The organism is Bacillus sp. M6-12 (genome assembly GCF_002860285.1).
GTDB lineage: Bacteria > Bacillota > Bacilli > Bacillales > DSM-1321 > Peribacillus.
In genome coordinates this window covers 402,419-452,956 of the sequence record NZ_PGVF01000014.1, presented here as the reverse complement: position 1 = coordinate 452,956, position 50,538 = coordinate 402,419, and the positions used below count along the sequence as shown (strand labels likewise).

42 protein-coding genes, 1 tRNA gene, 1 rRNA gene and 2 pseudogenes are annotated in these 50,538 nt (G+C 40.1%); 12 read left to right on the top strand and 34 right to left on the bottom strand.

Features of this window, described 5'->3' with window-relative positions; all coding sequences use genetic code 11:
- Both CVD28_RS17300 and CVD28_RS29330 read right to left on the bottom strand, forming a co-directional pair.
- A 16S ribosomal RNA gene (locus tag CVD28_RS17300) occupies positions 1-76 on the bottom strand; the annotation flags it as partial.
- 646 nt (positions 77-722) lie between these two features.
- A pseudogene (locus tag CVD28_RS29330) lies at positions 723-914 on the bottom strand (Rdx family protein); the annotation flags it as partial.
- A 178-nt stretch (positions 915-1,092) separates the two neighbouring features.
- On the opposite strand from CVD28_RS29330, the gene selD reads away from it, so the two are divergent.
- Positions 1,093-2,145 (top strand): selenide, water dikinase SelD, encoded by a 1,053-nt coding sequence (selD, locus tag CVD28_RS17290; protein WP_101594172.1) that lies wholly within the window; start codon positions 1,093-1,095, stop codon positions 2,143-2,145.
- A 48-nt stretch (positions 2,146-2,193) separates the two neighbouring features.
- On the opposite strand, the gene selB is transcribed toward selD, so the two are convergent.
- From selB to CVD28_RS17265, 5 genes are all read right to left on the bottom strand, one after another.
- Positions 2,194-4,083 (bottom strand): selenocysteine-specific translation elongation factor, encoded by a 1,890-nt coding sequence (gene selB, locus CVD28_RS17285; RefSeq protein WP_101594169.1) that lies wholly within the window; start codon positions 4,081-4,083, stop codon positions 2,194-2,196.
- A 48-nt stretch (positions 4,084-4,131) separates the two neighbouring features.
- Complete coding sequence (coaW, locus tag CVD28_RS17280) at positions 4,132-4,944, bottom strand: type II pantothenate kinase (protein WP_101594167.1); 813 nt, start codon at positions 4,942-4,944, stop codon at positions 4,132-4,134.
- Between the two features lie 32 nt (positions 4,945-4,976).
- Complete coding sequence (locus CVD28_RS17275; protein WP_101594164.1) at positions 4,977-8,108, bottom strand: SbcC/MukB-like Walker B domain-containing protein; 3,132 nt, start codon at positions 8,106-8,108, stop codon at positions 4,977-4,979.
- Entirely contained in the window at positions 8,105-9,250 is a 1,146-nt protein-coding gene (locus CVD28_RS17270) for an exonuclease SbcCD subunit D (RefSeq protein ID WP_101594161.1), read from the bottom strand. Before CVD28_RS17270 ends, CVD28_RS17275 begins: the two co-directional genes overlap by 4 nt.
- Positions 9,251-9,427: 177 nt before the next feature.
- Complete coding sequence (locus tag CVD28_RS17265; protein ID WP_101594159.1) at positions 9,428-9,859, bottom strand: DUF2621 domain-containing protein; 432 nt, start codon at positions 9,857-9,859, stop codon at positions 9,428-9,430.
- Positions 9,860-10,043: 184 nt separating this feature from the next.
- On the opposite strand from CVD28_RS17265, the gene CVD28_RS28185 reads away from it, so the two are divergent.
- The 4 genes from CVD28_RS28185 (at position 10,044) to CVD28_RS17250 (ending at position 12,959) form a co-directional block, all read left to right on the top strand.
- Positions 10,044-10,140: transfer RNA gene (locus CVD28_RS28185), tRNA-Sec, on the top strand.
- A 303-nt stretch (positions 10,141-10,443) separates the two neighbouring features.
- Complete coding sequence (locus tag CVD28_RS17260; protein ID WP_101594157.1) at positions 10,444-10,935, top strand: hypothetical protein; 492 nt, start codon at positions 10,444-10,446, stop codon at positions 10,933-10,935.
- A gap of 343 nt (positions 10,936-11,278) precedes the next feature.
- Positions 11,279-11,461: a hypothetical protein gene (locus tag CVD28_RS17255; RefSeq protein ID WP_101594154.1), complete on the top strand. Its 183-nt coding sequence runs from the start codon at positions 11,279-11,281 to the stop codon at positions 11,459-11,461.
- A gap of 445 nt (positions 11,462-11,906) precedes the next feature.
- Positions 11,907-12,959 carry an ATP-binding protein gene (locus CVD28_RS17250; protein WP_101594152.1) on the top strand — a complete coding sequence of 351 codons (1,053 nt, stop codon included), beginning with the start codon at positions 11,907-11,909 and terminating at the stop codon, positions 12,957-12,959.
- Positions 12,960-13,082: 123 nt separating this feature from the next.
- Here CVD28_RS17250 and CVD28_RS17245 read toward each other — a convergent pair.
- From CVD28_RS17245 to CVD28_RS17165, 17 genes and pseudogenes are all read right to left on the bottom strand, one after another.
- Positions 13,083-14,297 (bottom strand): annotated as a pseudogene (locus CVD28_RS17245) (ISL3 family transposase).
- A gap of 412 nt (positions 14,298-14,709) precedes the next feature.
- Complete coding sequence (locus CVD28_RS17240) at positions 14,710-16,050, bottom strand: aspartate aminotransferase family protein (protein WP_101594149.1); 1,341 nt, start codon at positions 16,048-16,050, stop codon at positions 14,710-14,712.
- 32 nt (positions 16,051-16,082) lie between these two features.
- Positions 16,083-17,543, bottom strand: coding sequence for a CoA-acylating methylmalonate-semialdehyde dehydrogenase (locus CVD28_RS17235; protein WP_101594146.1), 1,461 nt, complete (start codon positions 17,541-17,543; stop codon positions 16,083-16,085).
- 385 nt (positions 17,544-17,928) lie between these two features.
- The gene (locus CVD28_RS17230) at positions 17,929-19,545 is read right to left on the bottom strand and encodes a PucR family transcriptional regulator (protein WP_101594144.1); all 1,617 of its coding nucleotides are present in this window, start codon (positions 19,543-19,545) and stop codon (positions 17,929-17,931) included.
- Between the two features lie 622 nt (positions 19,546-20,167).
- Positions 20,168-20,371, bottom strand: coding sequence for a hypothetical protein (locus CVD28_RS17220; protein WP_101594141.1), 204 nt, complete (start codon positions 20,369-20,371; stop codon positions 20,168-20,170).
- An 86-nt stretch (positions 20,372-20,457) separates the two neighbouring features.
- Positions 20,458-21,876 (bottom strand): dihydropyrimidinase, encoded by a 1,419-nt coding sequence (gene hydA / locus CVD28_RS17215; protein WP_101594139.1) that lies wholly within the window; start codon positions 21,874-21,876, stop codon positions 20,458-20,460.
- Between the two features lie 13 nt (positions 21,877-21,889).
- Positions 21,890-23,170, bottom strand: a complete 1,281-nt coding sequence (preA, locus tag CVD28_RS17210; protein WP_101594136.1) for an NAD-dependent dihydropyrimidine dehydrogenase subunit PreA — start codon at positions 23,168-23,170, stop codon at positions 21,890-21,892.
- 120 nt (positions 23,171-23,290) lie between these two features.
- Entirely contained in the window at positions 23,291-24,661 is a 1,371-nt protein-coding gene (locus tag CVD28_RS17205) for an NAD(P)-dependent oxidoreductase (protein WP_257985899.1), read from the bottom strand.
- A gap of 46 nt (positions 24,662-24,707) precedes the next feature.
- Positions 24,708-25,598 carry a nitrilase-related carbon-nitrogen hydrolase gene (locus CVD28_RS17200; protein WP_101594133.1) on the bottom strand — a complete coding sequence of 297 codons (891 nt, stop codon included), beginning with the start codon at positions 25,596-25,598 and terminating at the stop codon, positions 24,708-24,710.
- Between the two features lie 252 nt (positions 25,599-25,850).
- Complete coding sequence (locus tag CVD28_RS17195; RefSeq protein WP_101594253.1) at positions 25,851-27,104, bottom strand: M20 family metallo-hydrolase; 1,254 nt, start codon at positions 27,102-27,104, stop codon at positions 25,851-25,853.
- A 95-nt stretch (positions 27,105-27,199) separates the two neighbouring features.
- Positions 27,200-28,726: an NCS1 family nucleobase:cation symporter-1 gene (locus CVD28_RS17190; RefSeq protein WP_101594131.1), complete on the bottom strand. Its 1,527-nt coding sequence runs from the start codon at positions 28,724-28,726 to the stop codon at positions 27,200-27,202.
- Between the two features lie 455 nt (positions 28,727-29,181).
- A complete protein-coding gene (locus CVD28_RS17185; RefSeq protein WP_101594129.1) occupies positions 29,182-29,685 on the bottom strand; it encodes a hypothetical protein in 504 nt (167 codons plus the stop codon).
- Positions 29,686-29,831: 146 nt separating this feature from the next.
- Positions 29,832-30,008, bottom strand: coding sequence for a hypothetical protein (locus CVD28_RS28180; RefSeq protein ID WP_180954200.1), 177 nt, complete (start codon positions 30,006-30,008; stop codon positions 29,832-29,834).
- The gene (locus tag CVD28_RS29325) at positions 29,989-30,207 is read right to left on the bottom strand and encodes a CBS domain-containing protein (RefSeq protein ID WP_101594126.1); all 219 of its coding nucleotides are present in this window, start codon (positions 30,205-30,207) and stop codon (positions 29,989-29,991) included. The genes CVD28_RS28180 and CVD28_RS29325 overlap by 20 nt, the downstream gene beginning before the upstream one ends.
- Before the next feature lie 16 nt (positions 30,208-30,223).
- Complete coding sequence (locus CVD28_RS17175) at positions 30,224-30,559, bottom strand: hypothetical protein (protein ID WP_101594124.1); 336 nt, start codon at positions 30,557-30,559, stop codon at positions 30,224-30,226.
- A 288-nt stretch (positions 30,560-30,847) separates the two neighbouring features.
- Positions 30,848-32,566 (bottom strand): assimilatory sulfite reductase (NADPH) hemoprotein subunit, encoded by a 1,719-nt coding sequence (gene cysI / locus CVD28_RS17170; RefSeq protein WP_101594121.1) that lies wholly within the window; start codon positions 32,564-32,566, stop codon positions 30,848-30,850.
- A gap of 27 nt (positions 32,567-32,593) precedes the next feature.
- The gene (locus CVD28_RS17165; protein WP_101594119.1) at positions 32,594-34,414 is read right to left on the bottom strand and encodes an assimilatory sulfite reductase (NADPH) flavoprotein subunit; all 1,821 of its coding nucleotides are present in this window, start codon (positions 34,412-34,414) and stop codon (positions 32,594-32,596) included.
- A 253-nt stretch (positions 34,415-34,667) separates the two neighbouring features.
- Between CVD28_RS17165 and CVD28_RS17160 the strand changes: the two genes are divergently transcribed.
- Together CVD28_RS17160 and CVD28_RS17155 are read left to right on the top strand one after the other, a co-directional pair.
- Complete coding sequence (locus CVD28_RS17160) at positions 34,668-35,576, top strand: LysR family transcriptional regulator (protein WP_101594117.1); 909 nt, start codon at positions 34,668-34,670, stop codon at positions 35,574-35,576.
- Positions 35,577-35,687: 111 nt separating this feature from the next.
- A complete protein-coding gene (locus CVD28_RS17155; protein ID WP_101594115.1) occupies positions 35,688-36,245 on the top strand; it encodes a GNAT family N-acetyltransferase in 558 nt (185 codons plus the stop codon).
- 93 nt (positions 36,246-36,338) lie between these two features.
- On the opposite strand, the gene CVD28_RS17150 is transcribed toward CVD28_RS17155, so the two are convergent.
- Together CVD28_RS17150 and CVD28_RS17145 are read right to left on the bottom strand one after the other, a co-directional pair.
- Positions 36,339-37,547, bottom strand: a complete 1,209-nt coding sequence (locus CVD28_RS17150) for an MFS transporter (RefSeq protein ID WP_101594113.1) — start codon at positions 37,545-37,547, stop codon at positions 36,339-36,341.
- A 321-nt stretch (positions 37,548-37,868) separates the two neighbouring features.
- Complete coding sequence (locus tag CVD28_RS17145) at positions 37,869-38,069, bottom strand: cold-shock protein (RefSeq protein WP_101594111.1); 201 nt, start codon at positions 38,067-38,069, stop codon at positions 37,869-37,871.
- 254 nt (positions 38,070-38,323) lie between these two features.
- Between CVD28_RS17145 and CVD28_RS17140 the strand changes: the two genes are divergently transcribed.
- Entirely contained in the window at positions 38,324-38,536 is a 213-nt protein-coding gene (locus CVD28_RS17140; RefSeq protein ID WP_101594109.1) for a hypothetical protein, read from the top strand.
- A 281-nt stretch (positions 38,537-38,817) separates the two neighbouring features.
- Positions 38,818-39,291 (top strand): CarD family transcriptional regulator, encoded by a 474-nt coding sequence (locus CVD28_RS17135; protein ID WP_180954196.1) that lies wholly within the window; start codon positions 38,818-38,820, stop codon positions 39,289-39,291.
- Positions 39,292-39,758: 467 nt separating this feature from the next.
- On the opposite strand, the gene CVD28_RS17130 is transcribed toward CVD28_RS17135, so the two are convergent.
- Positions 39,759-39,959 (bottom strand): cold-shock protein, encoded by a 201-nt coding sequence (locus CVD28_RS17130; protein ID WP_101594107.1) that lies wholly within the window; start codon positions 39,957-39,959, stop codon positions 39,759-39,761.
- Positions 39,960-40,271: 312 nt separating this feature from the next.
- Between CVD28_RS17130 and CVD28_RS28175 the strand changes: the two genes are divergently transcribed.
- Positions 40,272-40,421: a hypothetical protein gene (locus tag CVD28_RS28175; protein ID WP_180954195.1), complete on the top strand. Its 150-nt coding sequence runs from the start codon at positions 40,272-40,274 to the stop codon at positions 40,419-40,421.
- A 90-nt stretch (positions 40,422-40,511) separates the two neighbouring features.
- On the opposite strand, the gene CVD28_RS17125 is transcribed toward CVD28_RS28175, so the two are convergent.
- Together CVD28_RS17125 and CVD28_RS17120 are read right to left on the bottom strand one after the other, a co-directional pair.
- Positions 40,512-41,072 (bottom strand): GNAT family N-acetyltransferase, encoded by a 561-nt coding sequence (locus tag CVD28_RS17125; RefSeq protein ID WP_101594105.1) that lies wholly within the window; start codon positions 41,070-41,072, stop codon positions 40,512-40,514.
- A gap of 223 nt (positions 41,073-41,295) precedes the next feature.
- The gene (locus tag CVD28_RS17120) at positions 41,296-42,798 is read right to left on the bottom strand and encodes an L-lactate permease (protein WP_101594103.1); all 1,503 of its coding nucleotides are present in this window, start codon (positions 42,796-42,798) and stop codon (positions 41,296-41,298) included.
- Between the two features lie 439 nt (positions 42,799-43,237).
- Between CVD28_RS17120 and CVD28_RS17115 the strand changes: the two genes are divergently transcribed.
- The gene (locus tag CVD28_RS17115; protein ID WP_101594101.1) at positions 43,238-43,771 is read left to right on the top strand and encodes a YceI family protein; all 534 of its coding nucleotides are present in this window, start codon (positions 43,238-43,240) and stop codon (positions 43,769-43,771) included.
- 586 nt (positions 43,772-44,357) lie between these two features.
- On the opposite strand, the gene CVD28_RS17110 is transcribed toward CVD28_RS17115, so the two are convergent.
- The 3 genes from CVD28_RS17110 to CVD28_RS17100 form a co-directional block, all read right to left on the bottom strand.
- Entirely contained in the window at positions 44,358-44,834 is a 477-nt protein-coding gene (locus tag CVD28_RS17110) for a CcdC family protein (protein WP_101594099.1), read from the bottom strand.
- A gap of 196 nt (positions 44,835-45,030) precedes the next feature.
- On the bottom strand, positions 45,031-45,390 hold the full coding sequence (locus CVD28_RS17105; RefSeq protein WP_101594097.1) for a response regulator: 360 nt from the start codon (positions 45,388-45,390) through the stop codon (positions 45,031-45,033).
- Positions 45,391-45,549: 159 nt separating this feature from the next.
- Positions 45,550-46,257 carry a cytochrome c biogenesis CcdA family protein gene (locus CVD28_RS17100; protein ID WP_101594095.1) on the bottom strand — a complete coding sequence of 236 codons (708 nt, stop codon included), beginning with the start codon at positions 46,255-46,257 and terminating at the stop codon, positions 45,550-45,552.
- Between the two features lie 234 nt (positions 46,258-46,491).
- On the opposite strand from CVD28_RS17100, the gene CVD28_RS17095 reads away from it, so the two are divergent.
- The gene (locus CVD28_RS17095; RefSeq protein ID WP_101594091.1) at positions 46,492-46,659 is read left to right on the top strand and encodes an aspartyl-phosphate phosphatase Spo0E family protein; all 168 of its coding nucleotides are present in this window, start codon (positions 46,492-46,494) and stop codon (positions 46,657-46,659) included.
- A 66-nt stretch (positions 46,660-46,725) separates the two neighbouring features.
- On the opposite strand, the gene CVD28_RS17090 is transcribed toward CVD28_RS17095, so the two are convergent.
- Together CVD28_RS17090 and CVD28_RS17085 are read right to left on the bottom strand one after the other, a co-directional pair.
- Complete coding sequence (locus CVD28_RS17090; RefSeq protein WP_101594089.1) at positions 46,726-48,522, bottom strand: ABC transporter ATP-binding protein; 1,797 nt, start codon at positions 48,520-48,522, stop codon at positions 46,726-46,728.
- Positions 48,506-50,269 (bottom strand): ABC transporter transmembrane domain-containing protein, encoded by a 1,764-nt coding sequence (locus CVD28_RS17085; protein WP_101594086.1) that lies wholly within the window; start codon positions 50,267-50,269, stop codon positions 48,506-48,508. Before CVD28_RS17085 ends, CVD28_RS17090 begins: the two co-directional genes overlap by 17 nt.
- Between the last annotated feature and the right edge of the window lie 269 nt (positions 50,270-50,538).

The following is a 50,538-nucleotide window of genomic DNA, read 5'->3' as shown; positions in this document are numbered from 1 at the left end:
GTCAAGTCCGCTCGACTTGCATGTATTAGGCACGCCGCCAGCGTTCGTCCTGAGCCAGGATCAAACTCTCCGATAGAATTTGACTTGCTCACTTGCACATAGATGTGCCGGCATCGACGTTGCCACAGGACGTGACGTTCTTAGTCGATGTTCCTTTGCATCCTTTAAAGTGTGTGCTCACTATTACTTAAAACGTTGGCGCTTTGTTTTGTTCAGTTTTCAAAGAGCAATTTCACATCACTGTTTCAGCGACATTTACTATCTTACCATAATAAGATACGGATGTCAACTTCCACGAATGAAGTTTTTTTATAACATTTCAAAATATATATGATATGTCTCATCGACATGATTTATATTAACAAAAATAAAAACGGTTGTCAACTTCTGCGAACTAAATTTCGATGAAACAATCCTGCCCTATGTTTTATAATTGATTTATTATGAAGTGTACAAAACAGTTCGGTACGTAATTCATAAGTAACCAATATAGATTTATTCTCTCTACCCACACTTAAAAAAAGAATAAGCAGCAGTTAGTACAAGCTACCAGAATAAGGGGTGTCAGCGAGTCTTAACGAAACAACTTCATTAATTATTTAATTTGTTTTTGCCGAACAATCTGTGCGGTGCCCTTTTCTTTGGAAAAAGACCGTTCCAGCCTGCCCATATGTGTTTGAAGGCTAAATTCACCGGTCTTTTTCTCTTAATTATTTAATTATTTAATTATTTAAGGCTTCCATTTTGGCAATGATATCTGGATTTTTCGGAAAAACACCCGTTTCTTGCTTACTGTATATTTTTTCACCGTTAATGATAACTTCAAATACACCACCGGAAGATGGGATCATTTCCAGTTTAGTAATACTTCCTCTAAAATGGCTGAACAATTCTTCTGCGAGACCCGCAGCTTTAGGGGAAAAGTTTCACATCATGCAAAATTCTACTCTAACATCGTAAGTCATTAAATAACCTCCCACTAAGTTTTCACTAGCATTGTATGTAAATTTTAAAGCCAAAGCAAATTAATTGCCTGTAATAGCATGTACATAGTTAAATGAACTATACTAACAATGGAGGTGACTAAAGCTTATGAAAGAAAATGAAGATATCCGCCTAACCGCTCTTTCCTCAAAGGCTGGTTGAGGCTGCAAAATTGGTCCAGAGGACCTGGCGCAAGTTTTGCGTCATTTACCAAAGTATGATCCAGTACCTGAATTGCTTGTAGGTCACGATACTTCCGATGACGCGGGGGTATATAAACTTACCGATTCCATAGCATTGATTCAGACAGTCGACTATTTCACTCCTATTGTGGATGATCCATATATGTTTGGCCAAATCGCTGCCGCCAATGCATTAAGCGACGTATATGCTATGGGCGGAGAACCAAAAACCGCGTTAAATATCGTTGGATATCCGATTAAAAAACTAGGCGGTGAAATACTTGCAGAAATCCTGAAGGGTGCTGCTGATAAAGTAAATGAAGCAGGTGCCGTAACGGTCGGAGGCCATAGCATTGATGATCAGGAGCCGAAATTTGGGCTGTCAGTTACAGGGATCGTCCATCCGGAAAAGTTCTGGAAAAATGTCGGTGCTAAGCCCGGCGACGTGCTGGTATTAACGAAACCTATAGGTGTTGGAATTATTACAACAGGAATTAAACGAAATGCCGCAACAGCTGAACAGGAAAAAGCAGTTACGGAAACAATGGCAATGTTAAATAAAACTGCAGCAGAACATTTAACAAGGTTTAATCCCACTGCAGTAACTGATGTAACCGGTTTTGGTTTACTCGGTCATGCAAGTGAAATGGCAAGAGGCAGCGAGGTTAGCATCGAAATAAGCAGTATGGATGTACCGATGCTGGACGGCACAAGGGAGCTGGCTGCGAGTGGAGTTGTGCCAGGCGGGACTAAATCCAATCACTCTTGGCTGGCAGGAGATGTAGCGTATCCTGAAGCTATGCCAGTTGAGGAACAGCTAATCTTATGCGACGCGATTACTGCCGGAGGGCTGTTAATATCAATGCCGCCTGACGAAGCCGCTCAATATGTAACTAATATGAAGAAAGCAGGAATTGAGTCAACCGCTATAATAGGAAGCGTGACAGAAAAAAACACAAAACTTATTTACGTTCGATAACACAATAAAAGGAACCAAGCTCAATGCCTGGTTCCTTTTAATATATTTCTAAAGAACTTTCTTTACCCATCTGCGCCTGTTGTCTTCCCGAACCGTGATTTTTTCTCGGTCTAGAAGTTCTAGGAATGGAATCATATACTTTCTCGATAACCCGAGTACTTCTTTTGCATCTCCAACTTCAAATGTATCACCTGTATGCTCCTTCAGCTTATTGACAGCTTTATTAAATACGGAAGTAGCAAGGTGGAATTTTTCGTCTAATGCCATAATTTGTTTTGTATTCAAGAGAAAATAGCGTAATTCTAATGCAATATTTGATGGGATCCCTGCTTCTGCCAGATAATTCTCAAGATACTCGACAGATAAACCCGCTTTTTCAATCGCTTCCAGCATTCCTTCCACACGCTTGCTCCAGCTTTTCGGAACATGCGGCTGGAACTCGGCTTTTGAGATGATCGAACCTTTCCGATCCCATATCCCCTGTTCTACCCCGGTTTCCAAAACATATTCAATCAATTGCGAAGGCAGACTCTTCTGCAAGGACTGAACAATTTCGGCTTTGTTGATCCCAGGTCTCATTGGGCTCTTTTTATGAAACACCATTAGCTGGTCGAATATATCCTCGATTACGGCCGTAATTACTGATTTGTGCGTATAATGTTCAGGATAATAACAAATGAATGACTCCATTTGGAGAACACTAACAAGTTCCTCATTTGACAGTGATGTTCTTGTTAGGAGGTCTGCAGCAGTTAACCCTTTTGCTGCCTGGAGCGCGGCGAGTACGCGTTCATCCGGTTTTCCTTCCCTCTTCTTTACCAATTCCTGAATAGTTTTATCTCCAAATCGATACTTCTCGCCTTTCGGGTCAATTACCCAGCCTCCTCCAATTGTTTCCTGAGGACTGGGCCGACGCAAAATGAAACGGTCACCACGTTTAATCACGATTTCTTCTTCGAGACGGAGCTGGCACAAAATTTCTCCTGATTCCTCAGTTATTTCATTTCTATCAAAGAATACAATCCGTCCCATAACTTCTGAAGTTCCAATATGGCATTTTATTGGCATTCTTTGTTTCACTAAGTGCTCAAGGTCGCCAACCATTTGCAAGGAAACATCCATGCAATTTGATACGATAAAATGCTTAGAAGACACAAGCACATTCCCGCGTTCCAGCTCTTCCTTTGCTGTCCCGGAAAGGTTAATGGCCACACGCTGTCCAGCGAATGCGGTTTTTGCCGGGCTATGATGAACCTGCAGCTGCCTTGCCCGCACTTCGATATTTTGCGGCAGCACCAATATAGTCTGATCTTCATTTACCCTGCCCTCATATACGGTTCCCCGCACTACAGTTCCCTGGCCTTTAACCGTAAACACCTGATCAATGGGAAGCCTGAAGGGCCCGGTGCTGTCACGGGGTTCCAGCTGCGCAAGCTCGTTTAGTATCGTTGCCCTTAGCTGATCAATCCCTTTGCGAGAAATGCTGTCGACCATTACAACAGGGGAGTTTTTGAAAATGCTGTTCTCAAGCTCGAGTAAAATTTCTTCACGTACGAGGTCAAGAAAGTCATTTTCCACTCTGTCAGCCTTACTGATAGCCACGATTCCTCTTCGAACTCCGAGAAAATGGAGAATTTCAAGGTGCTCCTTCGTTTGTGGCATAACGCCTTCATCTGCCGCCACAACAAGCACCACCAAATCTATGCCTGCCACACCTGCGATCATTTGCCGGATAAAGCGCTCATGGCCAGGTACATCGACGACCGACACATGCATATGGTCATCCTCAAAAAGAGGTGCGAAACCAAGCTCGATCGAAATCTGTCTTTCCTTTTCTTCTTTTAAACGATCCGTATCCACGTTTGTTAATGCCTTTGTCAGCGTTGTTTTCCCGTGGTCGATATGGCCGGCCATACCAATGGTAAAATACTTTTTCATTGTGACACCCTTCTAGTTCTAAATTCGTTTAAGGGCATTATATCATAGCTATTTTGCAATCAATGCACCAATTGCTCCGCAAAATTCACCACTTTCAGGAATAAGCGGTTCACATCCAAACAATTTGGTGCCTTGCTCCAACATACCCTCCAACGGTGTATTACCAGCCAATGCCCCTCCAAAATAAACAATGGAAGAGGTCCCTTTTGTTTGCGCAGCCTGGATGGCCAGCAGCATATTCGTTTCTGCTATTAATCCAGTTAGGGAAGCTGCAATATTTTCACGTGTATGGTGGGTCCCAGGCATTACTTTGCCAAAATTGCTTGCTGTCAGGCAGCCGGGAACAGGTGGTTCCAACGGGGCATAAATATCCTTCACCTGAAGGTCAACTGCGCTCCTTTCCCCGTTTTTCGCAAGCTTTATCAACTCATTATAATCACCTGTTTCAAGTAAAAGAGCGGCAAGGCCGAGTAAGGTCCCCCCGCCCGCACCTGTGCCAATCAGCCTTTCACTTTTGCCATCTTTAATAAAATGAAGGGAAGATCCGGTTCCGATGTTAACTGCAATAAATCCTTTTTCCCGAACGGATTGTTCATTTTCCAGCAAGTATAACGCCCCTTCGGTAAATGCCTCAAATTCTGTTAACTCGGAAATCCGCCCTGACAATTTTCCTTTTATTCCTATGCTTCTGCCGCCGGTAAGACGGATATTTGCATCGGGAGCGAGAAATGAAAGCCAGCCCAAAAGTGAATCCATGTCCTGATAACTGTATTTTTTTAGATGAAGATCCCCTCTGTCAAAATAAGCAAGTTTAATCAGCGAACCACCTGCATCCAGCCCAATTACTTTTTGCGCTTCCATATGCCCAGCTCCCGTCTAATAGAGATTAATTATTACATAAACAGAAAATCAGTTGTGCTACCTTTTTGAGATGCGCTGACCTCCAAGCGGGCGTCGATTCTTTCCTTCAGCTCCGGAACATGCGAGATGATGCCTACCAAACGTCCGCTGCTTTGAATATCCATCAGCGTTTCAATTGCATTATCTAAAGATTCAGGATCAAGAGTTCCAAACCCTTCATCAATAAACATCGTTTCAAGCGAAACACCACCGGCATACTGCTGAACTACGTCTGCAAGTCCAAGTGCAAGTGCAAGTGCCGCTTTAAAGCTTTCCCCGCCTGATAACGTTTTAACATGCCGTTCCTGACCAGTATATTGATCAAAAACCGTTAGTTCTAACCCGCTCTGAATATTGCGGCGGGTCGGATCGATTTTCCTGAGCAATTGATAACGCCCGCCTGTCATCTTAATCAGCCTCATATTGGCCTCTTTTAATATATCATCCAAAAACGCAGCCAATACATAGCGCTCAAATGTAATTCTGAATGGGTTCTGGCCTTTTGTAATTTCATAAAGATGCCCGACTACTGCATATTTTTCGTCAATTTCCTTTTGGGATGCAGTGATTTCTTCAATCTTCTTGAGGATCATTTCATTTCTTTGTTTGCCCATTCTCCATTCCTGCTGGAAAATTCTCAGCTTTTCAAGCTCTGCAGAAACAGAGTTTAATATCCTTTGCAGTTCGGCCAAATCCGGTTTTGCTACATCTTTCAATTTAAATTCTATATCATGAAGCAACCCTGTAATGGCATGAAATTTTTGACCGTACGCTTCTATTGCCTTTTCGTAGCTGTCTATCTGTTCCTCAGTGCGCTTGGCTGTCTCATATGCGTTATACGTATCAAACCCTTGGGCCAACATGTCTTCTTTAAAACGGCTGCGTTCCTGTTCCAGCTCCGCCTGCATTTTATTATAATTTTCCATTACTGAAGACTTTTGTGCAGAAAAAGCAGATTCGGTTTCCCTTGCCTGCTGCAGCTTCGCCGAAGCATTTTCAAGTGCATCCTGCAGGTCTTTTTGCCGGGCCCGGGCTGCTCCCAGTGCGCTTTCCCACCTTTTTGGTGTCCGCATATCCTCTGGGACAGTATCCATTAGACTGCTTAATTTTGCGTTAAGCTCCAAGTAGCTGGTTTTTAATGACTCTTCCTTTGTCCCAAGCTCCTCAATCAGCCTTTTCTTTTCTTCCCGCTGCAGTTTGAGATTGTTATATTCTGTTTCAATCCGGGAAAGTGAATCTTTTTTTAGCTTTAACTGCTTTAACTCCTGTTCAAGTTCTTGCTTTTCCTGCTTGTATTTAACCGCAAAGAGGGTAATGTCTGAGACATGGAAATCTGGAATTGTTTCTTGTATTTCCGAGATTTTTTCTTCTGCACTGACGTTTAGTGAAGTCCAGCTTGACTTTACTTGATAATACTCTGACTCTGCCTTGCTTCGCGCTTGTTCAGCTTTTGCTACATTAGCTTTTTGAACTTTCATTTCTTCTTCAGAAGGCGAAGCAGCAGACATTTCAGCCGGGTTCGGGTGATGGGCTGAACCGCACACAGGACATGCATCACCACTTATTAGCGTGGCTGCGAGCACCCCTGCATGAGAAGAACGCAAGCTAAGTTCAAGCCTATCATACAGCTGTTTTTCACTTTCCAGATTGCTTGTTAGCTCACTGAATGCTTGTTCTTTTGCACCAAGAATGGTTTCTGCCTTGGCAAGGTCCTTCATAATATCTGACAGCCTCGAAAACTGCTGAAGAAATGATGTTGCTTTTTCCCATTTCCTTTGCACTTCTGAAAATAATAGGGCCGCCTTTTCACAATCACTCTTTTTTTGCTGCAGTCTTTCTTCTGCTTCAGCAAGTTCACGGAATTCTCCTTCTGCATTTTGTTTGTCAGAAGCAGCGTTTTTCCACATGGATTGCTGAACCCCGGTTTCGGTATGTACTGCCGAAAAAACCAGAACCTTTTCTTTTAGCTGCTGCAGGCGATGAACCTCTCCGGCAGCCTGGTCGCGTTCGGAAGATCTTTGCTGCTCTTTTTCATATATATTCTGAAGCTCTTTCTTAATTTCGTCCCACTTACCCGCTTCCATTGTAAGCCTTTCTAACTCCGACTTTAGCTGGGACACCTGAGAGTGAATTCTTTTACAATACTGTTCCTGTTTTTCCAAATTGGCTGCCTTTTGTGCTAGGCGGATAGAGTTTTTTAATTCTTCAATCTCTGCCTTTTTGGCTTCAAGCTGCATTTTTTCGGCATGAAGTTTATCCCTCTCAGTCATCCTTGCCAAAATGTCTTCAGCTTTGTGAATTTCCTGCAGAGCTTGGCTTCTCTCGGCTTCCTTGGCTTGCAGAATTGTTTCCATTTCATTGAGCTTTATCTCAGCCTTTTCAATTTCAGAAACAAGTAATGGAAGTACAATATGTTCATTTGGTTCATCCTTTTGTACTTCTTCACTGAGCTCCGATTCTTCGGCGGTATAAATATCCTTCAATAAACCAACACGCGCAAGCCGGCTTTTTTCCGCCATTACTTTTAGTTCGGCAGCTTCTTCCTTAAGTTTTTCTTCTACACGTTTATATAGCTCCGTATGAAACAGTTTTTGCAGGATTTGTTCTTTATCCTTGCTCTCGGATGTAAGCAGCTTTCGGAATTCTCCTTGGGGAATCATTAAAATCTGGCGGAATTGGTTTGCATCCAGCTGCATGATAGTTTTGATTTTTTCTTCCACTTCACGTACATTCGCACCAAGCAGTTTTTTTTCGCCATTCGTTTCTATTTCATAAAGTTCGGCTTTTGCTGTTACAGTTGTAACGCCATTTCCCGATTTTTTCTTCTTCTCCTGCTGCGGTGCGCGTGTAATTACATACGATTTTCCGCGTAGCATAAATTCCAGAGTAACTTCGGTTGTCAGGCTGTCTTCCGCAAACTGGCTGCGCAGCTCTTGTCCGCTCCTGTCTTCACCGCTCGCTTTCCCGTAAATTGCAAAAGAAATCCCATCAAAAATAGTCGTCTTTCCAGCGCCCGTTTTCCCGGAAATTACAAACATTGTTCTGCTGCCAAGAAGGGTAAAATCGATATGCTCTTTTCCTGCATATGGCCCGAATGCCTGCATAGTCAACTTCAATGGTTTCATTTCAGCGCCTCCTCCCTTTTCACTCTCTCGATTACAGAGGCAATCGCGTGGCGTTTCGTCTCATCAAACAGGCGTTCAGTCATTTCACTGTAAAACGTTTCAAACAGGTCCAGCTCGGTTTTCTTAGCGTCCTTTACAGTCTGGAAGCTTTGTTTTCGCTTACTGTCCACGGCTTCCCACTTTCGTTCCAAATGCAGGACATTCGGATAAACCATTCGGAGCTTGTTCATCGGATCGATGATTGACCCTTCATCATGCAGGGTAATTTTCAGATAGTCTTCCGTTCTTTGAGATTGATAGAAAGCAGGATCAAGCAGCTCTTCCATCATGCCTTCAACCTCACGCATATCCTGCTTTGGAACAAGGGATCGATAATTGGTTTCAAAACTGCCATCTGGCTTCATATTAACGATTGAAATGGATTTCTTTTGTTTCGCTTCCGAAAAGGAATATTTCATTAAAGAACCTGAATAGCTGGCTTTATCGTGCTTTAATGCATCCGGACTATGCAAATGTCCCAGCGCCGTATAATCAAAAGCATCAAACAGCTCACAAGCGACACATCCTGAACCGCCGACGGATAAAATCCGTTCTGAATCAGTTGTTTTGCCGCCAAGAACAAATGCATGTCCCACGAAAACGTTCGGCTCATTCGGATTAAGAATGTCTTCTATTCTTCCAACAATCGCCTTCATCGCGTCATCATGGGTAGTGATTGAATCATCATCCAGCATAGACCTGACTACTCCAGGCTCAGCAAAAGGTACCAGGTAAAAATTGACGCCATTTAACCGTACGGGCTCAAATTTTTGGGGAAGCTTTCCCTGAATGTGAAGATTGCTGTGACGATACCAGGAAGAACCAAAAGAAAGCCGTTCTGCGCTATCATGATTTCCTGAAATGGCAACAATCGGCGTCTTCATGTCTACATTAATGGTATACAGCACCTCATCCAGCAGTTCAACAGCCTCAGTCGGAGGCACAGAACGGTCATATAAGTCCCCTGCAATAACAACTGCATCCGGCCTCTCTTCGTCAACTACCTCTATAAATTGCTGCAACACATGCCTTTGGTCGCCTGTCATATGTACACCATGGACAATTTTCCCCAAATGCCAATCAGCCGTATGTATGAATTTCATATTTCCACTCCATCCGTATTCATCTATGGTTTGATTATAGCAAAAAATAAAACTTAAAAACGAAAAACGAAACAAATGTTCTTTTTTACCTTTAGTACATAATTTATATAGATTGTGAGAAAATTAACCATACGTATAAATGCAAAAAAGACAAAACATTATGTTTTGTCCCAGTTGCTAAAATAAATGTTTATATGGCTGTAAATCCACTTTTCTTTCCGAAAGCTTTTTTCGCAAAAATTTGTGGTCGCGCTTCGGAGTTGCAAGAATATACCCACGGATAATGTGGTCTTCCGTTATGTGCGAAGCTTTTTCCTTTACGGCAATCTCTCCAATTTTACCTGCAATTTTTTGTCTGGCCACATCCCTGAACAATTCAGGAACCGGGCTGACTAAATCTTCCAGCAAGACCTTCTCATCAGGAGACCACAATTCGCGTGTCTGTTCGACAAAATGCTCTTCCCAATCCATGTCTGACTTTCCATCTTCTTTCGGCATTCTTTTTAGAAATTTTCGGAACATGAAAAAGCCGCCAATCGCAAAAGATCCAACCAAAACTACTATCCAAAACAGGATAAACCATAAAAACCAGCCTTCAAGCTGCTGCACCCTGTTCACCCCTACAATCAATTAATCTAGTATGTATCATTTATTATAGCCACGAGCCATATATAATTACAAGAAAAACTGTGCTGAGACAGAAACGACTTCAGGTTACTTCAAATCATAAAACAGCTATCCATGTTGATATTTGTCGAAAAAGTATATATAATAAGTAAGGTCTTTTCAACACGGGGTCGGAAGGGTAGCTGGTGCGCTCCACAGTCTTCAAAACTGCTTGAGAGGCGCGTGTCGTCTCTGGTGGGTTCGATTCCCACACGGTCCCGCCAACAATGTTTATTTATTTCTGCTATACATGTTGAATTAGTACAAGTACTAAATTGTCTGTTTGTCATAATTGAAGAACAGATATAGACTTTTTACGAACCGTGAAGCACCGCCTCTCTTAGCCCACTATATAAATTATAGGAGGGTTATTTTTATGCAAAAAAGCCATTTAGAAAAATGAAAAAAGCAATATTTTAAAATAATTTCTATCCACTTAAGGAATTATTTTTCATAAGTGTGACTAAGCTTGATCTTCGGGTATGATATAATCAACAAACATTTTATGAAGAAATGAGGCACACAGCTTGTTAACATTTGAAGAAAAGTTGGCGATTATTCAATCCTTCCCTGAATTGCAGCGGAGGGACGTATCACTTGGACGTGTGAATTTTCATTATGATGAAAGCATGCATGAGAAAAAGATAGTTATTCAGCACCTTCATCCAAACGGCAATGGTTTTGTGTTTGCGGGGCATTTGCCGGAAAGTCAGACTAATGAAAAGGGCTATGTAAATATTCGGGAATTTACCGAGGACAAGCTGCGAAAAATGATAAAGGACAGTATCCGGTATCTATCAATTGATCCTTATGAAGAGGTGGCTGGGCAAGAAGCTGAAGCCGAAGTAAAGGAAACCGTCTGGCTGAATTCTGACCAGCAACAGCTTAGTCTCATCCAAGAAGATCTTTTGTGGAATGTGTATTCCGGTCTTAATCTGGAGGAGAGCTTTGGATCAGAAACAGAAGCAAAACGCTATTTAGAAGAAGAAGGCTTCAAGCAGAAACCCTTTCTCAATTAATCTTTTTTCTCTAGATACTCCTGCAAGGTCGCAGTTATGAAAAAACAAAAAAAAGATCAACGATTAATATAAATTGAAAAATAACTATAAAAGACGGTCGCGGAACATAAATTAAACTCCGCACTTTAGACTGAGATCAATTTATGCTCCGTCATTTTTATATTTATCAAATTTGAATTCAATGGCCCAATCTGTATTTTGCCGGGAGCCCTTTTATTGTCCTTATAAAACTTATACCGATTCAAAAAGCCTTTAACCTCTCAATTCCTATTTCATTCCTGTCTCACTGGAAGAAAAAGAGTAAATTGAATTAAAAAATTTTATACTCTATTGAGGTAAGAAAATGAAGATGTACAAATTAATTAAAGACTATAAAGATTTTTACAAAAAAGGAACTAAATTTTTTGTTATTTCTTATTCCGAATTCATTGGAGTAAAAGAGTTTGTTCTACAATCTGAAGAATTAAAGGGAAAGATAATAGTCACTGAAGAAGAACTGAAAAAACATTTTTTGTCTTTGAATTAAAAAAACTCATTCTTAAAAATTATAAGAGTGTTAATATGGGCTGATCGGTTTTTAGGATTCATTAATAATTCTTGCTGTTCATCTTTAACTGTTTTTTTAATTTTCCCCTAAAATATAAACTGCCTCAACTCCATATAAGATATAGTGGACCTCGTAACCTGATAGTAGCGGGAGAGCTGAGCTTAGGACAAAATTCACATTGTTTGCAGACTTCCAAATCCCAAGTCGGGCCGATGGTTTTCAAGGTTCTTTCTCCTCCTGTTGCACACTTATACAGATTTGCATACTTTTAGAACCAAATAAGCATAAAAATAAGACAAGCGCGTTCCTATCTTAATTGTCAGCACAAAAACTATTTTTATTCTTCCATTCCATAGTTAGGAAGGATTATAGAAAGATATCACGAATCAATATAAACAATATCTCTACAGGGGATGAGCTGCCAATGATTAATTATCGTGATTTTGTTCCCAGACAAAATGGTTTTGTTTTTAAATTCATAAAGAAAGACAATCAATTTATTCATACATATATTGAGGGTGATTTACTTAGGAAATTAGGAATGACCCCTTCTATGGTAATTGGGAAAACTGTTTTTGATTTTGTCCCGCGAGATCAGGCACTTCAAAAGGAAAGATTTTATGAAAAATCCTGGAATGGGGAAACTGTTAATTATGAAGGTTACATTGGAGATACATACTATCTCGCTAATTTGTTTCCAATCAAAATTAATTCAGAAGTAGTAGAAGTGAATGGAACAGCCATCGATATTACAGCGGAAAAGAATAATGAAAAAAGGATTCGAGAAATGGAAAAATTGTCTGTTGTCGGTGAATTAGCTGCCGGAATTGCCCATGAAATTCGTAATCCATTAACTTCTTTAACAGGCTTCACAAAAATTATCAAAGAACAAGTCACTGATCCTTCGCTACATGAGTATCTTCTCATAATGGAGGACGAACTTGATCGAATTAATCAAATCGTTAATGAATTTATGTTTATCGCTAAGCCTAAAGAAACAATGGAAATAAAGGAAACCAATATCAACGCTTTAGTCCGGAATGTAATCAAATTTATGGAACCTCAGACTAACTTGAAAAGCATCATGGTAAATTTATTTTTCTCCGATAAAATTACAGCCTTTTGTGATCCAAATCAGATTAAACAGGTTTTAATAAATATCTTACAAAATGCGATAGAGGCCACATCTGAATCACTAAGCATTGATATTTCACTCACAAAGATGGATGAAAGCCAATTTAAAATAGAAATACGAGATCGAGGCTGCGGTATTTCAGAAGAAAGGCAAAAAAAATTATTTGAACCATTTTATACGACTAAGGAAAAAGGAACAGGTTTAGGCCTTATGGTTTGCAAGCGTATTATCGAGATTCATCAAGGAACCATCGAAGTTAATAGTCATCAGGAAATTGGTACCATTTTTGAAATTGTCTTACCCCTCAAAACAAAGACAGGGAAACAATTGCTTGAATCTTAAAAGTAAAGTAAAGGGCATCTGTTTATAAAACAGTTTGCCCTTTTTTTGCTGCTGCTTCATTGTTGTAACTTTTTTTCTTGGTTCTCCGTCAAATGTTGGGGTGATGACTGTTTGTCGTCACCCTTATCCGATGTGAATCCCAATTCCTTTATACTGATGTGAGAGTAATATTTTAGCCCTAAAGCGTTCAAAACTTCTAAAGCCGAAGGCATTCCGTTTGAGGACTTTCGTTGAATTGTTAATTCCCTCTAAAAACCCATTAGAATAGCCATAAACAAAGCTATTGAGAATTTCTGTCTGCCAGTTTTAAAAGGTCTTTATCGCAGATCCCATTTCTGGAATGCCTGCTGCCTCCACCAATTTATAAAATGTTTTAAGTTCCTCTTTTACCAATCCGATTTGTTGAGACCCCATTTCCTTAGCCCTTGAAAACCATTCCCGATAGGCTTCTTTTAGTCCGTACGCTGTTTTCAGTTCCTCCGACATCCCCAGATACCGGTCTAGATGCCAGCATTCATCATTCGTTAGCTGATTCTGTTCCTTATGAAATACATACTTCATCCGTTTGCACTTCTTGCGATCATAGGAATGAAATTCCTTTTGTACCCGTCTTCTTACACCATCCAGCGCCCAGTATACATACCTACAAAAGTGAAAGCGATCCGCCACGATGACCGGTCGACCCAGTGCACTCTGAACAGCTGCTTTAAATGCCTGACTCATGTCCATAATGACCACCTGAACCTGGTTGCCGTGCTTCTGCAGGTATTGTTTAATAGTATTCTTATAGCGATTAGGAAGAATATCCAACGGTTTTTTGGTGATCCCATCGGCAATGATTAACTGGTATTTACCCTCCCGGGTGTCCCCCTTATATTCATCTATGGCAATAACGGATGGGAGCTGTTCCACGGATCGGATCTCCTGATGGGCCACCCGGTCAAAACGGCGGACAATAGTGGTGGCAGATGTACCATAGTTTTCAGCGGTCTCCTTAAAGGTTTTTCCTTTAATGGCTCGTATCACAATCGCCTGATTCCATTCCACGGAAGTACGCTGATACCGCTGAACGATTGGGTTCTTTTCTGAAAATCGCTTTCCACAATCACAGGCATAGCGACGTCGTTTATAAAATATCTGAGTCTTTCTCTCAAACCATTTCAAGTGATGGATCTTTTGAAGGCGGTAATCATGAACACGGGTGGTTCTGGACTGGCAGCTTGGACACCGGTGCACTTTCCGTTTCATTTCTACAAAAAGCCGGACCACTTCACCAACTTGTTCCACTTTAGTCAGGACTGCCTCTTTTAAACCAGGAATATTCATGGTAAAATTCATTTGCACGCAACTCCATTCTTAACTTGTTTCTCGTCAATTCAAGTATATAAGAAATGGAAGTTTGCGTGTTTTTTTATGCAAACGGAAATGTGTGTAAACCCCAACAAATATTATAGAGCCTTTTTCTTTACCCTAAATAGAAAACCCTGTCCGCTATCGGTCAGGGCAAACTGGATGCCAGCTAGGCTGCCGCTACAACCTTTCCTTTAGGCGCGACATACAACCTGCTGTATAGATTTTTTTCGTATGCTATATTAACTTGATCCTTGACTAGAATCGAATTTCTTTATTTGTTTAAATTAATATTACCACAAGGAACAGATGTTCGCAACACCTTTTTTTCCATTTCTTATCCAAATAATTATGTAATTAAAAAAGATGAGGTTTCCCCCATCTTTTTAGTCGCTTTCTATTACATTTTCAAAAAGCTTTCCTTGATTGTCCGGACAATGAATGTAAAGTCCTCATCGGTTATGCTTAGCGGCGGTGCCAGGGAAAGGATGTTATTATATCCTGCAACAGTATCGCCGTTCTTTCCTATTATCAGTCCTTTTTCCTTGCAAAGGGCAATCATCTTGTTTACTTTTTCAATTTCAAGAGGTTCTTTTGTCTGCTTATTTTTTACTAATTCGATCCCTACAAGAAGTCCTTTTCCGCGAACATCTCCTACTAGTGGATGATTTTTTAATTCCTGAAACTCATCCAAAAGCGCTTCTCCCAGTATTCTCGAGCGTTCGATGAGATTTTCATTTTCATATATTTCCATGTTTTTCAAAGCAAGCGCACAAGCTGCTGGGTTACCGCCAAAGGTATTAACATGCCGGAAACGGTCATACGTATCTTCTCCTGCGTATGCATTATAAATTTCCCGTTTAACCGCTGTGGCCGATAATGGAAGGTATGCGCTAGTGATGCCTTTTGCCATTGTAATAATATCAGGTTTAACACCATAGTTCATAAATCCAAATGGTTTTCCTGTTCTTCCAAATCCACAGATAACTTCATCACAAATCAGCAAGGCACCATGGCTTTCACAGATTTCCTTAACTCGCGCCATGTAGCCTTGAGGCGGCATAATAATTCCTCCGCCTGTAATGATTGGTTCCATGATGACACCTGCGATTGTATCACTGATCTCCCAGGTCATCACTCGGTCGATTTCTTCAGCTGATGCGAGTGTTGCTGAATCGTCCGGATTCCGGTAAATATCCGGAGGGGCTACATGTAGAAATCCTTGGCCAAGAGGCTCATATTTATATTTTCTTTGAGCCTGGCCTGTTGCGGCCAGTGCTCCCATTGTATTTCCATGATAAGCCCGGTATCTTGAAATAAATTTATAGCGGTTATGTCCCCCGGTTTGCTGGTGGTATTGACGGGCGATTTTGAAGGCCGCTTCATTTGCTTCTGAACCGCTGTTTGAAAAGAAAATAACATATTCTTCGCCAAGCCATTCGTTTAATTTTTCCGCAAGCCTGATGGCAGGAATGTGGCTTTGGGTTAATGGTACATATGCGAGTTCCTGCAGCTGTTTATAGGCTGCATCTGCAAGTTCCTGTCTGCCATAACCAACATTTACACACCACAAACCGGACATGCCATCAAGGTATCGATTACCGTCATTGTCTGTTATCCAGGCACCTTGACCTTTTGTAAAAACCGTATTTGCCTGCCCGGGTCCAGATCCTTTCATGGAGTGCCAGAGAAATTTTTCATCTGCTTCCTGTAAGGCATGCGTTTTTTCGAGGTTTTGCATGACATCATCTCCATTTTTTAAGATTTAGGGGATTAATACCTGGCAGTAAGCATCTTTTTGCGGGTATAGAACTCTACTCCGTCCTTTCCATTTGCGTGCAGGTCGCCGTAAAAAGATTTTTTATAACCTGAGAATGGGAAAAAGGCCATTGGAGCAGGGACTCCTAAATTCACTCCCAGCATGCCTGCATCCATCTCATCACGGAATTTCCGAATTGCTTTTGCACTATCAGTATAAAGACATGCGCCGTTTGCAAATTCTGATTGATTGGCAAGTTCAATAGCCTCATCCAATGTCTCCACCCGGACGACAGATAAAACAGGCGCAAAAATTTCATCGCTCCAAATTTTCATGCCAGTCTTAACACCGTCAAAAATAGTTGGCCCAATAAAATAGCCTTCTCCCTCAACCTGGTCATTCCGTCCATCCCTGATCAGCGTTGCTCCCTGTTCCTCTCCAGACTCTATATATTTCAGCGTTCTATCTTTATGTGATTCCCGGATGACTGGGCCAAGGAAAACCCCTTTATCGAGGCCATTTCCGATAGTAATCTCATCTGCAGCCTGCTTTAGACTGTTTACAAGCTGATCCGCTATATCTCCTACAGCCACCACAACGGAAGCAGCCATACAGCGTTCGCCGGCAGAACCAAAAGCAGCCATTGTAATATTGCGTACTGCATTTTCCAAATCTGCATCCGGAAGAACGATCGAATGGTTCTTGGCCCCTGCTAGTGCTTGAACACGCTTTCCGTTTGCAGCAGCTGTTTTATAAATATATTCGGCTACAGGCTGTGAGCCGACAAAAGAAATAGCCTTTACATCATTATGTTCCAGCAATCCATTTACTACATCATGTGCACCATGAACAACATTTAACACCCCATCCGGTAATCCCGCCTCTTTCATTAGTTCAGCCAAACGATTCGCCAAAAGCGGTGTTCTTTCAGACGGTTTCAATACAAACGTATTGCCGCAGGCTATCGCAATAGGGAACATCCAGCATGGAACCATCATCGGGAAATTAAATGGAGTGATTCCCCCGATTACACCAATCGGATAACGATACATTCCTGATTCAATTCCTGATGCAATATCCGGAAGCTGATACCCTTGCATCAGAGTAGGAGTTCCCGAAGCAAATTCTACACATTCTATGCCGCGCAGCACTTCCCCATATGCTTCTTCATAGCTTTTCCCGTTCTCTTTAGTAACCAGCGTAGCCAACTCTTCCCAATTTTCTGTTAATAGCTGCTGGTATCTGAATAAAATTCGGGCTCTCTGAGGGACGGCAACCTTTTTCCATGACTTGAACGCTTCCCTCGCTACATTTACGGCATGTTCCAAATCCTCACGTGTTGAAAGCGGAACTCTCGCAAGCAATTCACCTGTTGCCGGGTTCGGGACATCTTCAAATTTAGCACTTGCAGACTCCACCAAAATACCGCCTACAAAATTCTTTAAAACTTCAACTGCTGGTTTGGTAACAGACATATACCCATCCTCCATCTACTTTCAAAGTTATGTAACTAATATTGTCCTCATTATATATGTCTTGGGGAGTGAGTTTCATTAGACATTTTGTCTACAGTTAGTTAAAAAATTTCTACAGATTGTAAGAAAAGCAGAGAACTAGAATATATGACAAGATTAACTATTTGTTATTCCCTTTCCGCCATTGTTTCCACCAAAAGCACGGCAATCTGAAGGTGAAATATTTCTTAGAATATTGGGAATTCAACTTTCAAAAAAACTTTTACTGGATGGAGTTTGATTATGACTTTGAAATAGGTTTAGAAAACGGAGACCCGTACCACTTAATCTTGTTAATACGGGTCTGGACAGAGATGGTTTGACAATGCTCATTCTATTAGACTGCTTATATTTCATACTGCATCAAATTTTCCTTTTCCGTGCTCAATAAATAATCATGTGCCAATAGCATAAATTCGATTGCCAAACGCCTTTCAGATTTCATGAAATCATTGCCTAAGAGTTTTTCCAGCTTCTCAAGCCGGTGATACAAAGTTTGGCGGACGATAAAGAGTTTTTTAGACGTTTCCTGTTTAGAGCCATTACATTTTAAATAGGTTTTTAAGGTCACCATTAGTTCACCGTTAAATTGTTTATCATGCAATATTACAGGTTCCAAATATTCCTTTACCGTTTCCTCCAGATTGCTATGCTCTTTAATCAAAGATAGTATCCGGTGCATATGAAGATCCTGATAGAAATAACTTTTATTTTCATCCGTTAATTTATCCTGCAATAATAGTGCCTCTTTCGCTGTTTTATAGCTCTTATAAATGTCACCAAGATTGAACACTAATTTTCCTACACCAAAGGCGACACCCGACATTCTCTTTTTGGCAATCCTTTCAGAACAATTTATTCGCTCAAAAGCATCTGACATTCTCTCTTTCCAGCTTTCCGGGGAACGTTTGTCTCCTAAAATAAAAATGAGATGCTGCTGAATTTCTGTTGAAAACACTTGAAAACCAGCCTGTTCAAATACTGTCCGGAACAATAGTTTAAAATATGTACTATCAACTGCAGCATTCTTCCTGACCGCAGGCGGAAGCTTGCATATACATACCGTTGCACCATGCAGTTTCATGCGTGGATGGCTGAACGAGAGCTGACTGCGGATTGCTTCATCGCTATGTTCACCTTCCAGCCAACTCCTGATCCATGTGCTCTCATCAGCTTTCTTTTTCTCTTCAACATATAAATCCCGCAAAAAATGCTGGGCAAGTGCCGTAGCGGTACGATCTAAAATGATTAGGTCAAATTCGTTTAATTCCCTTTTATCCGAATAGATGCCCAGCTCCGCATAAGCTTCACCAAGGATTTGAATCGATTGCTTTCCTATGGAAGGGTCCGGGACCGCTTCTAATCCCCTCACCTTTGTAGCAATGTGCTTTAACGCGCTTCCCCGTAATTGTGGAAAGGCCATATACTCTTGATTGTTAAATAGAATCAATACAGGCACATCTAAATAACTTTGCATGAATTTCAAAATGTGTTCGTAGTGATCGACTTCTAGCAGCATCTTGTTGAGTTCTTGAGAGTAGCTTTCAATGTTGGAAATTAGCAGATATTGTTTATTGATAATGATGGTATGCAGATCGTGGGTAATTTCGACAAAGGGTACTTCCTGGCGGAAAAGTATGATTGGGAAATGATACTGGTTTGCTAATTCAATTACTTCTAGCGGAATATCTGTGATATGGGTCCCTATTTCAATGCAAAGACCGGATGCATGGCTTTTAATTAATTGCTCTATGAAGGGCAGCAGAAGCGTCTCGTCATTCCTCCAGCCTAAGCCAGTGGTCAAAATGAGCTCGTTTCCGTTTAAAAGGTGGGTGATTTGCATGGATTCAACTACATGAACCCATTTTACCATCCTGTTTTTTCCCTCTCCCCCAGCCAGCAATTCACTTGCATCGAAATATTTTCGTCTTAAGATTTCTTCTATTGTCATAAATGAATTCATTTATCCAACTCCTTATCTCAGACTAAGTAGTTTTATTATATAAAAAAATTGGGAAAGGCTGTAATTTTTTCTTACATCAAAAAAAGACAAGATTCTCACCCTGTCTTTTCAGACTGTAGACAAACTCGATGAAAAACGAGCTTGCCTACAGTTTTTTAACTGTCCCGTTAATGGGGTTTGTTGATTTCCGTTCCAGGCGCTTCGCTTTCCGCGGGGCGGGCGGTGAGCCTCCTCGTCGCATACTCCGCGGGGTCTCACCTGTCCCGCTGCTCCCGCAGGACGTTGAATAAGCATCCTCGAATAAACAACCGCACGAAAGAAATGCGAATGCATTTTCGAGGATCTCGCGCCTTCCACTCCAATCAACTGGCTTTCAAACGTTACTTTAGAACGTTCCTAAAATCCATTTTAAAATGGATACATAAAATGAATGACTTAATATGAAGAAGATGGCCAACTGGGCTATGGTGAGGTTCAGAAATGGCCTAATAATTGAGGCTATAAGAGGTCAATTCCTACCAAATAAGAGAAAAATAGAAAAATCACCAAAAGGGGTTCGGAATGAAACTATTCTGAATCCCTTTTGTCTAAACCGGAAAAGATTTTTTAAATCAATACCCTATTACTTTTTTAAGAGAATGACTGAAAAATACTTTCGGCCATCCGCCGTTTTTATATGAACCTGCTTGTGATCTTCAGGATTTTTCGATTTAAAATCCACAAAAGCTCCACTAAGGTTTTCCGTTACCCGCTCTATTTGATAGCCTTGATTGATCAATATGTCAATTTGTTCCCTTTCGGCAAGGTATTCCTGATAATCCGACATAAATAACCCCCATTCTATATAAACGAGGCCACCCGCTTATCTGATTTTTACTTATACTTTTGAAGATGGATTTAGCATGTGGGAGACTAAACAGACATGCCCTCTTTTTCATAAACTGTCTGAACTCTTCCGTATTTTTCCCTTTTTAGGTATTTACCTTTGCCTGGTTGACCGACAAATTTCTTTTCCCTGATTACAAATTGGCCTCTGGATAAAACAGAGACAGGCTCGCCAGTCACTTTCATCCCTTCAAACGCATTATAGTCAACTGCCATGTGATGTGTTTCTGCTGATATGATTCTTTCTGCAGCTGGATCAAAGATCACGATATCCGCATCAGAACCAATTGCAATTGTCCCTTTTTGCGGATATAACCCGAATAATTTGGCAGCTCGAGTAGAGGTTATATCAACAAATTGATTAATAGAGATGCGCCCCTTATTGACTCCCTCAGAATATAAAATGCTCATACGGTCTTCTATAATAGGTCCGCCATTCGGAATTTTGGTGAAATCAGCTTTTCCAAGATCCTTTTGCCCTTTAAAATCAAAGGAACATTGATCAGAGCCAATAGTCTGCAGCTGCCCGTTTTTCAATGCATTCCATAATACATCCTGATGCCTTTTTTCCCTAAGCGGCGGCGACCAGACGTACTTAGCGCCTTCGAAGTTTGGCTTTTCTAAATAAGTTTGATCAAGCACCAAATATTGCGGGCAAGTTTCGCCCCAAATATCGAAGCCTTTATTTCTCGCTTCGATTATCCTTTCTACAGCATCCTGGCAGGATACATGGACAACATATAGCTGGGAATTAGCTAGGCCTGCCAGCTGGGCAGCCCTGCCTGTGGCTTCTCCTTCTATCTCGGGCGGCCGGGTTAACGCATGGTAAATCGGCTCTGTTTTTCCTTCCTCAAGAGCCTTTTTTGTTAAATAATCAATGACGTCTCCATTCTCCGCATGGACCATAACGAGCGCCCCATGCTCCTTGGCAGTGACCAATGTGCGAAAGAGTGTTTCGTCATCTGCCTGAAAAACATTTTTATAGGCCATGAACACTTTAAAAGAGGTGATTCCTTCCTCTTCAACTACATTAGGTATCTCTTGTAAAACATTCTCGTTTATTTCTGAAATCATCAAATGAAATCCATAATCAATAACCGCTTTATCTTTTGACTTATTATGCCAGGTTTGAATCGCGTTTTTTAATGGCTTTCCTTTATCGGTCAAACAGAAGTCTATGACCGTGGTTGTTCCTCCATAAGCAGCTCCTATCGTGCCGGTTTCAAAGTCATCCTTCGTAACGGTCCCCCCAAAAGGCATTTCTAGATGTGTATGTGGGTCAATCCCTCCAGGAAAAACATAAGAACCAGAAGCATTAATAACTTCAGCACCATCAGATACAAGGTTTTTACCGATTGCTGTGATTTTTTCATTTTCTATTAATATGTCTGCCACATAGGTGTCAGATGCTGTCACAATCGTACCGTTTTTAATTATTTTCTTCATCTTATTCCTCCCCTTATTTAACTAAATCTTTTTGGACCATCGCACTTAATGCTGATTGACGATCATTCCATGTCATTGGAGGTAAATCAGTTTTTAATTCAACCATGTCAATGGCCCCATCCACAGGACAAACAATTGAGCATAAATTGCACCCTACACAGTCATCCTCCCGAACTCGTAAATACGGGTCTCCATTCGGGTCCTGAAGAATATCAATACATTGATGTGACGTATCCTCACAGGCTATATGGCATTTGTTGCAGTTGATACAGACATCCTTATTAATCCTGGCTGCTATCTTATAGTTCAGATCAAGATTTCCCCAGTCTGAGTATCTCGATACAGACTTGCCTACCAAATCGTTAACAGAAGCAAGACCTTTTTCATCCAGGTAGTTTGACAGGCCTTCAATCATGTCTTCTACTATCCGGAAACCATGGTGCATTGCTGCTGTGCAAATTTGGACACCTGTTGCTCCCATCAGCAAAAATTCTACCGCATCCTGCCAATTGGATATTCCCCCTATACCAGAGATCGCAACATTAATTAACGGATTTCTTGCACACTCGGCTACCATATTTAAAGCAATCGGTTTCACTGCCGGGCCGCAATATCCTCCATGTGCTCCTTTTCCTGCCACATGCGGGATTGTATTCCACGAATGGATATCAACCCCAGCAAGGCTGTTTATTGTATTGATCATACTTATTGCATCCGCACCGCCCCTTACAGCGGCTTCTGCTGTGACAGTGATATCAGTTATATTAGGGGTTAATTTCACAATTACCGGAGTTGTGGCCGCTTCTTTTACCCAGAATGTCTGTTTTTCCACTAATTCCGGTACCTGTCCTGATGCAGAACCCATTCCTCTTTCAGCCATCCCATGCGGACATCCAAAATTCAACTCGAGGCCATCCACTCCAACAGCTTCAACCCGTTTAACGATTTCATGCCATTTTTCCTGTTTAGGCTCGACCATTAACGAAGCAATAATAGCATGGTTGGGAAATCTCTTTTTCGTTTCTAGGATTTCCTTTAAATTCACCTCTAGAGGCCGATCGGTAATCAATTCGATATTATTAAAGCCTGCTACCCTTTGGCCATTAAAACTGACAGCAGCAAAACGGGAAGAAACGTTGAGGATTGGATCACCTAGCGTTTTCCATACTGCTCCTCCCCAGCCAGCTTCAAAAGCCCTCTGGACTTGATACCCGGAATTTGTTGGGGGGGCGGAAGCCAGCCAGAAAGGGTTAGGTGACTTGATGCCTGCAAGATTAATATTCAAATCTGCCATTTTAAACCCTCCTTTAAGTTTATTTTTAATCTATTATTATTAAGGCATGTCAGCCAAGCTCGACAAAAGGATAAGCGGGCTTTCCTATGCCTTCACGATTAAATGTCTTATAATATTCATTTATGCAGTGGTTGCGAGGGGATCGCTAATTAGAATTTTATGAATTTCTAAGGCTGCCATCTTACCCTGCTGTGCCGCTGAAACAACCATTGCTTCTCCCTGGCCTTTTCCAAATATAACATCCCCGCATGCAAATACTTGTGATTTCGAGGTCTGGTATGATTCTTTTGAAAGCCTGACTACTCCATCACTATGCTCAAGTCCGAACTCTTCAATTAACTTTACATATCGGGATTGTCCAATTGCCGGTATTACCACATCAACGGGGATCAGATACTCTGAACCTTCGACTCTGAGAGGGCGCCGGCGGCCGTCCTTACCTGGTTCACTCAAAACCATCTTAACGCATTCTATCCCGGTGACTTTTCCCGAATCATCCGCTAAAATCCTGTTTGGTGCAGTTAACCAGTGAAACTCGACATTATCCTGTTTAGCAAAATCATACTCGAATTGGTAGGCTGTCATTTCTTCAATTGTTCTGCGATAAAGGATTTTGACGTTTTCAGCACCAAGACGGACTGAACAAGTCGCTGCATCAATCGCGGTATTCCCTGCCCCAATAACCGCAACCCGTTTACCGACGAATTCTCTTGATAATTCGCCTGTTTTGGTTTCTTTTACAAACTGAATCGCATCGTACACTCCCGGGAGATCTTCCCCTTCTATCCCCAACTTTGGTACCTCCGACATGCCTATAGCTAATACAACAGCATCGAAATTTTCCAGGAGTTCCTGTGCAGGAATATCTTTTCCTATTCGGGTGTTCGTGCGGATCTCAACATCTAAGCTCTTTACCTGCTCTACTTCCCAAAAGGAAATGGCTTGCGGTAGACGGAATGATACAATTCCATACGTATTTAATCCCCCTGGCTTTTCTTCGGCTTCAAATATGGTGACTTGAAACCCGAGTAAAGCCAGTTCCCGTGCAGCTGACAGACCAGCAGGACCGCCACCTACAACTGCAACGGATTTACCGTTCTTCTTTCCGGCTTTGAATAGAATCTGCTCATTTTGAATCGCCCAGTCTGTAGCGTAACGTTGAAGATTTCCAATCATAATTGGGGTTGTGGAATGATTAAGGACACAAGCCCCCTCACACAATTCTTCTGTCGGGCAAACCCGTGAACAGCTTGCCCCAACCGGATTGGCTGCCATGATTGTTGTTGCGGAGCCTTTTAAATTTCCAGATGCGATCTTTTTAATAAAGGTTGGTATATCTATATCCGTGGGACAAGCTTTAATGCAAGGAGCATCATAGCAGTATAAACACCGGTTAGCTTCTTCTATTGCCCGGCGGTTCGTTAAACCCGGTTCAATTTCTTCAAAATTCCTTTCTAAATGCTGCAAGGAAATTCTAGTCCCTTTACTCAATCACTATTCCCCCTTTATGCGTAAAAAGTTTTACTTACAAGAATTTCTATGGTAGAAGTGCCGTCATTTCCTGATAGGTTTCAGGTCTCCGGTCGCGGTAAAATTGCCATGCATCCCTTACTTCACGTATCAGCTTCTTATCCATTTCACCCACGATCACTTCATCACGGTCGCGGCTTGCCATAGCGACAAAGTTGCCCCTTGGATCAGCTAAATAGGACTGACCGTAAAATTCCCCCATATTCCATGGGGCTTCAAAACCTACGCGATTGATGGCAGCGATATAATACCCGTTGGCAACTGCATGGGCAGGCTGTTCCAGTTTCCATAAATATTCCGATGTTCCTGCAACTGTTGCGGAGGGATTGAACACAATTTCTGCTCCCTTTAGACCGAGCAGCCGTGCCCCTTCTGGAAAATGGCGGTCATAACATATATAAACTCCTACTTTAGCGTAGGCTGTATCGAATACTTGATATCCTAGATTGCCAGGTTTAAAATAATATTTTTCCCAGAAACCGTATCCTTGGTCCCCAGCATGGACGTGTGGGATATGGTTTTTACGGTACTTTCCTAAATAAGACCCGTCTGCATCAATAACAGCGGCGGTATTATAGTACGTTGCGATACCTTCCCGCTCATATATAGGCAAAATGATCACAACTTCCAATTCCTTCGCTAGATCCTGAAAAATCCTTACTGTCGGTCCATTTGGCACTTCTTCAGAAGCCTCATACCATTTTGGAGTTTGTTCGGCACAGAAATAAGGCCCATAAAATATTTCCTGAAGGCAAATAATTTGAGCCGATTTTGCTTTTGCTTCCCTGATATAGCTAATGTGCTTTTCAATTGCTTTTTGTTTGTGCACCTCTACCGGCTCATCACCATGAACGTCATTTGCTGCTTGGATAAGTCCGATCATCACTTTATCTGACATTTACAAACCCCTCCTCCGGTTAACCAAATCTCTAAATCTCCCAATCTTTAAAACATGTTTTATTCATTTTATAATTGAGGCCTGTTTATTTCATTACACAATCTGTAAGGAATGGACGATGTTTTTTATACAAAATGTAAAGCTTTTTTCATAAGCTAACTGCCTTTTTCAATCTTTAACCTGATACGCTGCTCCAAAAATAAAAACTAGTGGCCCGATTTTGAAAACAAACCCATGTGCTTTATGTTTTGATTAATTATTCTTGCTGATAATTCCTAATGCGGTTTGATATAAAAGCTCCGTACCGATTGCAATATCTTCATTCGTTGAATATTCAAGCGGGTTATGGCTTATGCCGTCTTTACAGCGGACAAAAATCATTCCATAATCGCAATAATTAGACATCACCAATGAATCGTGAAATGGCCCGCTCATTAATTCTGTCGGTGTATATCCCATCTTTCGAGCTGCGGCACGGATGGTATCCTTAATCCAGTCCGCACAATAACGCGGCTCAGTATTCGTATCTTCTGAAATAGCGACCTTTAGCCCGTGCTCGTCGGCTATCTTCTGAATAGCAATACGCAATTCTTTTTCATACCGGTTTCTCCGTTCCAATTCAATATCCCTTAAGTCAACTGTAAAGGTGACTTTTTCAGGAATGATGTTCCGGGAATTCGGGAACACCTGAATATTCCCGACAGTGGCTACAGTCGGACTCCCTGGTTCTTGTGATGCGATTTCATTAAGGGCAACGATTACTTTAGCCGAACCCAATAAGGCATCCTGGCGCATACCCATCGGCACGCTTCCGGCATGTCCCGCAAAACCTGTCATTTCAACGGTCAGCCAAAGAGGGCCGGAAATACCAGTAACGATGCCTACCGGTTGTTTTAAATTATCAAGTACTGGGCCTTGCTCTATATGTAACTCCAAAAAAGCCGCGATACTTCCTTTCTTATACTCGGATTCAGAAAATCTATCAGGATTACAGCCAAATTCAATTAAAGCTTGCCTCCTTGTGATCCCATCTTTATCTGTTCTGTCCAATTCGCCAGGTTCCAGATCTCCCCATATTCCTCTGACTCCAAAAATCCCTTTATTGAATCGGCAGCCTTCTTCATCACAAAAAGCAACAACTTCAACCGCTGCTTCAGGGACAATTCCTTTTTCTTTTAAGGTTTGTACCACTTCAAGGGCTCCCAAAACTCCGATTGCACCATCAAAGCGTCCGCCGTATGGCTGTGAATCGATGTGTGATCCTATCATAAGTATCGGCTTATTTGAATTCTCACCTTCTAATCTTCCTATCAAGTTGCCAAAATGGTCTATCCGGGTTTGCATTCCCGCTTCTTCCATCCATCCTTTCACAACATTGACTGCCAGCTTGTCTTCCTTGGATAAAGCTAAACGGCAAACCCCTGTGTCACCGATCTTTCCGATTTGTGCAAGCTTCTCTATCCGTTCATGTAATCTTTCTGTATTAATAGAATGAGTCTTGATCATAATTTCACCGCTTTCCAATTTTTTGCCTGTTGGCGATTCTAAAAGACACAGGTGAAGGGCCTGAGAAATTAATCAGACCCAGCACTATTCACCTGTTATTTTGTAAGAGCAGTTTCAGCCTGAGTGGCCTCAAGGTTTTGATTACCTTGACTCATAATCGTAATTTGCTCGTACTCTCCTTTTCTTAATACACTTTGATCGTTTCTCATTAAATAGGTATATGCCGCAATTGAGATAAATAACCCAAAGGTCCACGCATTATCCCACAGAAATCTTAGGCTTGGGATCAATAAACCCATGACGGGAATGACAACACCAATCACAAGAGCATAAATACCGTTTTTATTGTAACCGCTGCTATAGTTGTACCTGCCGCCGACTTCATATAACTGGCTAAGGGCCATTTGCCGTTTGCGGACTAGCCAGTAGTCAGCAATGGCAATGCCATCAATCGGGCCCAACAAGGCAGCATATACACCGAGCCAGCCAAAGATATAGTTGCCAAAATTAGACATAATATACCAAGGCTGCATAAGGATCGCTACTATTCCGGTAATCAGTGCCCCCATTGCGAATGTGATACGTTTTGGATTTAAATTCTCGACAGCACGGGCTGGTGCTACGATATTCGCACCAACATTGATCGTCAGGGAAGAAAGGACAATCACAATGGTTCCTAACAAGATAATGAATGGAGGAAACTTGGCAATCAGCTGTACTGGATCCCAAATTGCCTGACCAAATATTACAACGGTTGCTGATGTGACAGCTATACCAATAAAGGCAAAGATACTCATTGTTGCTGGCAGAGATATACTTTGAGCAACCATTTGTGATTTCTGGCTTTTGGCGTACCGGCAAAAATCAGGAATATTTAAGGCAAGCGTGGCCCAAAATGCGATAACACCAGTTAGAGCAGGGAAGAACACCTTCAAGAACTCTCCAGTGGAGCTGAACTTTGAGGGCTGCTCAAGAATTGGACCCCAGCCGCCGGATTGGGTAAATGCCCAAATAAGGAGGATGATTGCAGATATACCAACTACCGGAGCTGCTATTGCACCAAGAACTTTCATAGCTTGCGGACCTTTATACGCCACCCCCACATTCAGAGCCCAAAATAAAGCAAATACGATCGCGGTATGTCCAGGCAGGTTCGCCCAGGCAGTGAAGGAAGCGGATAATAAAGTATCGATCGCTCCAGTTCCAATCCATGTATTAATCCCAAACCACCCTGCTGCCACTATTGCACGTGCCAGGGCAGGAATATGTGCACCTTTATCACCGAACCAGAGCCTTGCAAACACTGGGTATGGAATTCCAAATTTTGTTCCTGCATGAGAGTTTAATAGGATAGGGATTAGGACGATGACATTTCCAAGAAAAATAGTTCCGACCGCCTGCCACCAACTCATACCTAAAGTAATTAAACCGCTTGCCATCGTATAGGCAGGGATACATAAACACATTCCAATCCATAAAGTAGCAAAGTTTATTCCTTTCCATGAATGTTCCTCCATCGTTGTCGGCCGCAAATCGTCATTCCACAACCCACTATCCTTTAGCTTTTCGGATACACCTTCTGTCAGAGTAACAATGCCATTTTGTTCAATTTGCGTTTTCATCTAAACCCTCCTTCTTATTGGACTTAACGACTCGGGTTGGCAGACATGATTATTCCTAATACCCCCTTCTTGAACATGTTGTTCGCCTCTTATTCTCAACCTGGCTGAAAGATAAAGAAACTGAACAAATCCAAATTCCCTTCAGACTTATGGCCATAATAACAGGCATTTCCGAAAAAAATCTTTCCATAGAGCTTTATTTAATTATAATTATTTTGAAAATTCATACATTACACAAAATGTAACATCCTTAGCATCGTTTTTTGGATGTTTTGTCTTATGGAGGATAAAAAAACATGATTGAATGGGAGAGGATGGCTGGATTTGGGAATCTAAATGAGTACAGTAAGAGAAAATAAAAATAACGGAAAGCAAAGAATGCTTTCCGTTTACTTGTTTTATTGCCGCCTTTAATTCCAACAACACTACATAACCAAAAATAATAAGCTACAATATTATTCAGTTGTCTGTTTTTTCCAATAATTATTAATAGCTTCCTTAAAAAACTGATTTAAATCCGATTGTTTTTGACTTTTTAGCCATTCGGCCTGGTCAATCGGCAACGTTAATTTTAAGCGAATGTTTTCATCAGGCATTTCAAATTGTCTTATTTCATATAAAGTAATACCCTCTTCTATTTGCGGAAAGGAAATATCGTTTTCAGTCAGTAATTGAAAGTCAGAATAATCGTCCAAGTCTTCCAGCTCACAATATAGATTAAGCTTAGGCAATCCACCGGCCACTCGCTGGACATGCATTATGGAATTTATCATTCTGCCATCCTGCAATTCTATTTCTAATATAAGATTTTCTACTTTTCCATACTTTCTTTCGGCGACTTCACTAACAATAATATCCAATTCCAAGGTGTATCTTGTAGCCGACTCAACAATATAGATAGCACTATTAAACAAATGGATTTCGTCGCCATCAATTTTTACAGACTTCACTATTGCCATAAAACGATCTCCCTTTGTATTATGAAGTTTAAACTCAACAACGGGGAAACTTATTATGAAAGTTATTATAAAACGTTATATAAACAATACTCATTTTATATTATGTATATCCTTTTTTAAAAGTAAAATCATTCCAAATAATAGAATTATAAATCAGCTGTGTAATCTATTTCAATAAGATCCCATGCCGTAATAAGACCTAAAGGTGCTTCGTGTGGCATTCCATTCTCCGTAATGATGATAATGCTTAAATATTGTTTATGCTTATGGGCTTTTTCAAACAAGTCCTCCGCTTCGAAAATATCAATATTTTTTTGGTACAAACATTATATGGTAATCTTTTTTAATAATCCGCATAATATCTGAAACTTTAACATTGGCCATTTCCACAAATGTATGTATCCCCGATGTTGCCATCCATTTGAGAATGGTACCTGCTGTCAGCATACCTATACATTTTCCATCATTATAGATAGGATATTTTGAATATCCATAATTTCTTATACCTTCAATAACCTCCATTATGCTATCGCTGTAATCATAGAAAACTACTTCTTTTGTAGCAATATTCAAAGCAAAATTTGGGCGTCAGGATTAAAGCGATTTTCTCTATATGATCCACTACTCTTTCATTTGGTTCGGCATTATAGTATCCGACCGCAACTTTCTCATGAACCATAGCATTTCTTAGCTTCGCATATTGTTCCAGATCTTTTTTATATGTATTTATCATTTGATGGTTTCTGGCTCCCGTTCTTAACAGCACCATAAACCTATTCTCATTTATATTAACAGCTCTCTTAAGAGCTTCATGAATTTGATTGAAACTGACTTCAAAGCGCTCGGATAATGAAGGTTTGGTTGCATTTTGCATCTTATTCACCTAGCTTCTGATTCTTCTATATAAAACTGCTTCAAAATAAAAACCACAATTGACAAAACCTTAGTAAAATCATTTTCATGTGTTTATTACTAAAGTATAAAATTTATTTTAAACAAACACTATCTCTTTTTTTCTAATACTGGAAAAAGGCAGTTTTTTTCTAGCCGATTACAGAATGCTTTAATCATCCAGTTATCACTTAAAAATAAAAACTATCCATTAACGTTCTAATGAAAAAAGAGACGGGAATTGATTCCCGCCTCTCGCCTATTAAACATATCAGTCATGAAAATTAGTGCCATCTGTCGATGCTTTTATTACTCCGGTGCGAATAACAAAATCACCGAAGTGTTCACCTTCCAGACGCTCTTTTGCATAACTCGGAAGAAGAACGCGGAGTTCATTCAAAATCTCTTCTTCACCAATGTTTTCACGGTACATTTTGCTTAAGCGGCTGCCGTCAAATGCAGCTCCAAGATACATATTGTATTTGCCTGGAGCCTTACCGATGAATCCAATCTCTCCGAGCGCATGACGTGCGCAGCCGTTCGGGCAGCCAGTCATGCGGATAGTGATTTCTTTGTCTCGCAGGCCGCTTTCATCAACAATTGTATCGATCTTATCAATCAGCGTTGGCAAATAGCGTTCTGCTTCTGCCATCGCTAAACCGCACGTTGGAAGAGCTACGCAAGCCATGGAACTGCGGCGAAGTGCTGAATATTGACTTCCATCCGTCAAGCCAAATCGTTCAATTAACTCACTGATCTGTTTCTTCTTTTGGCTTGAAACATTTCCAATAATCAGGTTTTGGTTAGCAGTCAAGCGGAAATCACCGGTGTGAATCTTAGCAATTTCCCGTAAACCAGTTTTCAGATTGTACCCATCAAAGTCTGCAATACGGCCGCCTTCAATGAATAATGTTAAATGCCATTTTCCTTGAATACCTTTAACCCAGCCATAGCGGTCACCGTTATGATCAAAATGGTAGTGTCTTGCTTCACCTAGGCTCCAGCCAAGACGATTTTCCAGCTCAGCTTTGACATTTTCCAGTCCAAGCCGGTCAACCGTGTACTTGAATCTGGCATTTTTACGGACGGAACGGTTTCCGTAGTCGCGCTGGATTGTTATTATTTTCTCAGCTACGTCATACATTTGGTCAGGCGTACAGAAACCGATCACCTTGCCTAGCTGAGGGTAAGTTGCTTTGTCACCGTGCGACATCCCCATGCCGCCGCCGATTGACACATTAAATCCGATAAGCTTTCCATCTTCAACGATCGCAATGAACCCAAGGTCCTGTGAAAAGACATCGATATCATTGGATGGAGGTACAGCGATCCCGATTTTAAACTTACGCGGCAAATAAAGCGGGCCATACATTGGTTCTATTTCTTCTACTTCAGGTGTACCTGCCACCTTTTCTTCATCCAGCCAAATCTCATGATATGCTCTTGTACGCGGCAGTAAATCATCGCTTAATTTTTTCGACCATTCATATACTTCCGCATGGATCTCAGATTGAAATGGATTTGAGGCACACATGACATTTCGGTTCACATCACCGCATGCCGCTATCGTATCCAAAAGCGCCGCATGAATTTCCTGAATTGTCTTCTTCATATTCCATTTTAAAATCCCATGCATTTGGAATGTTTCTCTTGTAGTCAGTTTCAAGGTGCCATTGCCATATTTATCTGCCAGCTCATCCATAACAAGCCATTGAGATGGTGTTGATACACCACCCGGCATACGGACACGCAGCATGAACTGATAAGCAGGCTCAAGCTTTTGCTTCTGGCGCTCATTTCTCAGGTCGCGATCGTCCTGCAGATAACTGCCGTGATGCTTCATTAGACGATTGTCATCATCTGGAATCCCGGCGCTTATCCGATCCAGCATCACTTCCTTCAGCGTACCACGCAAATAGTTGCTTCTCTCTTTTATCTCCTCAACATCGCTTGGCTTGCCTTCCGGCGCTTTTAAAATTGGATTCACCATGTTGAAAAAACTCCTTTCATTCCAAAATCAGTATACATCACGCTGATAACGTTTTTGCTGTTGCATATCGGCAAGATAGCTTTCAGCTTGTGTGCGGCTCATACTGCCTTCAATTTCGATTATTTCTATAAGAGTATTATGAACGTCATGGGCCATGTTTTTCTCATCTCCGCAAATATAAACGGCTGCCCCTTCTTGTAACCATTTGAATAATTCCTCACTGTGCTCGCGCATACGATGCTGTACATATACTTTTTCTTCTGTATCACGCGAAAAAGCTACATCCATTTTAGTAAGTACTCCATCTTTAATCCACTTTTGCCACTCAGTCTGGTAAAGGAAATCCGTTACAAAATGCTGGTCACCGAAGAATAGCCATGATTTACCTTGCGCTCCAGTTTCTTCGCGTTCCTGCATAAATGAGCGGAACGGGGCAATTCCTGTTCCAGGACCAACCATGATGATCGGCGTATCCGGATTTGCCGGCAGCTTAAAGTTCTGGTTGTGCTGAATATAAATCGGCAGAACATCTCCTGGATTCAGCCGTTCGGAGCATAAAATAGAGCAGACACCTTTCCGCTCGCGTCCGTGGGCATCGTACCGGACGGCACCGATGGTCAAATGCACTTCTTCGGGATTAGCGGCTAGGCTGCTCGCAATTGAATAAAGCCTGGCCGGCATTTTACGAAGAATAGAAATAAATTCTTGTGCAGATACACTCCAAGGTCCAAAATCCCGGACTAAGTCAAGCAGATCCCGCCCATTTAAATATGCTTTCAATTTGTCCTGACTGTCTGGCGCTGTAAGTTCATTAAGATCCTCATTGGCTGATAGCTTCGCCGCCTGTTCAAGAAGCGGTTTGGTTAAAACGGTAATTTCAAAATAGGTTGTAAGCGCTTCTTGAAGCGAGCGGACTTCCCCTTTGTTATTGACCGTGACAGTTTCTTCAGGAGCCCAATTCATTTCCTTCAGAATCTGTTCAACCAAAACCGGATCATTTTCCGGATAGACGCCAAGTGAGTCACCCGGTTCATATGTGAGGCCGGATCCTTCTAATGATATCTCTAGATGGCGCGTTTCTTTGTTGGAGCCTCGGCCGTTTAAATTGATATTTTCAAGCACTTCCGCTTTAAATGGGTTTGTTCGTGAATACTCCGTTTCAGCTGTGGTAGTTGCTGACTGTTGAGTCTCAGCAGTTTTTCCATCTTGTGCTGCGCCCAGACCTTTAATCACTCCTTCAAGCCACTCGGCTGCCGGCTCATCAAAGTCCAGATCGCAATCAACACGATGATAAAGGCGGGTTCCGCCCAGCTCATCAAGCCTGGAATCAAATTCCTTTCCTGTCTGACAGAAAAACTCATACGAACTGTCTCCTAAAGACAGGACGGAAAAATGAAGATCATCAAGCTTTGGAGCACGACGGCCATGAAGAAACTCATGGAAGGACAGTGCATTATCGGGTGGATCTCCCTCTCCATGTGTGCTTACAACAATTAAAAGGTTTTGGACTTTTTTCAAATTGTTTGGCTTAAAATCGCTCATGGACGAAACGGTTACTTGAAACCCTTTTTCCTCAAGCGTTTTGCCTGCACGGGAAGCAAGACCTTGCGCATTTCCAGTCTGTGATCCGTACAAAATGGTCACATCTTTTGAAATTGCTCCTCCAATGTTACCTGCAGGAAGTACTGCAGAGGTAACCTCTTGTGTTCCCTGATCGGAAATAACCTGGGATCCAGCAAGATAACCGCTTAACCAAACTTTTTGGGATTCGGTCAAGGTTGGCAGAAGACGATTTAGGAGCTCTGCCTGCTCCTGATTAAACGGACTGTTCATTACCTGAAGTTGCAACGAAATCCACCTCTCAAAGGAAATATATACTTGATACATGTCATTAGTAATGACATGATCCACTTGTCTTATCTTTTACGTTTCGACTAATGCTATTATATAACTATTATTCTGATAAATAAACTCGGCTTTAAAAATTTACCTTTTCAAAAAAACTTCTCACTGAAAACTTTACCGAAAGATAAAGCATTAGTAAAATATATATAACTAATTATTGTTATTAATAATACTAATAATAAGGTGGGATATATTTTTGTACTATGACGCATTAAGAACATTTGTAACCCTTGCAGAAGTGAAGAATTTTACCAAAACAGGGGAATTGCTGCTCATGTCACAACCGAGTGTCAGTTTACATATTAAAAATCTCGAGAAAGAATTTCAAACCAAATTATTTGTCCGGTCGCCTAAATTGTTAAAAATTACTCCTACCGGCGAAATTTTATATGAACGTGCCAAGCAAATGATAACTATATACGAACAGACCCGACAGGACATTCTGGAACACCATAACTCCATAAAGGGAGAGCTAAAGATAGGAGCCAGCTTTACAATAGGCGAGTATATTTTGCCCTCCTTATTATTTGATCTGCAAAGAGACTACCCAGAGCTTGAACTGAAGGTGATGATCGGGAATACCGAAGAAATTACTGAATCTGTCAGGCTGTATAGCGTGGATATCGGCTTGATTGAAGGCCAAACAAACGAAACCGACGTTTCTGTTAACCCGTTTATGCAGGACGAGCTATTCATTGTTTCGTCCACCAGTCATCCGCTAGCTAGTAAGAAAGAAGCAACTATTGCAGACCTCCAGGATCAAGCATGGGTTACAAGAGAAGTAGGCTCAGGAACACGAGAATATTTAAACCATGTCATTCGGTCTAATGGTCTAAAAATAAAATCCATTTTAACTATCAGCAGCAATCAGGGAATTAAAGAAACACTTATTAATGGCATGGGACTTTCGCTGCTTTCCCGAAGTGTCATTGAAAGAGATATCCAGCATGGAAATCTCTCAATTGTAAAGCTAAAAAACCACTATTTTAACAGGACGCTTTCCTATATTTACTCACCAATCATGCAGGAGAAAAAGAATGTGAAGACCTTTATTAGTGCATTAAACAAAAAGTGGGTTAATAACAATGATGGAACTGAAGTTTGAACCTGATCTATTTAATGTTGCCCTAGTCGGATTGTTTATTAAAGAGTGTGATGCCCAATTTTATTAATCAGTTGGCAATTTACGAAGAAGAATAATTAAAAGGAGAACAATATGAATTTCAAATTTGAAGTTTTACCTATTGAAGAAGTTGAATGCTGCAGAGATTTGTGCAATGAACTTATGGCTTATCAAAAATCGAAATCCTGCATAAACCCTGAACTGTTTGACAATATGAATTTCGATACTAGGTTGGTCCCTTCAGTAAAAAGTGCAATTTACAATAATATTACAGTAGTTAAACACGATCAAAAAATAGTTGGCTATGTATATTCTAATATTTCTCCTAAAGAAACATACTCTAATGAATTTGCCACTTTTTTTGACCTTGCTTCTGTCAGAAAAAATAATGTAGGCTGTTTATCTCAATTTTATATTAAAGATGAGTATAGACATTATGGAATAGGATCTAAGCTTTTCAAAATGTCTATGGACTGGCTGGAGAAATTTGACGATGTAGAAGATTATTTTATCTTTGTCTCAAACGGCAATGATATCGCTTTGGAATTTTATAAACGTAAAGGGTTTTCTGTTAGCCATGATATATTGGATGGTTTTATTACAGTTTTACGAAACAGGAAGCAACCCGACAGTTTGATCGACGTTTCATAATAAATGCTGGTTTTCCGGGTCAGTACCCTCTGTTATAGTGAGTATGGAACTGACCCATTTTCCTGATGCAATTTTTTAACTTACACTACCCCGCTACTTTTCAGAAACTTCATTTCTTATGAAAGTGCCTTTTAGCTCCGCCGCATTTCTATGAGCTGTTCCCATTGCCGCTAAAAGGAAAATTCCTGTCACCACAAATACACTTTGGATGGGAAAAATTCCGCCTAGTAAACCGCCAATAATAGGACCTGCCATCCCGCCAAGTTGGTTTGCCGTTTGGCTCAAACTGAAAGCCCTTCCTCGGAAATCATCCGGTGTTACCTTTACTATAAGCCCATTTAAAGCAGGATAAACCGCACAGAAAAAGATACCATAAACGAACCGGATAATGGAAAAACCCCAAATATGGGTAAACAGAATTTGAGCTATTGTGCCCACTCCACCGCCAAGTAAACCAATAAATAAAACACGCTGAAAACCTGCTTTGTCAGCCCACTTTCCCCAAAAAGGGGCAAATATGACACTAGCGATACCGGGAAGTGAAAAAACAATACCCGCAATTAACGATTGATTATCAGAAGAACCACTTAGTTTCAAAATATATAGTGGAAAAACCGGCTCAATGATCATGACTGAACAACTGGTAACAAGTGATAAGATAAGCACCAGTAAAAGAGGACGGTTGCTGAGTGCCGCTTTGAAGTCCTTTCTAATGGAACCCTTTTCCTTAGCAGGAGTAAAGTTTTCCTCTTTTACCCAAAAAATAATCAGAAAAGTCGCCAGGCAAACAATTATTCCGCCGCTGGCAAATGCCCATCGATTCCCTGCTACCTCAGCAATTCCCCCACCTAGAAGGGGTCCGATAATCCCCCCTGAGGCAGAAGCTGAAGAAATAATGGATAGGGCATACCCCACTTTACTGCTTGGCGTATTTGTACCAATTAAAGCGATTGCTCCAGGAATAAATCCGCTTAACAATCCCTGTAAGATTCGCAAAACCAATATTTGATACGGATTTGTGGTTAAAGCCATTAACGTATAAATGATAAAAAGGGCAAATCCTGCCCGAATGATCATAGGTTTTCTCCCATATTGGTCAGCCATCCTCCCCCAAAATGGAGAAGCAATAGCACCTGCCAAAAAAGCAGAGCTAAATAAAAGCCCTGACCACATTTCTGTGTGTTGGTGTACACCTATTTGCAAAAGGAACATTGGCAAATAGGGAATTACCATGGAAAAACTAGCTGACGTAAAAAAGACCCCAATCGAAAGCACCCACAAATTTCGTTTCCACCTTACCATGCTGCCCATCTCCCGGCTGAAGAAATATTATAAATAATCAATTAGTTATACTAACATATAATACCATTATTTTCACTCCCGAAATATTCGGGTTATGAAATAATTTATTGCTTATAAATAATAAAGTCCCAGGCGGATATGAACACCTGGGACTTTGCTTATGTATGCAATTTACATACCAGCTGGATTCTTTTCAAAGCAAAAATTGTTGTTGGGTATAATGTAACCTTTTACAAAATATTCGTTAACTGTTATCCTGCGGTAGACCTCTTTCTAAAAAAAAAAACAGATCCTTTAAAAGGATCTGTTTTACCGGATATATTAAGCTTTTTGAACGTTTGTAGCTTGAGGTCCGCGAGCACCTTGCTCAACTTCAAAAGTAACTTTTTGACCTTCGTCTAATGATTTGAATCCTTCAGATTGGATAGCAGAGAAATGTACGAATACGTCGTCTCCACCTTCGCGCTCGATAAATCCAAAACCTTTTTCTGCATTAAACCATTTAACTGTACCTTGTTCCATTTTTGTTGCCTCCTAGTGTGTTAACCACACAATGTGTTACTATCCTTGCCCAAAGTGATCATCAAGACGAAAAGTCAAACAACTTATGCTATCCTTTACACCGAACAAAAATAATTCCTTTTTATTATAACAGGACAGCGGAGCGAAAGCAAATGGATAATAGTAATTAAAAATAATTGAAGACTTATTTAATATTTAAAGGGATAGGCCACCTATATGTCGAATGGGTATATGTAAATGAAAGGGATGACCCGATGGATAAAGTAACACTATTTAACTACCTGCAAAAGGCAAGCAAGGGGAACTTCTTTTCAACTGAGATTCCTGCTGGTACTATTAAAGAAAGCATTGCTATCAAAGAGCTGGTTGAAGAATTAGAAAAAGAAGGAAAAATAAAAGTAAGAGAATTTATTCAAAGAGAATACTCCGTTTATATACATGGAATAATTAAGTATGCATCCGAATAATCGGGTGCTTTTTACTTTGGCTTTTAAAATTAGTACTTTCCTATCTCATTGTCCGATATTAATGTTTATAGTTCAAGTGCTGCTAACGGAAGTTACAATTCAGGAGCTATTCAAGAGCCTCAGGAACAGCGTGATTAATGTAAAAAATGTTTTTTATCATTTAAATATAAAATAAAGGGCAACAACTATTGACATCGTTTTGCAGTTGATGTTATTATTAGAAATTTGATAAAAAAATAAGATTATGATATTATAAGAATACATTATAAGGAGGGGATTATTTGTTTGAAATTGGAGACCACATTATATATCCGATGCACGGAGCTGGCATAATTGAAGGAATAGAAGAAAAAGAAATCCAAGGGCAAATCCAGAAGTATTTTGTTATCAAGATACCTGTCAATAAAATGCAAGTACTTGTTCCTATTAAAAACATAACAAAGACAAGTATACGTTTGGTTGCTGACACGCTTGCGATGGACATTGTAATGGAAAATTTCCATTATGGAGAATCTGATAAATCATTATTCTGGAAACAGAGATATAAGATTAACTCAGATAAAATGAGGTCAGGCAAATTAAATGACGGCGCTGAAGTTGTTCGGGATTTAATGCGGATCCAAAAAGAAAAAAACCTTAATTCCAGCGAAAAACAAATGCTGGAAAATGCCCGCAAAATTTTTATTGGTGAATTAGGATTAATAAGAGGAATCTCAGAAGTACAGGCAACTGAGCTGTTAAAAGTCAGCCTATAGCGCGATCTATATTGCTACGCGTATTCCCTTCTTCTCTCCGGCTCATTTCGCAGTATATTACCTCTTTTTCCATTTCGACATTTCCCCCCATTCATTCATTTTCTTACCGTCTCTTTTACGCTGAATCCACTAATAAATATTCTTCTTAAAATTTTTATTTATTTCCCTCTTCAATCCAACAATTATGAACCGTTTTCTTTTTCATCCCCTTTTTAAGTCTATATGCGGTTAATTAAGCAATGAAAATAAAAAGTATGGAAAGTTTTTGTTAATCAAACAGGGTTGATTACCTAAGACTTTGGTAATCTTTATTTGCTATGCTATCCTTAATTAAACCTTATAAACATATTATTACTTTTTCTTGTACCAAAAGAACCTGCTCTTCAGATGAGCAGGTTTATTTATTATATTATAAAAGCAAAAAAACAGACCCTTTATCAAAAGGGTCTGTTTTATCCGAAAATATATTAAGCTTTTTGTACGTTTGAAGCTTGAGGTCCACGAGCACCTTGTTCAACGTCAAAAGTAACTTTTTGACCTTCGTCTAATGATTTGAATCCTTCAGATTGGATAGCAGAGAAATGTACGAATACGTCGTCTCCACCTTCACGCTCGATAAATCCAAAACCTTTTTCTGCATTAAACCATTTAACTGTACCTTGTTCCATTTTTGTTGCCTCCTAGTGTGCTAAACACACAGTGTTACTATCCTTGCCCAAAGTGATCATCAAGACGAAAAGTCAAAAACTTAAACTATCCTTTACACCGAACAAAAATAATTCTCTTTCATTGTAACAGTCATTGCAATGGAAAGCAAATTTAAAAGAAGCTGTTTTTAGATATTTTTTAAAAGACTCATTGTATCAGGTTCTATTCATTAAAACTTGTTAAAGAGGAACCCTTTATTTCATTACAATAAACCTAAGAAGTATAATTTCAACTACGTTCTCACACTTTAAAGTTATATAGGGGGTGGGAAAATGAAGCAGCAAAAAAGTTTTTCAACCGAAAGTAAAAGAACAGCAGAGAAGGAATCTACTCGGAATCAGCAGACTTCTTCAATGGCTGACATATTGAGCAGCGAACAGGATGAAATAATCATCCAGCAAGAAAGGCACAATAACGAATAAAAAACGCCATTTTTTCCTGGCGTTTTTCTGCTATTCTTTTCATATAATTAAATGCTGCCGACGCCTGCTATTCCTCGCTTACCTATTATGTTACACTATGTAATCATCTCTTAATAATGAATACATGTATAAATCATCAAATTTTCCATTTGTGCATTCATACTTCCTAAGTAAGCCTTCCCTTACGAAGCCGCTTTTTTCTACTAGCTTTTGAGAGGCGAGATTATCTGGCTCAATAAGTCCTTGGATTCTCATTAAACCCATTTGTACAAAACCGTAATGTAACACAGCATTAAAGGCTTCAGACATAATCCCTTTTTTCCAGTATTCTTTTGCCAGTTCTGCACCCGCATCAGCACGAGCATGGGTCCCGGAGCGGCTATGGATACCGCAGCTGCCAACCACTTTATCTTCCCCTTTTAAAGTGATCCCCCAGCGTATTCCTGTGCTCTCATCGAAAATCCTTCTGTACCATTCAATTTCATCCTCGGCATCCTTAATAGTTTCAAATGGTGCTAAACCGTAGTATTCCATTACTTCCTTATCAGAAAGATAATGAAGAATACTTGGGGCATCATCCTTTTTAACTTCCCTTAAAATAAGCCTCTCGGTTTCTAGAACAGGGAAATTCAATTTGTTTGAGTATGACATCATAGACTCCTTTTATTAATTGATATTAGTTCCATATTAGAAGAGTTATAGACTACTATTTCATCTTTGATTATTATTATCAGCTGGTCTAATTTTTTATTCCTTTCCTGGTCCAGCTTTATTTTTGATTTGATAAATCTGCTACTATTAGTAACAAATAAAATTTATCAGCAGGGAAGTCATCAAAACGTAAGTACCTTCTGATGCGTAAATAGTTGATATCCTACTGCTCAAGCATCATCCATCCATATACGACACAAATAACTATCACAAGGGAGCCAGCGGCAATCGCTGACATCTTTTTTATTAATTGGCCCTCCTCTGATTGAATGTTAAATATAGAAGCTCCCAGCATGACACGGGATGGTGAAGCCATTGTGGAATGAGATGCGGCGGTATTCTGAATAAATGCAAAGTAATCGGGGTTTAACCCCAGATTGCTTGCAGTTTGCACTTGCAATTTAATAAACATTGCATTCGATCCTGCATTGCTCCCCGTAAGAAAGCCCCCCATTCCTGCGATTAACCCAGAAATAATAATAAAACTGGACCCAAAAGCAGCACCTGCAGAGTTTGAAAGAAAATTTATCATTCCTGAAGCGGACATCACCTCTGACATAGCTACATAAGAAGTGGTTGTGATGGTAAAAGGAATCCATTGAGATACAGTTGATTTCCAAGATTGATATACGACTGAAGGCTGAATTTTAAAAGTGGCTACTGTTATCATACATGTAATAAACAGCCAAAAACCTGGAGAATACAGCAGTGCCAGCGAAAAAGAAAAAGCCGGCAAATCCAGCACACCATATGATGTTAAGAGATGGCGAATACCAGGAATTAAACGCGTAAGTAAAATAAAGAATGTAAGCAATATATATGGGCTCAATGCTTTTAGAATATTCGCGCTGTCGGCTTCTGCTCTTTCAGAAATTTGGACAAAGTCCTTCTTGTTAACTTCCTTTGTGAAACGAATCAAGAATAAACCTAATCCAGTTGTCACCAGTGAACTAAGCACTCCTGCTAATTCTACACTAACAAAGGCACTGAAGAAGTATATTGATAAGGCAAACAATAAAGAAAAAATAAGAACATGCTTCCAGTTTTCTTTAACAGCCTGCCAGCCTCCTGCAATAAATACCGAAATTAATAACAGATAAAAAAAGACGGGCGTACTAATAATTGCGCTGCCGGCACCAAGATTTTCAAGCGGAACACCGCTAAGATTGGCTCCTATGACAGCTCCGGTTGCCAATGCGCCCCAAGGAACAGCAAGAAGGCTAACCAAACCAATCAGCGAAGCTTTAAATGGAGTAAAGCCAAGTTCAACAAGGATTGGAGCGACTACCATGAAAGCTATGCCAAATCCGCTTGCCGATTCAACCAAAGGGGAAAATCCGATAACTAAAATGATCACGCGAAAAATTTGATTGTTTGTGGCCCGAGAAATAAATGAAGCCATTTGATTTATGGCACCGATATTTTTCATTAAGTGAAATAGGAGTATTCCAAAAAATAAAACATACGCCGCGATAAAGGAAACTAATGCTCCTTTTACAGAGGCCTGAGCGATCTGCCCCCACTCTAAATGAAAAGGAGAACTGAACAAAGCAATTCCTCCTGCCAAAAGGAAAGCCCCCATCCCAGCTTTTAAGGATGTTTGCTTAAACACGAACAGAAGAACGAAAACTATTAAGATCGGTGCTATTGCCAGAATAAAATCCATCAACACTTCCCCCGTTTTCACTAATGTTAAAAAATTCCTTTTTAGTAATCATTATCATACTTTCAATATACTTTAGTGAAGATTTTTCCGCTATAGATAATACTTTATAGCGCCGCCTCTCTATTTATATTCAACCAAAGATATCAAAAAGTACCCATCTTCAAGATTCATCTTGCCCCCTTTCTCTCCATCTAACGCGGCAAACTCCTTCCTCTTCTCTTGCAGAAGCTTTTCATATTAACCTGAAGATAAGCAAATTGAGAAAGATATCTTTCTATCTACCAAATCAACGGACGTTCTATTTTTTGTAAAGAGTGGAAAAAAATTTATAGGTTTCTTATTGACAATTAGTGTAAACGTAATTATAATTTGTCTTAAGTTAAGTTATCTCGAATTAAGAATATTTGACTGTAGTATAAAATACTAAGGGGGATTTAAATTGGCAAACGAAAAATGGGTAGTAGATCCAACACACAGCAGTGTAGAATTTTCAGTAAAGCATATGATGATCGCAAAGGTTAAAGGCGTATTTCATAATTTTAATGCTTCTATTGATGCAGACCCTTCAGATTTAACTTCTGCAAACATTGAATTCAGTGTAGATGCTTCCAGTATTGACACAAGAAATGGCGACCGGGATGCACATCTTAAATCAGGGGATTTCTTTGACGTAGAACAATATCCTAACATCACCTTTATATCTACAAACATTGTAAAAAAAGATGAGGATGAATACGAAATTACTGGAGATGTTACACTTCATGGGGTTACACGTTCCGAAACGTTTACAGCTACATTCGAGGGCCAGGGCAAAGACCCTTGGGGGAACGAAAAGGTTGGTTTCAGTGCAGAAGGAAAAGTAAACCGCAGCGATTACGGCCTGACTTACAATGCAGCCCTTGAAACAGGCGGCGTTCTAATTGGAGACCAAATTAAATTGTCCATTACCATTGAAGCCGGAAAGCAAGCATAATATGTTCAAAGAGCCTGGAATCATTGATAAATGATTTCAGGCTCTTTTTATTACAATATATATTTAAGCGTTACCCGTATTCACTAGCTAACTTAAGATATAGAAAACTAAAAAGCAGTTCCTATTAAAATTAATAGGTAATCTATGAAAACTTCGAAATAGTAGACTGCAATATTAGCTGAGATCTCACTGCAGCCAAGAGTAGACATACAGAGCAGTTTAATTTTCGCCAATCTTTTCATTAATTTCCTAACTTACTTCATCTAAAGAAAAAATTCTGATAGCAGTAAGATATCAATTGATATCTATTTGGTAGCATAGCGGGATCAAAGTGTGAGTTTCATGGGGAAACATAATGAGTGTATTAGCCAATAATTTTTTTGCTGAAAAGAGATTAAGTCGGCATTTTCGCCACAATCCTCAAAAGAGCATCCTATAGCATTAAGTTTGGCCTGCCAAAAACTGGACCGATAGAAAAGCGGCACTGCAGAATACTGAGCCGCTTTTTTGCTAACACAAGACTAAAGTTAAAAAAATATATTTTCCCACTGAATAAAAAACCCACCACAAGGGTGAGCGATTTGTTTTACTTTATCTTTACTCTCTTATTCAATTCATTTTCCAGCTTTTTGTACTGCATATACATAGCAGCACGCCAAGGAACAATCATTCCAAACGCAAGGATCCAGAACATCCCGCTCAGTTCTCCGACATCTATCGAGGAACTTAAAATCAGTTTCGCAATAATTCTGATGATCAAAAGTCCAATCAGGATAAAAGCAAAAGCTTTTGACCTTTTAAGATATATATGTTTGTCTCTGATTTCAAAATTAGATGTTTTTATTAATAAGATGGAAAATAGCAAACCTACTGTCAAAGCCTCTAAGACTTCCAATAATGTTACTCTGAACATAGGGTGAATAAACATAAGTGCCCCAGTACTCATAAAAATAGGGGGCAAAATTATTTTTCTGGCTGACACCGGCCGTTTTGCCGCTTTCATTCTGATAAACATCACCAGAATAGCCATGAATATAGCAAAACCAGTAGACAAATAAATCAAATATTTTCATTCCTTTATGTATGTAGGATAAAGTTCTCCCTTATTATAGCCTATAGAGATGGTGAAAAAAAGGATTCACTGGGAGGTAACTGAAATTTTATAGTTTAGAAAACTCTCCAATAGAAATACTTCATTTTGAAGGAATTCAATAGCTAGCTTTCCAAATCAGCAAAAAACCGTTAGAGCATTCTAACGGTCAACTGAGAACCCGGCTTACTGCTTCAAGTACCCGGTTTTCATCGAATGGCTTAATGATAAAATCTTTTGCACCGGCTTCAATTGCTTCCATCACCATTTTTTGCTGTCCCATAGCCGAACACATAATTACCTTAGCTTGGGGAAACTCCAGCTTAATTTGTTTTATTGCATCAAGACCGCTTAATTCAGGCATCGTGATGTCCATTATGACCAGATCAGGTTTAAGTTCACGGAACATTTCAATTGCCTGCCTTCCGTTCTCTCCTTCACCTGCAATTTCAAAATCAGCTTTTTTCAAGATATTACAAAGAGTTATTCTCATAAATTTTGCATCATCAACTATCAATATTCTAGTCACTGCTGGATCCTCCTCGCCATTGAAACCACGGTTGAAAATATATCGCCATAGAAAATAGATTATTTTACCTATATACATATTGTTAAATATAACTAACCTAAAGTCTAATATCAATGAAAAAAATGCGACAAAATTGGAATCAAAGTTAAGATAAAACTATTAAAATCCCGTAAAACCGCCAAAAAGCGGGGAAAGCCAGATAATGATTTTTGTCATCAAATCAAAGAATAATAAAATTCCCATAAAAATCATGATATACCCACCGACATTTACAATTATATGACTATGTTTTCTGATCCATTTCAGTTTTCCGATGAAGAAAGATAGGATGAAAAACGGAATCGCAAAGCCCAATATATAGGCAATCATGTAAAACAAGCTGGAGCTTGGATTGGTTGCAGCAAGCGCCAGTACAGCCATCAGGATAGGTCCTGTACACGGTGTCCATCCTGCAGCAAAGGCCATCCCAATTAATGATGAACCAAGGTAACCGCTAGGCCTCCGTTTAAATTCGAAACGCTTATCCTGCATAAGAAATTTCGGCTGGAAAAGCCCGATAATAACAAAACCGAAGAATACAATAACAATTGCGCCGATTTGTCTGATCAAGTCTTTATATGTGTTAAAGAAACTTCCTATAAATGAAGCACCAAAGCCAATTGCAATAAAAATGACAGAAAAACCGAGCAAAAAGAAAATAGTATGAAGCATACTCCGCCGCTGCAGCATAGCGTTATCTGTTTTTATTTCTCCTACACTCATACCAGTAATATAAGATAAAAACGCTGGATACAGCGGTAAACAGCAGGGTGAAATAAAACTAAGAACCCCTGCACCAAAGGCAAGGAAAACATTTACATCATTCATTACTTACAACTCCTAAATTGACCTCTTATATTATTCTAACAAATCAATACGTATAAAGATATGAATCCTTTTGTGAATTTTGTATGGCTGCTTAGATGTTTATTTATTCAAATAAGTTCTTTTTTCATCATATATTTGAATACAATTTTAATCATATTAGGCCTACTCATTTGAATTTAAATTCACACTCTATTATACTTATTTAATAATCCCAATAAATGAGAGGTCTCAGCCGTGTTAAAACAAGAGCTTCTTGAACTAATTGAAGAAAAGAGACTGGAACTATTCCTGGTAGTACTGAAAAATGGGTTGAGTTCTCATATCACCGTAAAACATAGCCAGGAATTAGACCGGTTATTAAACCTTTATAATACCAAATATTTAAAAAATAATATTAATTAAATGCTGTTACTCTCCGCTGCTTGGTCCACCGCAACTCTCCAGTCTTCCGTATCCACCGGCTTAAACTTAATGAACCGCATTTTCAAACCTGTCGGCCAATCCGTTTTGAAGCAAATACATTTTATAATATAGTCCCTGTTTCTGAAGAAGCTGCTGATGGGTGCCTCTCTCTACTATTTCTCCCTGGTGGAGCACAAGTATGGTGTCGGCATCCTGGATTGTAGAAAGCCTGTGAGCGATGGCAATGGTCGTTCGCCCTCTTCGCATTTTCTCAAGAGCAGCCTGTATGGCTTCCTCTGTCTCAGTATCAATGCTGGCTGTTGCCTCATCCAGCACCAAAATTTTGGGGTTGGAAGCAATGGTCCTTGCAAAGGCGATCAGCTGTCTCTGACCGCTTGAAAATGTAGAACCTCTTTCAGCCACTTTATGGTCATACCCCTCTGGAAGCTGTTCAATAAACTTATGCGCCTGTACAAACTCGGCAGCTTCACGAATATCATGATCAGATATCGCCTCTTTATTAAGCCGGATATTGTCTTTGACAGTCCCAAAGAATAAAAACGGATCCTGAAGAACCAGCCCCATTTTCCTGCGCAGCTCTTCATTATGATAATCCTTGATTGTGACTTCGTCTATTAGGATATCTCCCCTGTTGAATTCATAGAACCTCATCATTAAGTTAATAATAGAGCTTTTTCCGCTCCCAGTATGCCCAACAAGAGCTACAGTTTCTCCTGGCATGACAGTAAAAGATATATTTTTTAGAACATCTCTTTTGTCATCGTATGAAAAGCTGACATTCTTAAATTCAATTTTCCCTGCTGTAATGTTGTTAACGTCCCCACCCGTGTATGCCGGTGCTAATTCACCTTCATCCAAAACCTTAAATACACGGGAAGCCGCAATGATCGCCTGCTGAAATAACGATAATCGCTGCATTACCTGATTGACCGGCTCAAAGAATCGGTCTATGTAATTAATAAAAGCATACAGTACTCCTATTTCAATGGGCGATTGGAAGGATGATATTCCAAAATAGCTTAAAACGATCATAATAGCTAGAACATAAATCAAATCGATTGCGGGACGAAGCAATAATCCTTCCACTTTTATATTCTTCATTCCCGCCGAAAAATGCATTTCGTTTACTTGTTTAAATTCCTGGCGGAGCCGGCGTTCTTGATTAAAGACTTGGATTATCGCCATTCCTTGAAGAGATTCATTTATTTTTGCATTCATCTGACTAAGCCGTTCGCGCATTTCCTGATAAAATCTTGAACTGTGCTCCCTGTATTTCTTAATTACAAAATATAAGAGCGGCAGAAGAAAGAGACAGAATATTGCCAGCTTAACATTCAGGAAAAACATCGCGGTCAGAATTCCGCCAAGCAGGAAAAAGCTTTGTACAAATGTACCCAGTACAGTAACAAACATATCTTTTATTGCCTCGGTATCATTAGTGATCCGCGATACAGTACTTCCGCCAGGTGTTTGGTCAAAATACTTTAACCCCAGCTGATGGACCTTTGAGAAAGTATCAACTCTTAGCTCCTGTATGATCTTTAAAGCAATCTCCTGAAATTTTAGAAGCTGATAATAGCTAATAAAAAAATTCAGTACTTGAATGGTCAAAAAAGAGCCAGCAAGTATGGCAAGCGGTCCAAACACAATATTATTTTTCGTTAAATAATCGTCTAAGAAAATTTTCACCAATAATGGTCCTGCAATATCACCGAGCGTTGTTAAAAACAGGCAGAAAAAAGCCATCAAGATTAATTTCTTATGCGGTTTCGTATAATTCAGCAAGCGCTTTATAACAATTCGCTGCTCTTTGGCGCTTATTGTTTTAATTTTTTCTTCCATGTCCTCCTCCATGCTCTACAAGTTCTTCCAGCTGCTGACGGATGAACATGTCTTTATACCAGCCATGCACACTCATAAGCTGCTGGTGTGTCCCGCTTTGGACGATGGTTCCCTCGTTCAAGACTATAATTAAATTGGCGTGCTGGATAGCGCTCAGCCTATGCGCAGTAATAATTGTTGTTTTTCCGTTTCGGTTCTCCTTTAAGTTCTGCAGAATCATTTCCTCGGTACGGGCATCTACAGCAGATAAGGAATCATCCAGGATAAGCAGCTCCGGATTTTTAATAAGCGCCCGGGCAATTGAGATTCTTTGCTTCTGCCCCCCCGATAAAGAAACACCCCTTTCTCCGACCACTGTTTCATAGCCTTCTGAAAATTGCAGGATGTCATTATGGATATGTGCAGACTGGGCCGCATCCATTATTTCTGAATAACCCGCTTCCGGCCGGGCGAATGCAATATTATCAGCAACAGTTGCGGAAAACAGAAAATGATCCTGTGGAACATAACCTATCGAATTTCGAAAATGCTGGATACTGAATTCTTTAATTTCATTCCCTCCAAATTGGATGGTTCCTTCATATTGGTCAAATTCTCTTGTGAGCAGCTTTAGCAAAGAGGTTTTTCCTGATCCAGTTTTGCCGGCCACTCCCAGGGTTTCACCGCGTTTTAAATTAAATGTGATATTTTTCAAGACAGGATGGGCGTCGTCGGGAAACCGGAAGGCTGAAATCCGGAAAACTAAATCACCTGCCGGAGCACTTTGAATAGCATTCTCCTTATCTGCGATATCCGCTTTTTCGTTAAGAAGGTTTTGAACCCGGTCGTATGAAGCCCTGCCTCTTTCAACAATATTAAACAGCCAGCCAAATGCCAGCATAGGCCAGATTAATAAACCTAAATACGAAGAAAATGAAACAAGGTCTCCAATCGACATTTCGCCAGATAGTACAAAGCGGGCCCCAACAGCGACAGTCAAAAAATATGAGAGGCCGACAATTACCGAGATCGTGGGGTCAAATAATGCATCTACCCTGGCAACTGCAATGTTCTTTCTTACAACTTCAAAAGATTGTTTCCTGAAGGCATCAATATCTTCTTTTTCCTGCCCAAAGGTTTTAATCACTTTAATCCCATTAATACTTTCCTGGGTTTTATCATTTAAATCCGAGAACGCTTCCTGAGCTTTATGAAACCTATTATGCAAAAGAGTGCCGTAATAGCTTGTGAGATAAGCCATAATTGGCATAGGCAGCAGGCAGATCAGGGTAAGTTTCCAATTTATCAGTGACATGGCAACAATAACAAATCCCCCTGTAGCCAGTGAATCTACGAGTGTTAACACTCCTGCCCCAGCTGTCTGCTGAATTGCCTGCAGATCATTGGTGGCATGCGCCATTAAATCACCAATCCGTTTTCTTTTATAAAAAGCCTGCGACATATTTGTAAAATGGTCATACAGCTGATTTCGAAGCTGACGGGACAATTTAACGGCAGAACCGAAAATCATAATCCTCCAGTAATACCTCAGGCCATACATCACCAGTCCCGCAAGTGCAAGATATCCCATCCATTTAAAAAGTGTTTTAATTGTAAGCTCGCGGTTTTCAATTAGATCTACAATGATCCCAATTATTTTAGGAGGAACCAATTGCAGAACCGCGACCATGCATAGCAGCAATATTCCCAATATATAAGAGTTTTTTTCTTGCCTGAAAAACCACATTAATTGCCTGAAAACTTTCAATATGTATTCCCCCGAGTGAATTGTGGCGCGCATTTCGCCTTTTTTATAATCTAATCAAAAAAAGCCCTAATATTAGAATCCCTAAACAGTTTACCAAATTTTTACTATCTGATAAATAAGAATTTTTCAAGATTTTATCCTTTAAAATAATAATATCCATAAACCCTGAAAATCTTTCCTATGTAGACTCCAACACTTAATGAAAAAAGCAGAGTATAAAATTTCACTAACTTATATACTCTTGTTTGAAATGTTTTTTATTATTATTA

Coding starts and splice junctions, on each gene's coding strand:
- CVD28_RS17175 (WP_101594124.1), bottom strand. CDS start 30,559: ATGCAAAATGCAACCAAACCTTCATTATCCGAGCGCTTTGAAGTCAGT.
- CVD28_RS17125 (WP_101594105.1), bottom strand. CDS start 41,072: ATGTCATACTCAAACAAATTGAATTTCCCTGTTCTAGAAACCGAGAGG.
- CVD28_RS17240 (WP_101594149.1), bottom strand. CDS start 16,050: ATGCAAAACCTCGAAAAAACGCATGCCTTACAGGAAGCAGATGAAAAA.
- CVD28_RS17230 (WP_101594144.1), bottom strand. CDS start 19,545: ATGAATTCATTTATGACAATAGAAGAAATCTTAAGACGAAAATATTTC.
- CVD28_RS17130 (WP_101594107.1), bottom strand. CDS start 39,959: ATGGAACAAGGTACAGTTAAATGGTTTAATGCAGAAAAAGGTTTTGGA.
- CVD28_RS17195 (WP_101594253.1), bottom strand. CDS start 27,104: ATGATCAAGACTCATTCTATTAATACAGAAAGATTACATGAACGGATA.
- CVD28_RS17200 (WP_101594133.1), bottom strand. CDS start 25,598: ATGTCAGATAAAGTGATGATCGGACTTATCCAAGCAGCAAATGACGTT.
- CVD28_RS17100 (WP_101594095.1), bottom strand. CDS start 46,257: ATGAATGATGTAAATGTTTTCCTTGCCTTTGGTGCAGGGGTTCTTAGT.
- CVD28_RS17185 (WP_101594129.1), bottom strand. CDS start 29,685: ATGGCAATAGTGAAGTCTGTAAAAATTGATGGCGACGAAATCCATTTG.
- CVD28_RS17145 (WP_101594111.1), bottom strand. CDS start 38,069: ATGGAACAAGGTACAGTTAAATGGTTTAATGCAGAAAAAGGTTTTGGA.
- CVD28_RS17140 (WP_101594109.1), top strand. CDS start 38,324: ATGGATAAAGTAACACTATTTAACTACCTGCAAAAGGCAAGCAAGGGG.
- CVD28_RS17235 (WP_101594146.1), bottom strand. CDS start 17,543: ATGTCTGTTACCAAACCAGCAGTTGAAGTTTTAAAGAATTTTGTAGGC.
- cysI (WP_101594121.1), bottom strand. CDS start 32,566: ATGGTGAATCCAATTTTAAAAGCGCCGGAAGGCAAGCCAAGCGATGTT.
- CVD28_RS17190 (WP_101594131.1), bottom strand. CDS start 28,726: ATGAAAACGCAAATTGAACAAAATGGCATTGTTACTCTGACAGAAGGT.
- selB (WP_101594169.1), bottom strand. CDS start 4,083: ATGAAAAAGTATTTTACCATTGGTATGGCCGGCCATATCGACCACGGG.
- CVD28_RS28175 (WP_180954195.1), top strand. CDS start 40,272: ATGAAGCAGCAAAAAAGTTTTTCAACCGAAAGTAAAAGAACAGCAGAG.
- CVD28_RS17090 (WP_101594089.1), bottom strand. CDS start 48,522: ATGGAAGAAAAAATTAAAACAATAAGCGCCAAAGAGCAGCGAATTGTT.
- CVD28_RS17255 (WP_101594154.1), top strand. CDS start 11,279: ATGAAGATGTACAAATTAATTAAAGACTATAAAGATTTTTACAAAAAA.
- CVD28_RS17250 (WP_101594152.1), top strand. CDS start 11,907: ATGATTAATTATCGTGATTTTGTTCCCAGACAAAATGGTTTTGTTTTT.
- preA (WP_101594136.1), bottom strand. CDS start 23,170: ATGGCAGATTTGAATATTAATCTTGCAGGCATCAAGTCACCTAACCCT.
- hydA (WP_101594139.1), bottom strand. CDS start 21,876: ATGAAGAAAATAATTAAAAACGGTACGATTGTGACAGCATCTGACACC.
- CVD28_RS17220 (WP_101594141.1), bottom strand. CDS start 20,371: ATGTCGGATTATCAGGAATACCTTGCCGAAAGGGAACAAATTGACATA.
- coaW (WP_101594167.1), bottom strand. CDS start 4,944: ATGGAAGCGCAAAAAGTAATTGGGCTGGATGCAGGTGGTTCGCTGATT.
- CVD28_RS17270 (WP_101594161.1), bottom strand. CDS start 9,250: ATGAAATTCATACATACGGCTGATTGGCATTTGGGGAAAATTGTCCAT.
- CVD28_RS17120 (WP_101594103.1), bottom strand. CDS start 42,798: ATGGATTTTATTCTGGCAATAGCACCGATCTTAATAGTTTTCGTTCTT.
- CVD28_RS17155 (WP_101594115.1), top strand. CDS start 35,688: ATGAATTTCAAATTTGAAGTTTTACCTATTGAAGAAGTTGAATGCTGC.
- CVD28_RS29325 (WP_101594126.1), bottom strand. CDS start 30,207: ATGGAGGTTATTGAAGGTATAAGAAATTATGGATATTCAAAATATCCT.
- CVD28_RS17275 (WP_101594164.1), bottom strand. CDS start 8,108: ATGAAACCATTGAAGTTGACTATGCAGGCATTCGGGCCATATGCAGGA.
- CVD28_RS17150 (WP_101594113.1), bottom strand. CDS start 37,547: ATGGTAAGGTGGAAACGAAATTTGTGGGTGCTTTCGATTGGGGTCTTT.